Origin of the sequence: Enterobacter sp. T1-1 (assembly GCF_000710795.1) — a bacterium.
In the GTDB taxonomy this organism is placed as follows: domain Bacteria; phylum Pseudomonadota; class Gammaproteobacteria; order Enterobacterales; family Enterobacteriaceae; genus Enterobacter; species Enterobacter cloacae.
The window spans coordinates 1-57,671 of sequence record NZ_JALW01000013.1 but is presented as its reverse complement, the minus strand read 5'-3'; the positions used below and the strand labels follow the sequence as shown (position 1 = coordinate 57,671).

At 55.8% G+C, this 57,671-nt stretch carries 51 protein-coding genes and 1 pseudogene (1 of these 52 running past the window's edge); 36 read left to right on the top strand and 16 right to left on the bottom strand.

Annotation, left to right across the window (positions count from 1 at the left end; all coding sequences use genetic code 11):
* From AK59_RS0106080 to rnd, 3 genes are all read left to right on the top strand, one after another.
* Nucleotides 1-246: the end of a Slp family lipoprotein gene (locus tag AK59_RS0106080; RefSeq protein ID WP_013096141.1), read on the top strand. It extends 336 nt beyond the left edge of the window; only the last 246 of its 582 coding nucleotides appear in the window; its start codon lies off the left edge, out of view; the stop codon is at nt 244-246.
* Between the two features lie 203 nt (nt 247-449).
* Nucleotides 450-2,135 (top strand): long-chain-fatty-acid--CoA ligase FadD, encoded by a 1,686-nt coding sequence (fadD, locus tag AK59_RS0106075; protein ID WP_072193822.1) that lies wholly within the window; start codon nt 450-452, stop codon nt 2,133-2,135.
* Between the two features lie 71 nt (nt 2,136-2,206).
* Nucleotides 2,207-3,334, top strand: coding sequence for a ribonuclease D (gene rnd / locus AK59_RS0106070; protein WP_029882295.1), 1,128 nt, complete (start codon nt 2,207-2,209; stop codon nt 3,332-3,334).
* Nucleotides 3,335-3,407: 73 nt separating this feature from the next.
* On the opposite strand, the gene minE is transcribed toward rnd, so the two are convergent.
* The 3 genes from minE to minC are packed head-to-tail and all read right to left on the bottom strand — an operon-like array spanning nt 3,408 to nt 5,224.
* Nucleotides 3,408-3,677, bottom strand: coding sequence for a cell division topological specificity factor MinE (gene minE / locus AK59_RS0106065; RefSeq protein WP_008500504.1), 270 nt, complete (start codon nt 3,675-3,677; stop codon nt 3,408-3,410).
* Between the two features lie 3 nt (nt 3,678-3,680).
* Nucleotides 3,681-4,493 (bottom strand): septum site-determining protein MinD, encoded by an 813-nt coding sequence (gene minD / locus AK59_RS0106060; protein ID WP_013096144.1) that lies wholly within the window; start codon nt 4,491-4,493, stop codon nt 3,681-3,683.
* Between the two features lie 23 nt (nt 4,494-4,516).
* Nucleotides 4,517-5,224, bottom strand: coding sequence for a septum site-determining protein MinC (gene minC, locus AK59_RS0106055; RefSeq protein WP_020690845.1), 708 nt, complete (start codon nt 5,222-5,224; stop codon nt 4,517-4,519).
* Nucleotides 5,225-5,347: 123 nt separating this feature from the next.
* Between minC and AK59_RS0106050 the strand changes: the two genes are divergently transcribed.
* The 3 genes from AK59_RS0106050 to AK59_RS0106040 all read left to right on the top strand — a co-directional run bounded on the left by AK59_RS0106050 (nt 5,348) and on the right by AK59_RS0106040 (nt 6,863).
* Nucleotides 5,348-5,623: a YcgL domain-containing protein gene (locus AK59_RS0106050; protein ID WP_013096146.1), complete on the top strand. Its 276-nt coding sequence runs from the start codon at nt 5,348-5,350 to the stop codon at nt 5,621-5,623.
* 47 nt (nt 5,624-5,670) lie between these two features.
* A complete protein-coding gene (locus AK59_RS0106045; RefSeq protein WP_029882294.1) occupies nt 5,671-6,330 on the top strand; it encodes a fumarylacetoacetate hydrolase family protein in 660 nt (219 codons plus the stop codon).
* Nucleotides 6,331-6,422: 92 nt separating this feature from the next.
* Entirely contained in the window at nt 6,423-6,863 is a 441-nt protein-coding gene (locus tag AK59_RS0106040) for a YcgN family cysteine cluster protein (protein ID WP_014832353.1), read from the top strand.
* 121 nt (nt 6,864-6,984) lie between these two features.
* Here the strand turns inward: AK59_RS0106040 and dsbB are convergent, their stop codons facing one another.
* On the bottom strand, nt 6,985-7,515 hold the full coding sequence (gene dsbB / locus AK59_RS0106035; RefSeq protein WP_028028084.1) for a disulfide bond formation protein DsbB: 531 nt from the start codon (nt 7,513-7,515) through the stop codon (nt 6,985-6,987).
* Nucleotides 7,516-7,561: 46 nt separating this feature from the next.
* Entirely contained in the window at nt 7,562-9,100 is a 1,539-nt protein-coding gene (nhaB, locus tag AK59_RS0106030; protein ID WP_029882293.1) for a Na(+)/H(+) antiporter NhaB, read from the bottom strand.
* Nucleotides 9,101-9,301: 201 nt separating this feature from the next.
* Here nhaB and fadR point away from each other — a divergent pair, with 201 nt between their 5' ends.
* Nucleotides 9,302-10,021, top strand: a complete 720-nt coding sequence (gene fadR, locus AK59_RS0106025; protein WP_013096152.1) for a fatty acid metabolism transcriptional regulator FadR — start codon at nt 9,302-9,304, stop codon at nt 10,019-10,021.
* Between the two features lie 82 nt (nt 10,022-10,103).
* Here the strand turns inward: fadR and AK59_RS0106020 are convergent, their stop codons facing one another.
* Entirely contained in the window at nt 10,104-11,636 is a 1,533-nt protein-coding gene (locus tag AK59_RS0106020; protein ID WP_013096153.1) for a SpoVR family protein, read from the bottom strand.
* Nucleotides 11,637-11,956: 320 nt separating this feature from the next.
* Here AK59_RS0106020 and AK59_RS0106010 point away from each other — a divergent pair, with 320 nt between their 5' ends.
* Both AK59_RS0106010 and dadX read left to right on the top strand, forming a co-directional pair.
* Nucleotides 11,957-13,255: a D-amino acid dehydrogenase gene (locus AK59_RS0106010; protein WP_014832348.1), complete on the top strand. Its 1,299-nt coding sequence runs from the start codon at nt 11,957-11,959 to the stop codon at nt 13,253-13,255.
* A 9-nt stretch (nt 13,256-13,264) separates the two neighbouring features.
* Nucleotides 13,265-14,335, top strand: a complete 1,071-nt coding sequence (gene dadX / locus AK59_RS0106005) for a catabolic alanine racemase DadX (protein WP_013096156.1) — start codon at nt 13,265-13,267, stop codon at nt 14,333-14,335.
* A gap of 47 nt (nt 14,336-14,382) precedes the next feature.
* Here dadX and AK59_RS0106000 read toward each other — a convergent pair whose 3' ends face one another.
* Nucleotides 14,383-16,116, bottom strand: coding sequence for a potassium/proton antiporter (locus AK59_RS0106000; protein WP_029882292.1), 1,734 nt, complete (start codon nt 16,114-16,116; stop codon nt 14,383-14,385).
* Nucleotides 16,117-16,213: 97 nt separating this feature from the next.
* Nucleotides 16,214-17,128 (bottom strand): muramoyltetrapeptide carboxypeptidase, encoded by a 915-nt coding sequence (gene ldcA, locus AK59_RS0105995; RefSeq protein ID WP_013096158.1) that lies wholly within the window; start codon nt 17,126-17,128, stop codon nt 16,214-16,216.
* Nucleotides 17,129-17,224: 96 nt separating this feature from the next.
* Here ldcA and emtA point away from each other — a divergent pair, with 96 nt between their 5' ends.
* Nucleotides 17,225-17,836: a membrane-bound lytic murein transglycosylase EmtA gene (gene emtA / locus AK59_RS0105990; protein WP_023621731.1), complete on the top strand. Its 612-nt coding sequence runs from the start codon at nt 17,225-17,227 to the stop codon at nt 17,834-17,836.
* Nucleotides 17,837-17,874: 38 nt separating this feature from the next.
* Here emtA and ycgR read toward each other — a convergent pair whose 3' ends face one another.
* Nucleotides 17,875-18,606 (bottom strand): flagellar brake protein YcgR, encoded by a 732-nt coding sequence (gene ycgR / locus AK59_RS0105985; protein ID WP_023621730.1) that lies wholly within the window; start codon nt 18,604-18,606, stop codon nt 17,875-17,877.
* A gap of 206 nt (nt 18,607-18,812) precedes the next feature.
* On the opposite strand from ycgR, the gene AK59_RS0105980 reads away from it, so the two are divergent.
* Nucleotides 18,813-19,067: a GlsB/YeaQ/YmgE family stress response membrane protein gene (locus AK59_RS0105980; protein ID WP_020690853.1), complete on the top strand. Its 255-nt coding sequence runs from the start codon at nt 18,813-18,815 to the stop codon at nt 19,065-19,067.
* Between the two features lie 112 nt (nt 19,068-19,179).
* A complete protein-coding gene (locus tag AK59_RS0105975) occupies nt 19,180-21,282 on the top strand; it encodes a TonB-dependent siderophore receptor (RefSeq protein WP_029882291.1) in 2,103 nt (700 codons plus the stop codon).
* Between the two features lie 67 nt (nt 21,283-21,349).
* Here AK59_RS0105975 and AK59_RS0105970 read toward each other — a convergent pair whose 3' ends face one another.
* A complete protein-coding gene (locus AK59_RS0105970) occupies nt 21,350-23,035 on the bottom strand; it encodes an alpha,alpha-trehalase (protein WP_029882290.1) in 1,686 nt (561 codons plus the stop codon).
* A 365-nt stretch (nt 23,036-23,400) separates the two neighbouring features.
* Here AK59_RS0105970 and AK59_RS0105965 point away from each other — a divergent pair, with 365 nt between their 5' ends.
* Together AK59_RS0105965 and AK59_RS0105960 are read left to right on the top strand one after the other, a co-directional pair.
* Nucleotides 23,401-24,759 (top strand): glycoside-pentoside-hexuronide (GPH):cation symporter, encoded by a 1,359-nt coding sequence (locus tag AK59_RS0105965; protein ID WP_029882289.1) that lies wholly within the window; start codon nt 23,401-23,403, stop codon nt 24,757-24,759.
* Nucleotides 24,760-24,853: 94 nt separating this feature from the next.
* The gene (locus AK59_RS0105960; RefSeq protein WP_029882288.1) at nt 24,854-26,233 is read left to right on the top strand and encodes a carbohydrate porin; all 1,380 of its coding nucleotides are present in this window, start codon (nt 24,854-24,856) and stop codon (nt 26,231-26,233) included.
* Nucleotides 26,234-26,246: 13 nt separating this feature from the next.
* Here the strand turns inward: AK59_RS0105960 and AK59_RS0105955 are convergent, their stop codons facing one another.
* On the bottom strand, nt 26,247-27,203 hold the full coding sequence (locus AK59_RS0105955; RefSeq protein WP_029882287.1) for an AraC family transcriptional regulator: 957 nt from the start codon (nt 27,201-27,203) through the stop codon (nt 26,247-26,249).
* Nucleotides 27,204-27,318: 115 nt separating this feature from the next.
* Here AK59_RS0105955 and AK59_RS0105950 point away from each other — a divergent pair, with 115 nt between their 5' ends.
* The gene (locus AK59_RS0105950) at nt 27,319-28,506 is read left to right on the top strand and encodes an MFS transporter (protein ID WP_013096167.1); all 1,188 of its coding nucleotides are present in this window, start codon (nt 27,319-27,321) and stop codon (nt 28,504-28,506) included.
* Nucleotides 28,507-28,554: 48 nt separating this feature from the next.
* Here AK59_RS0105950 and AK59_RS0105945 read toward each other — a convergent pair whose 3' ends face one another.
* From AK59_RS0105945 to AK59_RS0105925, 4 genes are all read right to left on the bottom strand, one after another.
* The gene (locus tag AK59_RS0105945; RefSeq protein WP_029882286.1) at nt 28,555-29,034 is read right to left on the bottom strand and encodes an Hcp family type VI secretion system effector; all 480 of its coding nucleotides are present in this window, start codon (nt 29,032-29,034) and stop codon (nt 28,555-28,557) included.
* 210 nt (nt 29,035-29,244) lie between these two features.
* Nucleotides 29,245-29,949 carry a hypothetical protein gene (locus AK59_RS0105935; RefSeq protein WP_029882284.1) on the bottom strand — a complete coding sequence of 235 codons (705 nt, stop codon included), beginning with the start codon at nt 29,947-29,949 and terminating at the stop codon, nt 29,245-29,247.
* Nucleotides 29,950-30,206: 257 nt separating this feature from the next.
* On the bottom strand, nt 30,207-31,217 hold the full coding sequence (gene gap / locus AK59_RS0105930) for a type I glyceraldehyde-3-phosphate dehydrogenase (RefSeq protein WP_029882283.1): 1,011 nt from the start codon (nt 31,215-31,217) through the stop codon (nt 30,207-30,209).
* A 78-nt stretch (nt 31,218-31,295) separates the two neighbouring features.
* Nucleotides 31,296-32,276 (bottom strand): GlxA family transcriptional regulator, encoded by a 981-nt coding sequence (locus AK59_RS0105925; protein ID WP_020690861.1) that lies wholly within the window; start codon nt 32,274-32,276, stop codon nt 31,296-31,298.
* A 164-nt stretch (nt 32,277-32,440) separates the two neighbouring features.
* On the opposite strand from AK59_RS0105925, the gene AK59_RS0105920 reads away from it, so the two are divergent.
* Both AK59_RS0105920 and AK59_RS01000000123600 read left to right on the top strand, forming a co-directional pair.
* Nucleotides 32,441-33,412: a fatty acid desaturase gene (locus AK59_RS0105920; RefSeq protein ID WP_029882282.1), complete on the top strand. Its 972-nt coding sequence runs from the start codon at nt 32,441-32,443 to the stop codon at nt 33,410-33,412.
* A pseudogene (locus AK59_RS01000000123600) lies at nt 33,405-34,195 on the top strand (phosphate/phosphite/phosphonate ABC transporter substrate-binding protein). The gene AK59_RS0105920 and the pseudogene AK59_RS01000000123600 overlap by 8 nt, the downstream one beginning before the upstream one ends.
* Here AK59_RS01000000123600 and AK59_RS0105910 read toward each other — a convergent pair.
* Nucleotides 34,161-36,449, bottom strand: a complete 2,289-nt coding sequence (locus tag AK59_RS0105910; protein ID WP_029882281.1) for an FdhF/YdeP family oxidoreductase — start codon at nt 36,447-36,449, stop codon at nt 34,161-34,163. The pseudogene AK59_RS01000000123600 and the gene AK59_RS0105910 overlap by 35 nt on opposite strands.
* A gap of 862 nt (nt 36,450-37,311) precedes the next feature.
* Here AK59_RS0105910 and AK59_RS0105905 point away from each other — a divergent pair.
* The 19 genes from AK59_RS0105905 to tssG all read left to right on the top strand — a co-directional run.
* On the top strand, nt 37,312-37,806 hold the full coding sequence (locus tag AK59_RS0105905) for a hypothetical protein (RefSeq protein WP_013096174.1): 495 nt from the start codon (nt 37,312-37,314) through the stop codon (nt 37,804-37,806).
* Between the two features lie 23 nt (nt 37,807-37,829).
* The gene (gene tssJ, locus AK59_RS0105900; protein WP_013096175.1) at nt 37,830-38,333 is read left to right on the top strand and encodes a type VI secretion system lipoprotein TssJ; all 504 of its coding nucleotides are present in this window, start codon (nt 37,830-37,832) and stop codon (nt 38,331-38,333) included.
* 25 nt (nt 38,334-38,358) lie between these two features.
* Complete coding sequence (gene tssK / locus AK59_RS0105895) at nt 38,359-39,702, top strand: type VI secretion system baseplate subunit TssK (protein ID WP_029882280.1); 1,344 nt, start codon at nt 38,359-38,361, stop codon at nt 39,700-39,702.
* 17 nt (nt 39,703-39,719) lie between these two features.
* Nucleotides 39,720-40,958, top strand: a complete 1,239-nt coding sequence (locus tag AK59_RS0105890) for a DotU family type VI secretion system protein (RefSeq protein ID WP_013096177.1) — start codon at nt 39,720-39,722, stop codon at nt 40,956-40,958.
* Between the two features lie 2 nt (nt 40,959-40,960).
* Nucleotides 40,961-44,581: a type VI secretion system membrane subunit TssM gene (gene tssM, locus AK59_RS0105885; protein ID WP_029882279.1), complete on the top strand. Its 3,621-nt coding sequence runs from the start codon at nt 40,961-40,963 to the stop codon at nt 44,579-44,581.
* Nucleotides 44,582-44,597: 16 nt separating this feature from the next.
* Entirely contained in the window at nt 44,598-45,314 is a 717-nt protein-coding gene (gene tagF / locus AK59_RS0105880) for a type VI secretion system-associated protein TagF (RefSeq protein WP_013096179.1), read from the top strand.
* 11 nt (nt 45,315-45,325) lie between these two features.
* On the top strand, nt 45,326-46,342 hold the full coding sequence (gene tssA / locus AK59_RS0105875) for a type VI secretion system protein TssA (RefSeq protein WP_020690868.1): 1,017 nt from the start codon (nt 45,326-45,328) through the stop codon (nt 46,340-46,342).
* Between the two features lie 75 nt (nt 46,343-46,417).
* Nucleotides 46,418-46,942, top strand: a complete 525-nt coding sequence (tssB, locus tag AK59_RS0105870) for a type VI secretion system contractile sheath small subunit (protein WP_008502644.1) — start codon at nt 46,418-46,420, stop codon at nt 46,940-46,942.
* A gap of 3 nt (nt 46,943-46,945) precedes the next feature.
* On the top strand, nt 46,946-48,445 hold the full coding sequence (tssC, locus tag AK59_RS0105865) for a type VI secretion system contractile sheath large subunit (protein ID WP_013096181.1): 1,500 nt from the start codon (nt 46,946-46,948) through the stop codon (nt 48,443-48,445).
* 335 nt (nt 48,446-48,780) lie between these two features.
* Nucleotides 48,781-49,263 (top strand): Hcp family type VI secretion system effector, encoded by a 483-nt coding sequence (locus AK59_RS0105860; protein WP_008502640.1) that lies wholly within the window; start codon nt 48,781-48,783, stop codon nt 49,261-49,263.
* A gap of 58 nt (nt 49,264-49,321) precedes the next feature.
* Nucleotides 49,322-49,813 carry a type VI secretion system amidase effector protein Tae4 gene (locus AK59_RS0105855; RefSeq protein WP_013096182.1) on the top strand — a complete coding sequence of 164 codons (492 nt, stop codon included), beginning with the start codon at nt 49,322-49,324 and terminating at the stop codon, nt 49,811-49,813.
* The gene (locus tag AK59_RS0105850) at nt 49,810-50,163 is read left to right on the top strand and encodes a T6SS amidase immunity protein Tai4 family protein (protein WP_029882278.1); all 354 of its coding nucleotides are present in this window, start codon (nt 49,810-49,812) and stop codon (nt 50,161-50,163) included. Before AK59_RS0105855 ends, AK59_RS0105850 begins: the two co-directional genes overlap by 4 nt.
* 87 nt (nt 50,164-50,250) lie before the next feature.
* Nucleotides 50,251-52,020 (top strand): type VI secretion system-associated FHA domain protein TagH, encoded by a 1,770-nt coding sequence (tagH, locus tag AK59_RS0105845; RefSeq protein WP_029882277.1) that lies wholly within the window; start codon nt 50,251-50,253, stop codon nt 52,018-52,020.
* Complete coding sequence (locus AK59_RS0105840; RefSeq protein ID WP_029882276.1) at nt 52,017-52,814, top strand: PP2C family protein-serine/threonine phosphatase; 798 nt, start codon at nt 52,017-52,019, stop codon at nt 52,812-52,814. The genes tagH and AK59_RS0105840 overlap by 4 nt, the downstream gene beginning before the upstream one ends.
* 16 nt (nt 52,815-52,830) lie before the next feature.
* Nucleotides 52,831-53,817 carry a hypothetical protein gene (locus AK59_RS0105835; RefSeq protein WP_029882275.1) on the top strand — a complete coding sequence of 329 codons (987 nt, stop codon included), beginning with the start codon at nt 52,831-52,833 and terminating at the stop codon, nt 53,815-53,817.
* Nucleotides 53,818-53,826: 9 nt separating this feature from the next.
* Nucleotides 53,827-54,639, top strand: a complete 813-nt coding sequence (locus AK59_RS0105830) for a type VI secretion system accessory protein TagJ (protein WP_020690873.1) — start codon at nt 53,827-53,829, stop codon at nt 54,637-54,639.
* Nucleotides 54,632-55,195 carry a type VI secretion system baseplate subunit TssE gene (tssE, locus tag AK59_RS0105825; RefSeq protein ID WP_013096188.1) on the top strand — a complete coding sequence of 188 codons (564 nt, stop codon included), beginning with the start codon at nt 54,632-54,634 and terminating at the stop codon, nt 55,193-55,195. Before AK59_RS0105830 ends, tssE begins: the two co-directional genes overlap by 8 nt.
* A gap of 2 nt (nt 55,196-55,197) precedes the next feature.
* Complete coding sequence (gene tssF / locus AK59_RS0105820; RefSeq protein ID WP_029882274.1) at nt 55,198-57,069, top strand: type VI secretion system baseplate subunit TssF; 1,872 nt, start codon at nt 55,198-55,200, stop codon at nt 57,067-57,069.
* A partial coding sequence (gene tssG / locus AK59_RS0105815; protein WP_029882273.1) for a type VI secretion system baseplate subunit TssG occupies nt 57,066-57,671 on the top strand: 606 nt, incomplete at its 3' end. The genes tssF and tssG, both read left to right, overlap by 4 nt.

Genomic DNA, 57,671 nt, shown 5'->3' with positions numbered 1-57,671 from the left:
CAGCTGGTGACCGTCGTCGGGCCGATTACCGGCACGACACAGGGCAAAATCGGCACAACGCCCTACAAATTTATGACCATGCAGGTTAACGGCTACAAACGCTGGCGGCTGACACAGCAGGTGATCATGCCGCCTCAGCCTGTTGATCCGTGGATGTGGGGCCCACACCCGTATCGTTACGGCTACCCCGGCTGGGGCTGGTATAACCCAGGCCCGGCGCAGGTACAGACGATCGTTACTGAGTAACTTACTGTTATTGTTAGAAAAGAGACAGCGGCTCAGCCGCTGTCTCTATTTTTTTACGGCTAAAACGAAAAAAAAGAGTGACGCGCTTCGCAACCTTAAATCTGGGCAATTAATAAACTGGTACGCTGAGTTAATATAATGTTAACAAGCTGTTTATTATCGGGGTTGTGATGACGACGAACACTCAATTCAGAGGTGATGCATTGAACAAGGTTTGGCTTAACCGTTATCCCGCAGATGTGCCTGCGGAGATCAATCCTGACCGTTATCAATCCCTGGTTGAATTATTTGAACACTCGGTAAGGCGTTACGCCGATCAGCCCGCGTTTATCAATATGGGTGAGGTGATGACGTTCCGTAAGCTTGAGGAGCGGAGTCGGGCGTTCGCGGCCTATTTGCAGGAAGGGCTGGGGCTGCAAAAAGGGGATCGCGTCGCGCTGATGATGCCGAACCTGCTGCAATACCCGGTCGCGTTATTTGGTATCCTGCGGGCCGGGATGATTGTCGTCAACGTCAACCCGCTCTACACCCCACGTGAGCTGGAGCATCAGCTGAACGACAGCGGCGCGACCGCAATTGTGATCGTCTCAAATTTTGCCCACACGCTGGAGAAAGTGGTCGACAGAACCCAGGTGAAACACGTCATCCTGACGCGCATGGGGGATCAGCTCTCCACCGCCAAGGGCACGCTGGTTAACTTTGTCGTCAAATACATTAAACGTCTGGTACCGAAATACCATCTGCCGGATGCCATCTCCTTCCGCCGCGCGTTGCATGCCGGTTATCGTATGCAATACGTCAAACCAGAAGTGGTGTCAGAGGATCTTGCGTTCCTGCAGTACACCGGTGGCACTACCGGCGTGGCCAAAGGCGCCATGCTGACTCACCGCAATATGCTGGCGAACCTTGAGCAGGTGAATGCGACCTACGGGCCGCTGCTGCATCCGGGCAAAGAGGTGGTCATCACCGCGCTTCCGCTTTATCACATTTTTGCGCTGACCATGAACTGCCTGCTGTTCATCGAGCTGGGCGGTCAGAACGTGCTGATCACCAACCCACGCGACATTCCGGGGCTGGTTAAAGAGCTGGCGAAATACCCGTTCACCGCCATGACCGGGGTCAATACCCTGTTTAACGCGCTGCTTAATAACAAAGAGTTCCAGCAGCTTGATTTCTCCACGCTGCACCTCTCTGCGGGCGGCGGAATGCCGGTTCAGCAGGCGGTGGCAGAGCGCTGGGTGAAACTCACCGGCCAGTATTTACTCGAAGGCTATGGCCTGACCGAATGCGCCCCGCTGGTCAGCGTCAATCCGCATGATATCGACTATCACAGCGGCAGTATCGGCCTGCCCGTACCGTCGACGGAAGCCAAACTGGTGGATGATGACGACAACGAAGTTGCACCGGGCGAGCCGGGTGAACTGTGCGTTAAAGGGCCACAGGTGATGCTGGGCTACTGGCAGCGTCCTGATGCCACCGACGAAATCATCAAAGACGGCTGGCTGCACACCGGTGATATCGCGGTGATGGACGAAGAGGGCTTCCTGCGCATTGTCGATCGTAAGAAAGACATGATCCTCGTCTCCGGATTTAACGTCTATCCGAATGAGATCGAAGATGTGGTGATGCAGCATAGCGGCGTGCTTGAAGTTGCCGCGGTTGGCGTACCTTCCGGCAGCAGCGGCGAGGCAGTGAAGATTTTTGTGGTGAAGAAAAACGCCTCTCTTACCGAGGAGGAGCTCATCACGTTCTGCCGCCGTCAGCTCACCGGCTATAAAGTGCCGAAGCTGGTGGAGTTCCGCGATGAGTTGCCGAAATCAAACGTCGGGAAGATATTACGACGAGAATTACGTGACGAAGCCCGTGCCAAAGTGGACAATAAGGCCTGAGCTTCATGCTAATCGCCCAGACGCCGGTTTAGCCGGCGTTTTTTATGGGCGCAAACAAAAGAGAAACCGTTTTGAATTACCAGATGATCACGACCAACGACGAGCTGGCTTCGCTGTGCGAAGTGACGCGCGACTTTCCTGCCATCGCCCTGGATACCGAGTTTGTTCGTACCCGGACGTATTATCCGCAGTTGGGTTTGATTCAGATGTACGACGGCAAACACGTGTCGCTGATTGACCCGCTCGGCATTACCGACTGGACGCCGATGCGTGACCTGCTGCTTGATACTGCGGTCACCAAATACCTGCACGCAGGCAGTGAAGATCTGGAAGTCTTTCTGAATACGTTTGGCATCATGCCGCAGCCGCTGATTGACACGCAGATCCTCGCCGCGTTCAGCAATCGTCCGCTTTCATGGGGCTTTGCCGCCATGGTTGAGGAGTACACCGGCCTGACCCTGGATAAAAGTGAATCCCGTACCGACTGGCTGGCGCGCCCGCTCACAGAGCGTCAGCTGGACTACGCTGCGGCAGATGTGTTTTACCTGCTGCCGATTGCCGGACAACTGATGAAAGAGGCAGAAGCCTCCGGCTGGCTGCCTGCTGCACTGGATGAGTGCCGCATGACGCAGCAGCGTCGCCAGGAAATTGCTGACCCGAAAGAGGCCTGGCGCGATATCAGCAATGCGTGGCAGCTGCGTACGCGTCAGTTGGCCTGTCTGCAATTATTAGCCGACTGGCGCCTGCGTAAAGCGCGCGAACGCGATTTGGCCGTAAACTTTGTGGTACGCGAAGAGCACCTGTGGGCGGTCGCACGCTATATGCCAGGCAGCATGGGTGAGCTGGACAGCATTGGGCTTTCAGGCAGCGAAATCCGCTTTCACGGAAAAACGCTGCTCGCGCTGGTGGCCAAAGCGCAGCAGATACCGGATGACGCACTGCCAGAGCCGCTGCTGAATCTGATGGATATGCCGGGCTACCGCAAAGCGTTTAAAGATATTAAAGCGCTGGTGCAGGCTGTGGCGGCAGAAAGCAAACTGAGTGCGGAATTGCTGGCATCACGTCGTCAGATAAACCAGCTTTTGAACTGGCACTGGAAGCTGAAACCGCAGAATGGCTTACCGGAAATGATGGCGGGCTGGCGCGGGGAATTGATGGCCGATCGCCTGAATACGTTGCTGGAAGGGTATCCACGATAATAAATATGCCGGGCGATATACCCGGCATATTCCCCCGGTGGCGCTGCGCTTACCGGGGCTACGAAATCAAAAACTACGGACGCGACTCTTCCGCTTCCGGGAGCGTGACGTTCAGCTCCAGAATCGAAATATCCCCGTCTTTTTGCTCCAGCTGCACGGTGACCATCTCCGGGTCAATCTGCACATATTTGCAGATCACTTCCAGGATGTCCTTGCGCAACTGCGGCAGGTAGTGAGGCTCGGCGTCGCTACGACGACGCTCCGCAACGATGATTTGCAGTCGTTCTTTTGCGATGTTGGCGGTGTTCTTTTTCCGCGAGAGAAAAAAGTCCAGTAATGCCATAACTTATCCTCCGAACAGGCGTTTGAGGAAACCTTTCTTCTCTTCTTCAATGAAGCGGAAAGGACGTTCTTCTCCCAGCAGACGGTCAACCGTATCCGCATACGCTTTACCGGCATCTGCTGTTGTATCAAGGATCACTGGCTCGCCCTGGTTAGAGGCGCGCAGCACGGACTGGTCTTCCGGGATGACGCCCACCAGTTTAATGCGCAGGATCTCCAGCACGTCTTCCATGCTCAGCATGTCACCTTTGTTTACGCGGCCCGGGTTATAGCGGGTCAGCAGCAGGTGCTCTTTAATCGGGTCTTCGCCATTTTCCGCACGGCGGGATTTGGATGCGAGGATCCCGAGAATGCGGTCAGAGTCACGGACGGATGACACTTCAGGGTTCGTGGTGATGATCGCTTCATCAGCGAAGTAGAGCGCCATCAGGGCACCGGTTTCGATACCGGCAGGGGAGTCACAGACAATGAAGTCGAACTCCATTTTTTTCAGCTCATCGAGCACCTTTTCAACGCCTTCGCGGGTCAGGGCGTCTTTGTCACGCGTCTGAGAGGCCGGGAGGATATAAAGGTTCTCGGTGCGCTTGTCTTTAATCAGCGCCTGGTTAAGGGTGGCATCGCCCTGAATCACGTTTACGAAGTCATACACGACGCGACGTTCACAACCCATAATCAGGTCGAGGTTACGCAGACCGATATCGAAATCGATAACGACGGTTTTCTTTCCCTTCTGGGCCAAACCAGTAGCGATGGCCGCGCTGGAGGTGGTCTTGCCAACGCCTCCTTTACCCGAAGTAACAACAATAATGCGTGCCATAGAAATTCCTTGTTAAAAAGGGATCAATTCAACGGTTGAACGGTCAACGCGTCGTCTGCCAGTCGCAGACGAGCCGCTTTGCCATAAAATTCGGCTGGGATCTTGTCGCTCAGCCAATATTCACCTGCGATGGACACCAGTTCCGCAGTCAGGTGAGTACAAAATATTTGTGCGTCCCGATCGCCACTCGCCCCGGCGAGTGCACGCCCACGCATCATACCGTAAACGTGAATATTGCCATCTGCAATCAGCTCAGCGCCAGCGCTGACGTGGCTTGTAACAATTAGATCACAGTTTGGTGCATAAATGCGCTGTCCGGAACGAACCGGCACATCAATCATTCGCGTTTTTGTGAGGGCGGTAACGTTTTGTACCGCAGGTGGGGGCGTTTCAACGGCAACGGGGGCCGCACGTGGGGCTTTTTCTTTGCCTTCGTTCAGAAGAGGCAGTCCCGCACGGTCGATTTCCGCTTTCAGCTCAGTATCTTTACAGCCGCTGATGCCCACAATGCGCAGACCGGTAGAGGAGACGGCCTGCTGGAGTTGTTTCCAGTTAACCGGGGATTCCAGACCGCTGACATTGATAACAACAGGGGCGTGTTTCAGAAAGGCGGGAGCCTGAGCGATTTTGTCTTCTAACGCCTGACGAATAACCTCGGGTTTTGCATCATGCAAATGTACCACTGATAAGGTGAAGCTACTGCCTTTAAGCTCGATGGGCGTGTTTGACATCCTGGCCTTACTCAATTTGCTATTAACCGCAACCACTCGCTGCGATATTCCGAAGAGTATCAGGCATGTTATAGTCAGGAGTATATTGAGGCAAGCAACCACCTATGAATTCAGAGTAAAAACATGTTTTGTGTGATCTACAGAAGTACAAGCCGCGACCAGACCTATCTTTATGTCGAAAAGAAAGACGATTTTTCCCGCGTGCCAGAAGAATTAATGAAGAGCTTTGGCCGACCTCAGCTGGCGATGCTGCTGCCGCTCGACGGTCGTAAGAAACTGGTTAACGCCGATCTGGAAAAAGTTAAAACGGCCTTAACGGAGCAAGGCTATTATTTACAGCTTCCGCCACCTCCCGAGAATTTATTAAAACAGCATCTTGAGGCGACCGGTAAAAAATAGCCTCACCTGTTTTCGGGCATAACACATCAACCGTTTAGGGGTCGACCATGTATCAACATCATAACTGGCAAGGTGCATTACTGGATTATCCCGTCAGCAAAGTGGTTTGCGTGGGCAGCAATTATGCCAAACACATTCAGGAGATGGGCAGCGCGACGCCAGAAGAGCCGGTGCTGTTCATTAAGCCGGAAACCGCGCTTTGCGATATCCGCCAGCCGCTGGCACTGCCGCAGGGACTGGGTTCAGTGCATCATGAAGTGGAGCTGGCGGTGCTGATTGGCGCGACGCTACGCCAGGCCTCCGAAGAGCATGTGCAAAAAGCTATCGCCGGTTACGGCGTGGCGCTGGATCTGACGCTGCGTGAGGTACAGGGCAAGCTGAAGAAAGCAGGGCAGCCGTGGGAAAAAGCCAAAGGCTTTGATAATGCCTGCCCGATCTCGGGTTTTGTTCCGGTCGGCGAATTTACCGGCGATCCACAGAACACGTCCCTCAGCCTGAAAGTGAACGGTGAGATCCGCCAGCAGGGCACCACGGCAGATATGATCCATAAGATCGTGCCGCTGATTGCCTATATGAGCCGCTTCTTTACCCTTAAGCCGGGTGATGTGATCCTGACCGGTACGCCAGAAGGTGTCGGCCCTCTTAACGGTGGAGACGAACTGGAAGTGAGCTTTAACGGCCTGTCACTGAAAACCCGCGTGCTGTAAACGCATTTTGCCGCCCCTCAGGGCGGCAAAACTTGCATCAACGTGCCAGACTCGTTATAAGGTGCGCTTTCTTTTGACGTGTGGACATCCTGATGAACGACATCCCTTTCTGGCAACGCAAAACTCTCGACGAAATGACAGACGTGGAATGGGAGTCGTTATGTGACGGCTGCGGGCAGTGCTGCCTGCATAAGCTCATGGATGAAGACACTGATGAAATCTATTTCACCAACGTTGCCTGTAAGCAGTTAAACATCAAAACCTGCCAGTGCCGCAACTACGAGCGCCGCTTCGAGTTCGAGCCGGACTGCATTAAGCTCACCCGTGAGAACCTGCCGACGTTTGAATGGCTGCCGCATACCTGCGCGTATCGCCTGCTGGCGGAAGGGAAGGATCTGCCGACATGGCACCCCTTGCTGACCGGGTCTAAAGCGGCCATGCACGGCGAGCGTATTTCGGTGCGCCACATCGCGGTGAAAGAGTCCGAGGTGCGGGACTGGGAAGACCACATTATGAATCACCCGACCCGGTGATAAATAAAAACCCGCCTCGGCGGGTTTTTATTGGGGTGCGGCCTGATGCCCTCACCCCAACCCTCTCCCATGGGAGAGGGCGCAAAAACTAAAAACGGCAACTATCGTTGCCGTTTTGCTTTTACCTTCCGAACAGATCGCGCTTCTTCGGCTTAAACGGCTGAGCAATTAGCACCAGCAGCGCGACCACGAAGTAGGCCACAAAAATGCCCACCAGCCACTGCGGCATCTCCAGCGACAGGAATTCCCACTGACGTACAGAGCAGTCACCGGAGGCGACAAACACCTGCGGCAGCCATTTATCCAGCGGCAACCAGCTCGGGAAGCGGGCTGCGAAATCACAGGTCATAAACGGCGACGGGTGCAGTTGCATCATGGTGTGCTGCCAGGAAAGCTCAATCCCTTTCCAGGCGCTGTATAGCCAGACCGCGATAGCGACGTAACGGAGCGGTGTTTTTGGTGCAATCGCACCCAACAGACCCGCGCCCATGACGCCAAACAGCGCGCAGCGCTCGTAGATACAGAGCACGCAGGGTTTGAGTCCCATCACATGCTGGAACCACAGCGCGACCATTTCCAGCGCAAAGGCGGTCAGGGCCATTAACAACCATGCTCCGCGACCGCGGGAGCACTGGTTTAAAAATCTCAACATAATCATTTCCCTGGAACATGCTTAGAAAGCGCAGTGTAAACGAATTTTAATGCGCCGCAAGTATACCCGCTTGCATCAGCCATTGCGTACAGGGAATGAGGGTAATTTTGACGCAAAGCAATCCCACAATGGTGAGCACCAGCGTATAGGGCAGCGCCATCCAGACCATCTTTCCATAAGAAAGACGTATGAGTGGCGCGAGGGCCGAGGTCAGCAGGAACAGGAACGCGGCCTGTCCGTTTGGCGTCGCCACCGACGGCAGGTTGGTGCCGGTATTAATGGCAACCGCCAGCAGCTCGAACTGCCCGGCGTTGATAACGCCTTCTTCCATCGCCGCTTTGGCTTCATTGATGTAGACCGTGCCGACAAAAACGTTATCGGAGATGGACGACAGCAGGCCATTGAATAGATAGAAGAGCGACAGCTGCGCGTCGGGCGCCGCCTGCAGTACAAAAGTAATAATCGGGGCGAACAGATGTTGGTCGATAATCACCGCCACCACCGCAAAGAAGACCGCCAGCAGCGCGGTAAATGGCAGGGCTTCGGTAAAGGCTTTACCGATAGCATGTTCATCCGTTACCCCGCTAAAGGTCGTCGCAAGAATAATAACCGAAAGACCAATCAGCCCGACTTCGGCAAGATGGAAAGCCAGCGCGACGATAAGCCAGATACCGATGATCCCCTGCGCAATCAGACGCAGCGTCTCCTGGCGCGTGCGCTGCGTACGGTTCTGCTCGTCAAATTTATGCAGCTCTTTGCGAACTGGCTCAGGCAACTGCGCACCGTAGCCGAAAACGTTGAATTTCTCGACCAGGATACAGGTCGCTAACCCGCAGACGAACACGGGCAGGCTGACCGGGGCCATGCGCAGGAAAAACTCGCCAAAATGCCACTCAGCCGCTTTGGCGATGATCAGGTTTTGCGGCTCACCTACCATGGTCATCACGCCACCTAATGCGGTACCGACGCCCGCGTGCATCATCAGGCTGCGCAGAAACGCGCGGAACTGTTCCAGCACCTCACGGTTATGCGCCTCGACGTGGCTGTCGTCCTGCAAATCCTCGCCCGGACGGGACGATGCCACGCGGTGATAAATGCCGTAAAACCCGACGGCAACGCTGATGACCACCGCCACGACGGTTAGCGCATCCAGGAAGGCCGAAAGGAATGCGGCAGCAAGGCAGAACGCCAGCGACAGCATCGTTTTAGACGGAATGCTGAGCAACAGGCGGGTGAAGATAAACAGCAGCAGCTGTTTCATAAAGTAGATACCGGCCACCATGAAGATCAGCAGCAGAAGCACTTCAAGGTTGGATGCCAGCTCGGCTTTGACATGTTCTGCGCTCGTCATGCCGATAACCACGGCTTCAAAAGCCAGCAAACCACCCGGCAGCAGGGGATAACATTTCAGCGCCATGGCCAGGGTGAAGATAAACTCCGCCACCAGCAGCCACCCGGCGACGAACGGAGCGATACTAAAAATAATGGGATTAACAACCAGGAAAACCAGAAGTATCAGTTTGTACCAGTCAGGAGACTGGCCTAAAAAATTGCGCCACAGCGCGCGCCCAAAAGAAATTTCCACAACAGACGTCCTTCCCCGTCAGGTAAAACAAAACATCAGTATACGCAAAAAACGCGGGGCAGAGGCGGATAAGCGTGTATTGTAAATTTCACGAAAATAAAACAGCGATCCCTCTTTTCTCTCTTTCACGCGCTACCTGCCACTGCATGCCTCTGGTATGATGAGTGCAATTTGCAAAAGCTGTGTAATGGAAATCTCACTATGGTCATTAAGGCGCAGAGCCCGGCGGGTTTCGCGGAAGAGTACATCATTGAAAGCATCTGGAATAATCGCTTCCCTGCGGGATCCATTCTTCCGGCTGAACGCGAACTCTCTGAACTGATTGGCGTCACTCGCACCACGCTGCGTGAAGTGCTCCAGCGACTGGCGCGCGATGGCTGGTTGACGATCCAGCACGGTAAGCCAACGAAAGTAAACAACTTCTGGGAAACTTCCGGGCTGAACATTCTTGAAACGCTGGCGCGCCTCGATCACGAAAGCGTGCCACAGCTGATCGATAATCTGCTCTCGGTGCGTACCAACATTGCGACAATCTTTATTCGTACCGCTTTTCGTCAGCATCCGGAAGACGCGCTGCAGGTGCTTGCCAGCGCGAACGAAGTGGAAGATCACGCGGATGCCTTTGCCACGCTCGATTACAACGTTTTCCGCGGACTGGCGTTTGCCTCCGGTAACCCGGTGTACGGTCTGATCCTGAACGGCATGAAAGGGCTGTATACCCGTATCGGTCGCCACTACTTTGCCAACCCTGAGGCGCGCAGCCTGGCGCTGGGCTTCTACCATAAGCTCAGCAAGCTCTGTACTGAAGGCCTGCACGATCAGGTGTATGAAACGGTGCGCCGCTACGGCCACGATTCCGGTGAAATCTGGCACCGTATGCAGAAAACACTGCCGGGTGATTTAGCCATTCAGGGCCGCTGAAATAAAAAACCTCTCAAGTGAGAGGTTTTTTTTCGCCCGGTGACGCTTCGCTTACCGGGCCTACAAAACCCGGCAAAAACCATTACAACGTATTCAACCGCGCCGGGCAACGTTCCAGCAGCTCCACGCTGCCATCTTCATTCTGCTGCTCCAGCAGCACATCAAAGCCCCACAGGCGATGCACATGCTTCAGCACCTCTTTGCGTCCTTTATCCAGCGGCGCCCGGTTGTGCGGAATATAGCGCAGCGTCAGGGAGCGATCGCCGCGTAAATCCACGTTCCATACCTGAATGTTGGGCTCAAGGTTGCTCAGGTTGTACTGGGAGGAGAGGCGAGAGCGGATCTCACGGTAGCCTTCCTCGTTATGGATCGCAGAAATCTCCAGGTAGTTATTGCGGTCGTCATCCAGCACGGTGAAGAAGCGGAAATCACGCATGATCTTCGGCGACATAAACTGGCTGATGAAGCTCTCATCCTTAAAGTCACGCATCGCGAAATGCAGCGTTTCCAGCCAGTCAGAGCCGGCGATATCCGGGAACCAGTATTTATCTTCTTCCGTTGGCGACTGGCAGATGCGTTTAATGTCCTGGAACATCGCAAAGCCGAGCGCGTACGGGTTAATGCCGCTATACCACGGGCTGTTGTAAGGCGGCTGGAACACCACGTTTGTATGGCTGTGCAGGAACTCCATCATGAACCGCTCGGTGACTTTCCCTTCGTCGTACAGATGGTTAAGGATGGTGTAATGCCAGAAGGTGGCCCAGCCTTCGTTCATCACCTGGGTCTGTTTCTGCGGATAGAAATACTGGCTGACCTTACGCACGATGCGCAGGATCTCACGCTGCCACGGCTCCAGCAGCGGCGCGTTTTTCTCCATAAAATAGAGCAGGTTTTCCTGCGGCTCAGACGGGTAGCGACGCGCTTCGGCAACCGCTTTCTCTTCTTCACGTTTCGGCAGGGTGCGCCACAGCATATTCACCTGGCTTTGCAGATACTCTTCGCGGCTTTTCTGCCGTGCTTTCTCCTCCTGGAGGGAGATTTTCTGTGGACGTTTGTAACGATCAACGCCGTAGTTCATCAGCGCGTGACAGGAGTCGAGCAGTTTCTCCACTTCGTCCACGCCGTAGCGCTCTTCGCAGTCGGTAATGTACTTACGCGCGAAGATCAGGTAATCGACAATCGAGCTGGCATCCGTCCAGCTGCGGAACAGGTAGTTATTCTTGAAGAACGAGTTATGTCCGTAGCAGGCATGCGCCATCACCAGCGCCTGCATGGTAATGGTGTTCTCTTCCATCAGGTAGGCGATACACGGATTGGAGTTGATCACGATCTCATACGCCAGCCCCTGCTGGCCGTGCTTATATAAGCGCTCCGTTTCAATGAATTTTTTACCAAACGACCAGTGCGGATAATTGATCGGCATCCCGACGCTGGAGTAGGCGTCCATCATCTGCTCGGACGTAATGACTTCAATCTGATGGGGATAAGTATCCAGACGATACAGTTTTGCCACCCGGTCGATTTCGGCGAGATAGACATCCAGCAACTCGAAGGTCCAGTCGGGTCCATCGCTCAGACGTGTGCTGTCCTTATTCAGGGAATCAATAGTAGCCATTAGCGCGCCCTCGTTGTGGGAGCTCTCTCTGTCTGGAGAGCCTCCTGATAAGCATAGATCACCGTGTTAAAAAGCGTGCTGGAGCAGAAATTTTTTCTTTGCGATTTCCCGTTTTTGATGCGGCAAAAAAAGCGGTCTTCACAGAATTTTATACTGGTTAAAAATAACGCGCAGCAGGAGATTCCAAATTCGCCTCATCCCCTGATGCTGGGGGATGTGTGAGGTAAGTCACCATAAAAAAGTCGTATGTTGAATAATATTTTCAACTAGGTTATCAATCTGTAATTAGAAGATTGTTCTTTTGCACATATGGAGTGGCTATGCGTGTTGTCATACTGGGAAGTGGTGTCGTTGGCGTAACCAGCGCCTGGTATTTAAGTCAGGCGGGACATGACGTGACCGTTATCGATCGTGAGTCAGGGCCTGCGCTGGAAACCAGTGCGGCGAACGCCGGACAGATCTCTCCGGGCTATGCCGCGCCGTGGGCGGCACCCGGCGTTCCGCTGAAGGCAATTAAGTGGATGTTCCAGCGCCATGCGCCCCTGGCCATCAGCCTCGACGGCACCCAGTTCCAGCTGAAGTGGATGTGGCAGATGCTGCGCAACTGCGACACCCGGCACTACATGGAAAACAAAGGTCGGATGGTGCGTCTGGCGGAATACAGCCGTGACTGCCTGAAGGCACTGCGCGCCTCCACCGGTATTGAGTACGAAGGTCGCCAGGGCGGCACGCTGCAGCTGTTCCGCACCGCGCAACAGTATGAAAACGCCACCCGTGATATTGCCGTGCTGGAAGATGCGGGCGTACCGTATCAACTGCTCGAAGCCAGCCAGCTTGGGCAGGTTGAACCGGCGCTGGCAGAAGTGTCGCACAAGCTGACGGGCGGCCTGCGTTTGCCGAATGATGAAACCGGCGACTGCCAGCTGTTTACGCAGCGTCTCGCGCAGATGTGCGAGCAGGCGGGGGTGAAATTCCGCTTTAATACCGCGGTCGACAAACTGCTGTCAGAAGGCGGCAGTATCTACGGCGTGAAGTGTGGCGATGAAGTCATTAAAGCGGATGCCTACGTCATGGCGTTTGGCTCCTATTCCACCGCGATGCTGAAGGGTATTCTCGACATTCCGGTTTACCCGCTGAAGGGCTACTCTCTGACCATTCCGGTAAAAGAGGACAGCGGGGCGCCAGTTTCCACCATTCTGGATGAAACCTACAAAATCGCCATTACCCGCTTTGATAACCGCATCCGCGTTGGCGGGATGGCGGAGATTGTCGGCTTTAACACCGAGCTGCTGAAGCCGCGCCGTGAAACGCTGGAGATGGTGGTGGGCGACCTGTTCCCGCGTGGCGGTTTTGTCGAGCAGGCAACCTTCTGGACCGGGCTGCGTCCAATGACGCCAGACGGCACGCCAATTGTTGGCCGTACGCCGTTCAAAAACCTGTGGACCAATACCGGCCACGGTACGCTTGGCTGGACAATGGCCTGCGGCTCAGGCCAGCTGCTTAGCGATTTGATATCCGGGCGCACGCCGGCAATTCCGTTTGACGATTTAAGTGCCGCACGCTATCAATCGGGGTTTACCCCTTCGCGTCCACAGCACCTGCACGGCGCGCATAACTAAGGAGTTGTCATGTCCCGTCCTGTTCTGGCTCAGCTCGATTTGCAGGCCCTGAAGGATAACCTGCAAATTGTTCGCCGGGCGGCGCCAGGTTCACGCGTCTGGTCGGTGGTGAAAGCCAATGCCTACGGCCACGGTATCGATCGTATCTGGAGTGCGCTCAGCGCCACCGATGGTTTTGCGTTACTGAATCTGGAAGAGGCCATTCTGCTGCGCGAGCGCGGCTGGAAAGGGCCCATTCTGTTGCTTGAGGGGTTCTTCCACGCCGACGATCTGCCGCTGCTGGATAAGTACCGGCTGACCACCAGCGTTCACAGCAACTGGCAAATTAAAGCGATTCAGGATGCAAAACTGCATGCGCCGCTGGATATTTATCTCAAGGTGAATAGCGGTATGAACCGCCTGGGCTTCCAGCCTGAGCGGGTCCATACGGTATGGCAACAGCTGCGCGCCCTGAAGAACGTGGGCGAAATGACGCTGATGGCGCATTTTGCCGATGCGGAAAAACCGGACGGTATTGCCGATGCGATGGTGCGCATTGAGCAGGCAGCAGAAGGGCTGGATTGCCCACGTTCGCTCTCCAACTCAGCGGCCACGCTGTGGCATCCTGAGGCGCATTATAACTGGGTGCGTCCGGGCATTGTCCTTTATGGCGCCTCTCCCTCAGGCCAGTGGCAGGATATCGCCAACAGCGGCCTTAAGCCGGTGATGACCCTGCGCAGCGAAATCATCGGTGTGCAGACGCTGAAGGCCGGCGACACGGTGGGCTATGGCAGCCGTTACCGGGCGACGGGCGAGCAACGGATTGGTATTGTGGCGGGCGGTTATGCTGACGGCTACCCGCGTATCGCGCCGAGCGGCACGCCAGTCTGGGTAGACGGGGTGCGTACGGGAACGGTGGGCACCGTCTCCATGGATATGCTGGCCGTTGATCTCACGCCATGTCCGCAGGCGGGCATTGGTTCCCCGGTCGAGCTGTGGGGTAACGAAGTCAAAATTGATGACGTGGCTGCCGCCGCGGGGACGGTAGGGTATGAACTGATGTGCGCGCTGGCACCGAGAGTGCCGGTTGTGACGGTGTAACGTGTCTGTGTGCCGGGTAAGCGTTAACGCCACCCGGCAAAAAACCACTACTCCACGTCCTCTTCCATCGGCCGCAAACCGACTTTCCGCACTGCGTTATCTTCTTTCTCTGCTACGGTCCAGATCATCCCGGCAAACTCCACCTGGTCACCCACAACCGGGGCCGCACCAAGGCGCTGCTGGATGATTTCGCCCAGCGTTTGCTGGTTATCGTCGCCTTCAGCCCCTTCACCCAGCCCATAAATCAGGGCCACATCCGCAAACCTGGCGCTGGCTTCCAGAATAAAATCGCCGAAGAAACGCTGATCCAGCGCCACCGGAGGCGACTGGCTGAACAGTTTACCCAGGGCGGGCAGGTCCCGCTCGCGGCCAATCACACACAGAATATCGCCTTCGCGTAGCCGGGTGCTGCCGGTTGGGTGCAGCAGGACATTATCGCGGAACAGGGCGGCAATTCGCGTTTCCGCAGGCATGTGCAAATCGCGCAGCGATGCCCCCACGCACCATTTATCGGCGCTGAGTTGGTAAACAAATTGTTCCCACGGGTTTTCCGGGTGAATATCCAGCCCCACGCGGGAAACCGGCCAGCCCACAGGAGGAACCACCACTTTGGCTTTTTTCGCCGCCCACCCGAGCGAGGTTCCCTGGAACAGCAGCGAGATCAGCACCACGAAGAAGGCGACGTTAAAGAACAGCCGCGCGTTGTCCAGACCGGCCATCATCGGGAAGACGGCCAGGATAATCGGCACCGCGCCGCGCAGCCCCACCCAGCTGATAAAGACGCGTTCGCGCAGGTTGAAGCCGCGAAACGGCAGCAGACCGGCAAACACCGACAGGGGACGGGCGAAGAAGATCATCCACGCCGATAAAATCAGCGCCGGAACGGCAATCGGCAACAGGTCTGACGGCGTCACCAGCAGGCCCAGCACGAGGAACATCCCGATTTGCGCCAGCCAGGCCAGCCCGTCGAAGTTCTGCAAAATGGCGTGACGGTTGCGAATAGGGCGATTGCCCAGCAGGAAGCCGCAAAGATAAACCGCGAGGATCCCGCTGCCGTTCAGCGCAGTGGTGACGGCAAAAATCAGAATGCCGCCGCTCAGGGCAAGCAGCGGGTAGAGCCCCGAAGGCAGCGATATCCGGTTGATCGTCTGCTGAAGCAGGTAACCCCCGGCCAGGCCGAGCGCAATCCCCAGGCCGAACTGCTGCAGGATATGCAGGACAAACATCCAGCTTAAGCCTGTTTCATGCTGCTGGATCATCTCTATCAGCGTGATGGTGAGAAATACCGCCATCGGATCGTTACTGCCGGATTCAATCTCAAGCGTGGAGCCGACGCGTTCGTTCAACCCTTTGCCCCCCAGCAGGGAAAACACCGCCGCCGCGTCGGTTGAGCCGACAATCGCGCCAATCAGTAAACCTTCCATCAGATCGAGATGGAACAGCCACGCCGCCATCATGCCGGTCAGACCGGAGGTAATTAACACCCCGACCGTCGCCAGCGACAGGGCAGGCCCCAGCGCCACGCGAAATGAGCTCGCCTGGGTGCGCATCCCGCCGTCGAGCAGGATCACCGCCAGCGCAAGGTTACTGATCATGTAAGCGAAAGGGTAGTTATCGAAAGGAATACCGCCGATACCATCGACACCCGCCAGCATGCCGATGGCAAGGAAAATAACAAGAATAGGTATGCCGAGACGCGATGAAAATGAACTTAATAAAATACTACAGGTTACGAGCACAGAACCCAGAATGAAAAGACTGATTATCGCTGTGGCATCCAATGTTGTCTTACTCCCACCTCAATGTTAATGCTGTTACTAAAACCCTAACATATTAACGACGGAAACAGCGGTTTATTGAGGGGGATTAACGGCTTTTTTATGCCTTTAAGACCGGATGACCCCCAATCGTTAACCGACTGCCCGTTTCATCATGCTTCAGGATGGCCTGCGCGCCTAACGCCAGGGTGACGGTTTGCTGCTCGTGGCCGAAGTCCAGCCCGGTAATAACAGGAATATCAAGGCGTGAGCGGATGAAATCGACCATTGTTTCCAGCGAGTATCCTGCGTCATAGTCATTCGGCGCGGCACCGGTAAAACTGCCAAGAATAACCGCGGATTGACGTTCCAGAATACCGGCGTAATACAGCTGCAATAACATGCGCTCGACGCGGAACGGATGTTCATTGATATCTTCCAGCACCAGAATGCCGCCGTCAATTTGCGGCAGCCATGGCGTCCCGATGAGCGACACCAGCATTGCCAGATTTCCGCCCCAGAGTTGTCCTTCACACGACCAGTGCGGCCCGTTGCCCTGCCACTCAACGCTGTAGGTCGGGTTTTTCAGGGCGCGCCAGAAGTGTTCCACCGTAAATGGATCAAGCTCGGGTGCCCCGAAATTACCGGCCAGCATCGGGCCGCTGAAGGTCACCACGTTATGCAGCGCGAGTAGCCCGAGCTGGATTACGGTAAAGTCGCTGTGGCCGCAGATAAGCAGCGGATCCTGCTGCTGACGCTTTGCCAGCCCTTGCCAGTCAATACTCTCCAGCAACCGGCTCGCACCATAGCCGCCGCGCACCGCCAGCACGATATTGTTCTCACCCTGCAGGTTCACCAGGCTGTTGATATCATTCAGCCTTTGCGCTTCCGTACCGGCAAAACGCTGCTGGCGGCGGGGGATAATTGTCTGATTTTCTACCGGGTAACCGAGTTCCAGTAAGCGCTCAACGCCCCGCTGTGCCGCCTCCTGGTTGATGCAGTACCCGGACGGCGCGATAAGATGAAACTGAGACATGGCAATTCCTTGCTGAATGAGAATCTAATTGTCTATATCATGCCGCTTATACGTTGCCTGCTTCAAGGGCGATGACCGGCTATAAGGATAGATGACGTGAAATTGAGATGGTTTGCTTTTTTGATTGTGTTGCTGGCTGGCTGTAGTTCAAAACATGACTATCAAAACCCGGCATGGAACCCGGAAGTGCCTGTAAAACGGGCCATGCAGTGGATGCCGATCAGTGAACAGGCAGGCAAGGCCTGGGGCGTCAGCCCGCGACTGATCACGGCGATCATTGCCGTGGAATCCGGCGGTAACCCAACGCTTGTCAGCAAATCTAACGCCGTGGGGCTGATGCAGCTTAAGGCCTCAACCGCAGGGAGAGAGGTCTACCGCTATATGGGCTGGCGTGGTCAGCCGTCAACCAGCGAGCTGAAAAACCCGGAACGCAACATCTCCATGGGCACGGCCTATTTGAGCATTCTGGAACACGGCGTGCTGAAGGGAATCGAGGATCCTGAAGTGATGCAGTATGCGTTGGTGGTCTCTTACGTGAACGGTGCGGGTGCGCTGCTCAGGACGTTCTCATCGGACCGTAAAGAGGCGATAGAAGAGATCAACGACATGGACAAAGACGAGTTCTTTGAACACGTGGTGAAAAATCATCCGGCACCACAGGCTCCGCGTTATATCTGGAAAGTTCAGAAAGCAATGGATGCCATGTAATGCCGTTGTCGGGCGGCCTGTGTGCTGCCCGGCTCCTGTCACAACACTTTATTCGCCCGCTCCCGCGCCTCTCGCTCCAGAGAATAGATAATCCGCTGCAGTTCACGCTCTGCGCCCGGCCCGACGTTCAGGAAGCGGAAGCTCAGACGCGGCGTGACGATCGTTTCATTTTTGCTGTCGACCACCTTACGCTCGCTGATGGCAATCAGCTGCGCATCAAAGTAAAAACGCCCCCAGCCTCCCATATCCAGTTCGATTTGGGTAAATCGCATGCCTTCTACCAGTCCGTCAGGCTTTGGCGTATCCATCAGCGCACCCATGCCGCCCAGGGAGAGGTCAAAAAGGCGAAAGCGGATCTCTTTTTTGTCCGGCATTTTGGCCTTACCAAAATAGGCAGGATGAAGCGGGGCACTGATACGAAAATATTCACGGCGCTGAACAAACCAGAGGTTGGCCGGCAGCGGGGTGACAAACGCCGGAAGACCACCGTATTCGCTCAACTCCAGGCGCGGCAGGACAAACTCCACTTTTGCGCCGTGCGTTTCTGCCATCACCGAGATTTTCTCCGCCCGCAGCGCGGCGCGGTTTTCATGCTCCTGGCTGCCCAGGTCAATGACCAGCCTCTCTGCAGAAGCATCCAGGATCTTGCTGATGAACTGATTGTTTGACCAGCTGATGCGCAGCGGCACCTCGCCTTTTTGCAGGTCGCGCAATACCCCTAATACAGCCAGCGGATTTTGCTTCAGGAACTGCTCACTGTAATTACTCACGCCGGATGGCTCCTTGATAAATGACAGACTGTCTCTGCGTTATCGGCAGCGTGAAACGAAACTTAATACAAACCGGTGAGTTTTTTTCGCAGTACAGAGAAGTTAAGTCGGTGAGATGAAATCGGTTTTACCGTGATGACCTATACTTACGTTACCTGCGCGGAGGGTTTTCTGCGCATGCGTTAAACCTGCAAGAGGGCATCGCTATGGGTATTATCGCGTGGATCATCTTTGGTCTTATTGCCGGGGCTATCGCTAAACTCATCATGCCGGGAAATGATGGCGGCGGCTTTATATTGACCTGTGTTCTTGGGGTTATTGGTGCGGTTGTCGGCGGCTGGCTGGCGACCATGTTTGGCTTTGGGGGCGACATTAGTGGATTCGACCTGCACAGTTTCCTTGTGGCTGTGGTGGGCGCCATTGTTGTCCTGGGCATATTCAGGTTGCTCCGACGGGCATAGATGACACAAAACGGCTCTCGCGACAGGGCCGTTTTTTTGTCGTGATATTGATTTGCTAATCGAAATGATAATAATTGTCGTTCCTAGTTACATATAATCACAAGACGACATTATGAACACCTCACGTTTTGCAGTATGCGCGTTGGCAGGAGCCGTGACGCTGGCATTACAGGCACAGGCATTTGCTGAAGAATCCACCATTCTTGTCACCGGCTCTGAGCAGGGCAGCGTTCTCCCCGCATGGACAAACAGCGCAACCAAATCGGCCGTTGCCGAAAGTAAAACGCCGCAGGTGATCGATACCGTCTCTGCGCAGCAGATCGCGCAACGCCATGCCAACTCCGTGAATGAAATCCTGCGCTATGTTCCGGGCGTTTCGACAGAGCTGCGTGGCAATACCACCTACATGAGCGAATATAAAATCCGTGGTTTTTCCGTTGACCAGGAGTTCTACAACGGACTGCAACTGCCGTATAACGTCACCGGAAATACCAAAGCGCGCATCGATCCACTGCTGATTGAAAGCGTTGATATCCTCAAAGGGCCATCTTCTGTGCTCTACGGCGGTGGCTCCCCGGGGGGGCTGGTAAATATTCAGGGTAAAAAGCCACAAAAAACCGCCCATACCGAGTTGGGTTTCAACACCGGCAATCGCAATCTGAAGGAGGGTTATCTCGACTCGACCGGACAAATTGCCGACAGCGACTGGAACTACCGACTGCTGGGCAAAGCCACGGAAAATGACGATCAGCCCCATACCACGCGCTATGAAAATTATCTGGTTGCCCCGTCCGTGACATGGGAGCCGGACAGCAAAACGCGTCTTACGGTTGATGCACTGGCGCAAAACTCCCCGAGCCTGTCTCCATCCAACCCGTTGCCGCTTGCTTATCTGCGCTCAAAATATGCCGACCGCCGGGATTATGCCGGGGATGAGTGGAGCGGTTTCAAACAGCGTCAGTGGATGCTGGGCTACAGCTTTGAACATGAGTTTGACAGTGGCTGGGGCTTTAACCAGAAGGCACGGTACTTTGATGTCGACACCCACCAGCGCAGCGTTTATGCCACGGGGACGGGGAGCGCGGTATACCAGCTTAACCGGTTTGCTTACACCACGGATGAAGATCTGAAGAGCTTCAACATCGATAACCAGGTAACCAAAACCGTGGCGCTGGGAGAGTGGAAACACCACCTGTTGGCCGGATTTGACTATCAAAAGATGGACTCCCACTTCTACTACCGTTATGCCTCAACAACGCCTGGCATCGATATGCGAAATCCTGACTATTCGCAGATCAATGAACGCGATCTCGGGTTGTATACGGGGCAGAAAAATCGTCTGAGCTATCAGCAAAACGGCTATTACCTGCAGGATCAGGTGGAGTTTGGCGGTTTAAATCTGCTGGCCAGCCTGCGTTATGACGATTACCGCTCGGTAACCACCAACTATATGCAGAATGGCGACAAGGCGTGGGTCTCGCAGGACCGCGTGACCAAACGCCTGGGCGCGCTTTACGCGTTTGAGAATGGGCTTTCACCGTTCATCAGCTACTCCGAAGGGTTTGCCCCGGTGTCGCCGCAGGGTACGCTCACGGCTAAAGATGTGAAGCCAACCACCAGCAAGCAGGTGGAAGGCGGGGTGAAATACCTGCTGGCGGATTACGCCACAACCTTTACCGCCTCGGTATTTAATATCCGTCAGAAAAATGTCGTCACCTCCGATCCGGGCTTCCTGAATTACAGCCAGACCGGAGAAGTGGAATCTAAAGGGGCTGAGCTCTCAATCGTCAGCCGCCCAGCGGATAACGTGACCCTGATTGCCAACTATGCCTACACCCATCTGATCAATACCGAAGATGACAAATACCAGGGCAAACGGCCAACGCAGGTACCGGAGAACGCGTTCAACCTGTGGGGGGATTACACCTTTGACAACACGCCGCTGAGAGGGCTGATGCTGGGGGCAGGGGCGCGCTACACCGGTCCAATGGAAATTTCACCGAACAACGATGCGGGCAAACTGGGCGGTACCATGCAGTACGATCTGGCGGCCTCCTATCGTATGGGGGAAATCCTGCCGTCGCTGGAGGGATTGACGCTGAAAGCCAGTGCGCAAAACATCACCAACAAAGAGACGCTGACCTGCTACGACGCGACAAACTGCTGGATTGGGCGTGACCGGACGTATCAGTTGGGGGCGAGCTACAGCTTCTGATTATCGTTTCCCTCTCCCGAAGGGAATGCAGGCCGGGTAGGCGTTAGCGCCCCCCGGCATTGTTCACTTACTGCGCCGTACTTTTCACCGGCGCAGCCTCATCATTCGCCGCAGGCTGATTCTGCGGCACGCTGTCACACGGTTTCTCTTTCGGACAGACCAGATCCAGCATCTTCAGCGTCACGCCGTTGCTCCAGCCGAATCCATCCTGTAGCGGATACTCACCGCCGCCACCGCCCGTACCGGTGGAGGAGACATCATATTTCTCCACCAGTTTCTGCTCGCGATCGTAGGTATGCTGAACATTTTTCAGGAAGCGCCAGGTGACATCCATCGCGACCTTGTCCTGTCCATAATTCTGCAACCCTTCCGTGGCTACCCACTGCAGTGGCGCCCAGCCATTGGGGGCATCCCACTGCTGGCCGCTGTTCACGGTGGTGGTGGTGATGCCGCCCGGTTTCAGCAGACGTGAGGACGTCGCTGCAGCCACTTTATCCGCGCGATCCTGTGCCGCGGCCTTCACATACAGCGGGAAGAGGGCTGCAGCCGTGAGCTGATTACGCACCTTCTTACTCTTCAGGTCGTAATCCGCGTACCATCCCTCTTTATCGTTCCACAGATACTTCTCCATCGCCTTCTGGCGCGCCGTGGCCAGGGCTTCATATTTGCTCGCGCTGGCGGCATCGCCGCTCTCCTGGCTTGCCCGGGCGAGCAGTTTTTCCATCTTGAACATCAGGGCGTTCAGATCCACCGGCACAATACTGGTGGTGCGGATGGTGCCCAGCTTTTGCGGATCGTCCATCCAGCGGGAACTGAAGTCCCAGCCTGAGGCCGCCGCAGAGCGCAAATCGCGGTAGATTTCGGTTGCCGGGCGGTTAGGGTTGCTTTTGGCGGTGGTGATATCGTCAAGCCACGACTCCGGACGCGGCGTGTCGCGGTCATCCCAGTAGCGGTTAAGCAGTGAGCCATCCTCCAGCTTCACCACGCGTTTGTTGGCCTCTCCGGCCTGCAGCGCATCTGCGCCCTCCATCCAGTAGGCGTACTCCTTTTCCATCTGCGGACGGTATTTCTTCAGCGCCTCGCTGTCGTGCGTGGCCAGCAGTTCCACCATCAGCGAGAAAAATGGCGGCTGGGAGCGGCTCAGATAGTAACTGCGGTTGCCGTTCGGAATGTGCCCCCATGTATCCAGCTCGTAGGCAAAGTTGTCCACCATATCGCTGATTTTGTCCCAGTGGCCGCTTTCCGCCAGCCCTAACATGGTGAAATAGCTGTCCCAGTAGTAGACCTCACGGAAACGCCCGCCCGGCACAACGTAGGATTTTGGTAAGGGCAGGAGTGAATCCCATTTGTTACTGGCTTTATCGGTGGTACGCGTCAGCACAGGCCACAGCCCGTCAATATGCTCACGCAGGCTCTGCCCCGCAGGAGGAACATATTTTTCCCCTTCCGCGGGAAGCGTGAAGTTCATATCAACAAAATGGCGTAAATCAAACCCGGACTGACGACGCTGCATGCGGTAGTCGGCCAGGATCGTCAGGGGATCGCTTTTCGGTACGGCATCGGCAAAGGTTTTTTGATCGGGGAAGAGTTTGGCGCTCTGGACATCGTTGAAAAGAGGACCGAGCAAGATATCCGGTGAATTTGTCTGGCCAGAGTTCATCTCTTCCGCGTTGCCTGTCGCGGCAACCGCGAGCAGCGCACTGCCCAGAACCAGATGTAAGAGGCGAGGGCGCAGCTTTTGAGGTGTTATCATCGGTGCTTCTCCTTATTTCGCTGAGCAGCGGTCACGCTGTAATCATTCACCAGAAAACCTTAGTCGAATATTCCGCGCTTCGCGTGTCGAACATCGCACTTTGCACAAATCCAGACAATTTACCGTTGCGTTTAATGCCCCGGTGGCGCGGCTGAAATATTGATATTGTGAATGGCTGTAGGCGAGAAAATAAATTGCGATCCGTTACGCATAATTTTCCGGATAAAGGCTTTCTTTTAATTATCCCGATCACATAAAGCAAAAAACATAACTTCATGGTGAAAAAACATAATGGATCGCCTCGTTGCGCTCAGGCGAAATTATTGCCAAAGCAGAAACCGGTTTCATCAATAAGGAGTAACGTGATGTCAGTGAGTGAAAAAATTCCGGTCCGGGAAAAAATAGGCTACAGTCTTGGAGATGCCGCGAGTCATATTGTTTTTGACTCCTCGGTCGCCATTCTGGCGTATTACTATACGGATATTTATGGCTTACCCCCGGCCGTAATGGGAACCATGTTTCTTTTGGTCCGCTTATTAGATGCCATTACCGACCCCGTTATGGGAGCGATTGCCGATGCAACATCCACTCGCTGGGGACGTTTTCGTCCCTGGCTGCTGGCGATATGCGTTCCTTTTGCGGTGAGTTGCGTGCTGGTATATTCCATACCTGATTTTACTGAAAACGGGAAAATTTATTATGCCGTTGGCGCGTATATATTTATGACCCTGATGTATACCGCCATAAATATCCCGTATTGTTCTTTGGGGGCGGCGCTGACGTCCGATCCGCGTGAAAACCTTTCGTTGCAGTCCTGGCGCTTTGCCATTACGCCAATTGGCGGGGCGCTCGGCACCGCGCTGATTCTGCCCCTGGCGGACTATCTCTACCCCGGCGACAGGGCGACCGGCATCCAGGTGGCGATGGCGCTTTTTGGCGCAATCGGCTGCGTGATGTTTATCATTTGTTTTGTTACCACCAAAGAGCGTGTCCAGCCGATCAAAGAGGAAAATCTGAACATTGCCCGGGACGTTAAAATCCTCTTTCGTAACGATCAGTGGCGCATTCTCTCGATCTACAACTTTATGATGCTGGTGGCGGTGGTGATCCGCGGTGGCGCAGTGGTCTATTACGTGAACACTGTTCTCAACAAGGGCGCTGACGTCATCTCGTTCTTTATGCTGGGTGGGATGCTGGCCTCGATGTTTGGTTCGGTTCTGGCGCAGCCGTTCGGTACCCGTTTTTGCAAGGTTAAACTCTCGTTCTGGATCAATATTCTCAACGCTGCGTTAGGCGTGGCCTGCTTCTGGCTGCCGCTGGAGTTCTGGGTCATTCCACTGATTGCCCATGTGCTCATTCAGATTGTCCAGGGCGGTAACGGCGCGTTGCAGTGGTCAATGATCACTGATGCAAATAATTACGGTGAATGGAAAACCCAACGTCGTATTACAGGTATGAATGTTGCGGCCAATATTTTCGTGATTAAGTTGGGTGTCGCCGTCGGTGGTGCCATTCTGGGTTGGGTGCTGGCCTGGTTTAATTACCAGTCGAACAGTACCGTACAGTCAGAATCCGCCATTCAGGGCGTTATTTTATTGTTCACGTTAATCCCATCACTCTTTTATTTACTCACCGCATTCTCGATCAAATTTTATAAATTAACTGAAAACGTCATGAATGGCGTGGTGAGTGATTTAAACAAAGGCGAATTCGCTAACTCTTAATAGTTGAAGCAGTAAGCCGATAATTCATTTGAATTATCGGTGAGGTTCTCTGTGTCCGTCAGGAAATAATGATTAACTCACGAGGATGGAGTCGATGAAAGTGAAATACCTTGCACTGCTCGTCAGTGCGTTTTGTTCTACCGCAGCAATGGCAGCAAATGATACCCAACGTCTGGAAGATAAACTGGCGCAACTGGAGGCGCGCCTCGAAAAGGCCGAAACAAGGGCAGCAAAGGCAGAAGCACAAATTCAGGTTCTGGAGCAACAGCAGCATACCGTGGTAGCTGCAAATCCTGTGGTGGTTGAATCCACAGAGCCTGCGACAGCGCAAACGGCACCTAAGCTTACGTTATCCGGCTACGGTGATATTAAATTTTATGGTGACGTTGAATTTAATATGGATGCGGCCAGCAAGACCGGCAGTTTAACGTCCATGAAAACGACAGCCAATAAAGACTGGGCACCCGGTAACCATGAACGCTGGGATATTAACGGGCGTTTGCTGCTGGGGTTTGACGGCTATAAGCGAATGGAAAACGGCAATTTTGCCGGTTTCTCCGTACAGCCGCTGGCGGACTTAACGGGCAAAATGAACCTGGACGACGCGGTCTTCTTCTTTGGCACGGAAAACGACTGGAAGGTAAAAGTTGGCCGCTTTGAAGCCTATGACATGTTCCCGCTAAACCAGGATACCTTCGTTGAATATTCCGGCAACACCGCTAACGATCTCTACGGCGATGGTTATGGCTATATCTATATGATGAAAGAGGGGCGGGGGCGTAGCGACAGCGGCGGTAACTTCCTGCTGAGTAAAACCCTGGGCAACTGGTATCTCGAGGTTAACACGCTGCTGGAAGACGGCAGCTCGCTGTTTGTTGACCAGCAGTATCATGGCATGGACCTGGATAACGATAAAAACGTCGCCTACGTCCGTCCGGTGATTGCCTGGCAGGAAGGAAACTTCTCGACCGCCATCGCGATGGAGAGCAACCTCGTCAACAATGCCTACGGCTACCACGATGCGTCCGGAAGATGGGTCGACCAGTCTGACCGCACCGGCTATGGCTTTACCATGACCTGGAACGGGCAAAAAACCGATCCGGATGACGGTATCGTGGCGAACCTGAATACCGCCTACATGGATGCTACCGACGAGACGGATTTCACCGCGGGCGTGAATGCCTTATGGCGCAATGTTGAGCTGGGCTATATCTACGCGCATAACCAGATCGATAATTTCAACACCGCCAACTTTAATGCGGACTGTGATGGCGACTGCTGGGTGACCGATCCCGGTGATTATGATATTCACACCATTCATGCGTCGTACCTGATCCCGAACGTCATGAAGATGAAGAATTTCAATATCTATCTTGGCGCGTATGCCTCCTGGGTTGAAGCACATCCGAATGATGGCGATGACCGTAACGACGATCGCTACGGCGGGCGCGTGCGCTTCAAATACTACTTCTGATGTCCTGCGCCAGTCAGGCCTCTTCCGGGGTCTGGCTGGTCTCCCGCAGCGTGCCCGGCGCATGGCCGATTATTCGCTTGAACGCCCGGCTAAACGCCGCAAGGGATCCGTACCCCAGGCGCAGCGCGACCGTTTCAATAGGCTGATTTTCATGGCGAATGTACTGAATGGCCAGGCGCATCCTCAATTCGCTGAGGTATTTCGCCGGGGTGGTGCCCGTCGCGGCGAGAAAACGTTCCGCAAACACCGAGCGGGAGGTGCCAGCCTCTTTTGCCAGATCCGCCACGCTCCAGTTCAGACCCGGCTGCTGGTGCATGGCGTAAATGGCCCGGCTCAGACGCGGGTCACGCAGTACTTGCACCCAGCCGGTGGCTTTTCCGCAGCCTCCTTCAACCCAGCCCCGCACGATTAGCGCCGCCACCACGTCCGCCAGCCGCGCGAGGATCCCGGCGAATCCGGCCTGACGCGTCATGGATTCGCGTTCCATCGCCGCCAGCAGCGGGTGGATCTCCGGCCAGGTGGACATCAACCGGCTCACCATCATCACCTCCGGCATCGCTTTAATTAGCGGCTGCATTCCGCCCAGTTCAAAGTCCATGCATCCGCTGAAAATCACGGTGTTCTCGCTGTCCGGGCAGGGTTCGCAGGTGATGGCGCAGACCGAGCCGCAGATAGGCTCGCTGGGAAAGGCGCTAACCGGCGTGATGGTTGCTTTCTCGTCAGACAGCAGGGCGTGCGCATTACCGTTCGGAATAAAAAGGGCATCGCCACCGCTTAAGGTAAACGTTGCGCCATTCTCCATACGCAGCAGGGCGCTGCCGCGGCTGACAAAATGAAACTGTGCTTTGCCCGGCGCCTGGTGGAACGCCACGCCGAAAGGCGCGCTGGCTTCAATGCGGCGGTATTTCACGCCCGACAGGCGCATTCCGCGCAACAGCTCGCTAATCAGATCGGGGGACTGAGCGGTCATGGCAAAACTCCGGACGAATAATCAATAAGTGGAGATTATATGTCATAGATCGTCCAGGGTGAACACTCTATCCTTTTGCGACAGTTGTCACATTTTCATAACGGGAGATCAACAGATGAGTTCATGTGTCGCGGCGAGAGAGGCTGTTGTGCCTGCAAAACCCGCCTGGCGGGCCGTCTATTCACTGGGGCTGGGGGTGTTTGGTTTGATCACGGCGGAGTTCCTGCCCGCCAGTTTGTTAACGCCCATGGCCGCAAGCCTGGGCGTAACGGAGGGGATGGCTGGGCAGGCAGTGACCGCCACCGCGCTGGTCGCGCTGGTCACCGGATTGCTGATCACCCCGGCGACCAAAAGTATCGACCGTCGCTGGGTACTGATGTTTTTCTCGGTGCTGCAAATCGTCTCCAGCCTGCTGGTGGCTTTTGCACCCACGCTGCACGTACTGCTGATGGGACGCCTGCTGTTAGGGATTGCCATCGGGGGATTCTGGGCGATGTCGACCGCCACGGCGATGCGTCTGGTGCCTGCCGATAAAGTGCCGAAAGCGCTGGCGGTGATCTTCTCCAGCGTGTCGATCGCCACGGTGGTCGCGGCCCCGCTGGGCAGCTATCTTGGCAGCCTGATTGGCTGGCGTAACGTCTTTATCCTCTGCATTCTGCCGAGCATGCTGGCGTTGCTGTGGCAGCTTTGGGTACTGCCGTCAATGAAGCCGGAGAGCAGCGGCAGCCTGGGCACACTGTTCCGCGTGCTGCGTCGTCCGGGAATGATCGGTGGAATGCTGGCGACCATTCTGATCTTCAGCGGTCATTTTGCCTTCTTTACCTATCTGCGTCCGTTCCTTGAAACGGTGGGGCAGGCAAGCGTGGAGAGCATCTCGCTGATCCTGCTGGGCTTTGGGATTGCCAACTTTATCGGTACCTCCGTAGCCGGACATCTGCTTGCGCGTAATCTGCGCCTGACGCTGGCGCTGGTACCGTTCGCCATGGGCGTGCTGGCACTCACCATGGTGGCGTTTGGTCATCTGGCGATACTGGATGGATTGCTGGTGGCGATGTGGGGCTTTGCGTTTGGTCTGGTTCCGGTGGGCTGGTCAACCTGGCTTGCCACGACGGTGCCAGATGAAGCCGAAAGCGCAGGTGGTTTGCTGGTAGCCTCTATCCAGCTGGCAATCAGCGCCGGTGCTGCCGTGGGCGGGGCGGTATTTGACCTCAACGGCGCCAGCGGCGTCTTTGCCGGAAGCGGTTTCCTGCTGGTAACGGCGATGGTGATTGTGTTGATGGGCGTGAAGGTTAAGGCGGAGTGATTGTTTTCCCTCTCCTGTGGGAGAGGGAATTTATAGATGTCCATTATTCTACGCAGTCGCTCTCTCATTCCAGGTGTCTTTGAACATGATGTTCCCGTCACAATATTTCCATTCAATTGATTCATAACGTATTTCAACTTCTTCAAGGTGGGCACTTGCAATCCCTAGTGGATGCAAGACTGGCGATATCCTTGTTACCTTGACGTTTTCCAGAATGATGTTGAAGTATTCACGCTCGATACCGGCGTCATTAATTTTATACATTTTGATTAATGCCGTTTTGAAGGTTTTACCTGTACAGACGGCACGAAAGAGATAGGGTGTGATGCAATCGATTTCTTTTTCAAAGGTGATGGGGACATGAAGTCGTGTTCCTGTTAATTTACCCGTGTTGGAACAGGTCGGTATCCAGACCGAGTGGTTAAATGATTTTAGTTCGGTAGAGCCCAACCTTGTGGGCATTAAACATTCACCTGTAACAGGGGCGTTATTCTCATCTGTAAACCATATATATGCTGGTGTAGACATTTATTCATCCTTTAGGTTCGTAGAAATAGGCTATATAAAAAACGATTACTACTATAGCCCCAACAATAAGCATTGCCGTTTGATCGTCTTCAATTAAGGTTGCTGGTATCATTGATAGAATCACAACAACAAAAATCGCGGTATATGCTTTTAAATCATTCTTCAAGTCTTCCAGAAGAAGTTTAAAAATCTTCTTTATGGCCCTCCTCATTATTGAGCCATTTTTATAAAAGCATTGGTAATATCATGATCTGATGCTGTGTAAATATTCAGGTAACCAGCTTTCATTATTACTGGTTCGATGAGGAAGTACATCATTTCAAGTTTCTCCATATATAATGCATGATAAAATAATGGAAAGAATTTTTTGAGATTATTGGCGCTGTCTGCCGCTCGTTGGACCAATGCGTAAGCGTTAAGCACTAAAAATGCACCTCCCGTTCTTCCAGCAACTTTTTTCATCAATGCGCTCTGCACTGCAGCATTCATTTGATTGCTATAGCATATATATTTTGCGACAGCATAAATTAAACTCAATTTGGATGCTTGTTTAACTGAATAGTGTGTTGTGAAGGGTATGACTTTTTCGAGTATGGTCTTCTTTTCATTTTCGCTTCTGTTTTTAAGTATTGTTTCAATGTATAACTTAACCATGCGAAATATTAAATCCCTGTGTTTAACTAGCTCTGCAATGCCAAGCATGAACCTTTTATCTTCGGAAGCCAAATTTTTGCATACATCAAAATAATTTTCAGTGAAGCAAGACGTATAATAGAGTAAACGCGTTGTCGCATCGCCAAGATTATGTAGATATTCTAGGGCTCCATCTTTCACCCCAGCTACGGCACGATCAAGCCTTAATGCAAGTTCTTTATCGGACCCAATTTTTTCGATAATCGATTTACTGTAATACATAGCCTGTCCCTGTTGTGTACAGAGTTTATCATGGGCTACGTTGTCGACTGGGGACAGTGATCACACTCGCATTTATAAAAAGCGAAAGCAAGAATAACCACCAATTTATTTTCTAAGTAAATTGGTGGTTATATATAATTGATGTGATGAATTTGGAAGCGATGAATATAATTTATATTATCAAGTATTATATATACTGCGAGGATGGTGACATAATCCGTAGGCCGGGTAAGCGCAAGCGCCACCCGGCTTAAACATTACAACCCTTTCTTATCCATCAGCACCGCCAGATCCACCAGGCGGTTAGAGAAGCCCCACTCGTTGTCATACCACGCCAGAATTTTCACCATCCGACCACCAATCACCAGGGTGGAGAGACCGTCAATAATCGAAGAGCGCGGGTCGCCCTGATAATCGCTGGAGACCAGCGGTTCATCGCTGTATCCCAGAATGCCTTTCAGTGGGCCGCTGGTCGCAGCTTTGCGGAACGCATCGTTCACCTCTTCGGCCGTAACGTCACGGCTCAGCGTCACCGTTAAGTCCACAATCGAGACCACCGGAACCGGTACGCGCAGGGAATAGCCGGTCAGCTTGCCGTCCAGAGACGGGATGACTTTCCCCAGTGCCTTCGCGGCACCGCTGGAGTACGGCACAATCGACAGGGCTGCCGCACGTGCGCCGCGCAGATCTTTTTCCGGCTGGTCGTGTAGCGCCTGACTGTTGGTATAAGCGTGCGTGGTGTTCATCAGGCCATGCTCAATACCAAACTGCTGATGCAGGACCTGAGCGGCCGGGGCCAGGCCGTTCGTGGTGCAACTCCCGTTGCTCACTACCACGTGCTTAGCCGGATCGTACTGCTCGTGGTTAACGCCCATCACCACCGTCAGATCGTCATTTTTACCCGGCGCGGAGATGATGACGCGCTTCGCCCCACCGTGGGTGATATGCACCAGCGCTTTTTCGCGCTCGGTGAAGAAACCGGTCGCTTCAATCACCACGTCAACGTCCGCATCGCGCCAGGGAATATTCGCCGGATCGCGTTCGCTAAAGACGGTAATGCGCTGGCCGTCAACCTGCAGCGCGCCGTCCGCCGCTTCAACGGGGGCCGGTAGCGTGCCGAGCAGGGAATCATGCTTAAGCAAATGGGCGAGGGTTTTGCTGTCCGTCAGATCGTTAATCGCCACAATCTGCAGGTCCGGATTGCCCAGCGCCGCGCGCAGGAAATTACGTCCGATACGGCCGAAACCGTTAATGCCGACCTTAACCATAATGCACTCCTTATCTCTGTTGTCTGGAGTCACTGTAGGCTTCAGGCCGGATGGCGTAAACGACAAAAAAGGATCACATTACGCCATTTTACGGCAGTGAAAACGCTGACGGTATTCACCGGGTGTGAGGTGGAGCTGTTTTTCAAATACGCGACGCAGGTTGATGCTGGTGCCAAATCCGCTTTTCTCGGCGATAACGGACAGCGGATCGTCGGTCTGTTCAAGCAACTGTCGGGCTGCGGCAAGGCGCGCTTCGGTCACATAGCGTGCCGGAGACGCCCCCGTGTCGCGGGTGAATACCCGGGTGAAATTGCGCGGGCTCATGGCTACTTTTTCCGCCAGCTTTTCGACGCACAGATCGGCCGTCAGGTTTTGCAGGATCCAGGTTTGCAGCTCGCTGATGGGGCCGGAGGAGCCGGACTGCGACAGGTTATAGCGGCTGAACTGTAGCTGTCCTCCCGGGCGGCGCAGATACATCACCATATCCTGCGCCACGTCGCGAGCGAGGCTGAAGCCATAATCGTCTTCCACTAGCGCCAGGGTCAGATCAAAGCCGGAACTCACGCCACCGGAGGTCCAGACAGGGCCATCCTGAATATAGAGCGGCCCCCCCTCAACACGGATGGTGGGGTACTGCGCTTGCATGGTTTCCAGCAGCCGCCAGTGGGTGGTTGCCCGACGGCCGTCAAGCAAACCGGTCTGGGCCAGCAGCATTGCGCCACCGCAAATGGAGGCGATCCGCCGCGCATGGGGGGCTGCAAGATGCAGCCAGTCCACCACGGCGGTGCTCTCCTGCTCGTTCATGCCGCGCCCGGTAATGATGATGGTATCAAGCGGCTCACGGGGATCCAGCTCCGGCAGGCGATAATCTGCCAGCAGATTGAGACCAGACTGGCCGTGGATCACCTGGTGCGGCTGGGTCGTGGCGATGATGATGCGATAGCAGGGCTGCGCAAGGCCTCCCGGGTGCAGGCGGTTGGCTTGCATCAGAATGTCGGCGATGCCGGCGGCTTCAAACAACATGCCGCCGTCAGGAACAATAATCAGGATCTTCTTCATGTCCTGAAAAGTACCTTTATTGCAAAATAAGTCAAGCGGAGGGCAAGGGCGTTGGCTGGCACAACACACCTTTCTGGCAAAGCAAAGTGATTTAAGTTCTTTGTTATTTCAGGCGTTATCCCGGATCGTCAGCATATTATCTCTGGCGAAACGGCTCTGAAGGAATGGGTAAACGAAGCTCCCTCTATTTACATCCGCAGCAACGCGACCAAATTCACCATCTCGCCTCGGGGTTTCTCTGGCGAACCGAACTGCCCACGTGGTTGTTGATCGCCACCATTTATGGCGGCTGGTTCTCGACGCTGGCGTTCTGGCACACCCTCGGTCTGCTGCCTGCCACGCTGTTGCTGATTGGGTTTACCGCCTGGTATATGTCCCTTCAGCATGAATTGATCCACGGCCATCCCACGCGTTTCGTGTGGCTGAACCAGCTCTTTGGCACGCTGCCGCTGGCTGTCTGGTATCCGTATGGCCTGTACAGGGATTCTCATCTGGCCCACCATCGTCACGACCATCTCACCATTCCGGTGGATGACCCGGAGTCATATTACTTTACGCAGGCGAACTGGGCGCGATTGTCGCCATGGCAGAAGCGGGTGATCCACGCCCGAAACACCTTTACCGGGCGACTGTTGCTGGCGCCGCTGCTGGATATTCTCCAGACGCTGGGCAGCGCGGTGGCGGCGTTTCGCCATCTTCAACTGCGGGCGATGGTGATGTGGCTTGTGCATATAGCGTTATTGGCGCTGCTTTTTACCTGGATGATGCACAACGGTTTCTCTCCGCTCTGGTTTGTGCTGGCGGTAAGCTACCCGGCGCTGGCGCTGACAAAAGTACGCTCTTTTCTGGAACATCGCGCGGCGGACGACCCGCTGGCGCGTTCGGTGATTAACGAAGCAGGCTTGTTCTGGCGCGTGCTGTTTTTAAATCTTAACTACCATTCAGTACATCACGATTTACCCGGCGTGCCCTGGTACGGGCTGAAGACGATCTATCTGCAAAACCAGCAGGCGTACCGGGAGCGTAACCACGGGTTTCTGGTCAGAGGGTATGGCGAATGGATGCGACGGTTCTGGAAAACGTCGGTGGACGTCACCGTACATCCAAGGCGTCAACAGGAGGAAGGACATGAGTAACCGGCTGGCGTTTCCGATGTATGCGGTGGATAGTACAGATACTCTTGCCCTGTGGCGGGCCGTCCAGTGTCTGCTGGTGGCGCGTGGTCTGCCGGTGGAGGAGCTTATTCCCGGCAGGCCTGAGCCTGATCTGCTGGCACACTGGCAGCAGCCTAATCTTATCCTGAGCCAGACCTGCGGCTACCCGCTGATGACACAACTGCCGGAGGTGCAGGTCGTCGGCTGTTTTCACTACCGGGTACCGGGCTGCGAAGGCATTCACTACCGCAGTTTTCTGGTGGTACGTGATGAGGATAAACACCGCACGCTGGCTGATTTTCGCGGACGGCGGGTGGTATGTAACGCGCCCGATTCCCAGTCTGGCTACAATGCGCTGCGCAACCGCGTGCCGTCACGTGCGTTAAACACCTGGTTCTCAGAGGTTATCTTTAGCGGCAGCCATCGCCAGTCGCTGATCGAGGTAAAACGTGGGGGAGGGGATATCGCGGCGATCGACTGCGTGACGTATGCGCTGTTGCAGCGGCATGAACCGACCCTGCTGGCGGGGCTAACTGTGATTGACCAGACGCCCCTCACGCCAGGACTGCCGCTGATCACTGCGTCCGACACCACCCCCGAAACGCTTTATGCCATCCGTGATGCGCTAACCACGCTGGTGAGCGCCCCGGAATACCGGGCGTGTGTGATGCGCTGTTTATCGGCGGGTTTAGCGTCGTGGCGCGTGAGGCCTGGTCTGTATTAACCGGGATTACAGCGGACGGATCTCTTTCGAGCGCAGGGTGAGGCGGACGGGCACCGATTTATACGACGGCGTGCCGCTCTCTTTATCCAGATAGTCGAGCGGAACCAGTACGTTAGCCTCAGGATAGTAGGCCCCGACCGAGCCCGGGGCGATGGCATATGCCACCACAGTGATATCCTCCAGACGCTGAGCGCTGCCCGGCAGGGCGGTTTCGATATCCACCCGGTCGCCGTGCTCCAGTCCTGACTGCGCCATATCCGCTTCATTCATAAACAGCACGTCGCGACGGCCAAAGACGCCCCGGTAGCGGTCGTCGAGAGCGTAAATCGTGGTGTTGTACTGGTCGTGACTGCGCAGCGTGATCAGACGCAGGACGTTATCGCCTTCACCGCTGGCATCCTCATTGACCCCTTCGAATACCGAGAACATCGCTTTGCCCGTCGCCGTCGGCCAGATACGTTTCGTGGGTGGCAGCGGCATACGGAATCCACCGGGTACCCGGATCCGCGCGTTATAGTCCTCAAAGCCCGGAATGGTTTGCTCAATCAGATCGCGAATGCGATCGTAATCCGCAACCAGGTGCATCCAGTCCACGCGGGTTGTCTTCAGGGTTGCCTTCGCCATGCCGGCCACAATAGCCGGTTCGGCGCGAAGCAGAGGAGAGGCGGGTTTCAGCTTGCCTGAGGAGGCATGAACCATCGACATGGAATCTTCAACGGTAATGGACTGACGTCCGCTGGCCTGCATATCCAGTTCCGTGCGGCCAAGGCAGGGGAGAATGAAGGTCTCTTTACCCACCAGCAGGTGCGTACGGTTCAGCTTGGTGCCAACGTGCACGCTCAGATCCAGCTTACTCATCGCCGGGAAGCCGTTTTCGTGATCGGGCATCGCCACCGCGAAGTTGCCGCCGAGGCAGATAAGCGCTCTGGCACGACCGTCAATCATGGCCTGGGTTGCCTGCACTGCGTCATGGCCATGGTGAGAGGGCGGCTCAAAGCCAAACACCTCCTTAAGACGGTTCAGAAATGCCGGGGTTGGTTTCTCGCTTATCCCGACGGTACGGTTTCCCTGAACGTTAGAGTGGCCGCGCAGCGGACAGATCCCCGCACCGGGCTTGCCTATATTGCCGCGCAGCAGCAGCACATCGGCGATCAGGCGGACGTTAGAAGTCCCTTTATTATGCTGCGTAATGCCCATGCCGTAGGTAATTATGGTGGCATTCGATTTCGCGTAGGCATCGGCGACCTGTTTCAGCGCCGCCTGGCTCAGCCCGGACTCACGTTCAATGGCGTCCCAGCTCGTTTGCGCAATGTCTGCCGCAAAGTCTTCAAAGCCCTGTGTGTGTTCGGTGATAAACGCGTGGTCGAGCACGTTGCCGCGCCCGGCTTCCATTTGCAGCAGGTGTTTGGCGATGCCTTTTAGCGCGGCGGCATCGCCTCCGGCTTTAACCTGAAAGTAGGTAGAGGCGATGTCGGTAGAGCTGTAGGTTGCCATCTCAATCACGCTCTGCGGATCGGCAAACCGTTCCAGCGCGCGCTCGCGCAGCGGGTTCAGGACGATGATCGGCACGCCGCGGCGGGCCAGTTCATGCAGGGTGCCCATCATACGCGGATGGTTGGTGCCGGGATTATGCCCGATGGAGATAACCAGCTCCGTCTTGTCAAAATCGTCCAGCGAGACGGTGCCTTTCCCGATACCAATGGAGCGCGGTAAACCGACGCTGGTGGCTTCGTGACACATGTTGGAGCAGTCGGGAAAATTATTGGTTCCGTACTCACGGGCAAAAAGCTGGAACAGCCAGGCCGCTTCGTTGGAGGCGCGGCCAGAGGTATAAAACTCCACCTGGTCTGGTTCAAGCCCGCGCAGAACCTCGCCGATGCGTTCGAAGGCATCCTCCCACTCAACGGGGCGGAAGGTGTCACTTGCCCGGTCATAGCGCAGGGGATGGGTCAGGCGCCCGTATCCTTCCAGCTCAAAGTCAGATTTTGCCAGTAACGACGTAACGGTGTTATGAGCGAGAAACTCAGGGGTCACTCGTTTGCTGGTGGCTTCCCAGGTGACCGCTTTTGCCCCGTTCTCGCAGAACTGAAATGTGGATTTATGCTCTTTGTCTGGCCACGCGCAGCCCGGGCAGTCGAAGCCGTCAGGCTGGTTGGTGCGCAACAGCGTGGCGGGAGCCTCCAGGGCATCAATCTGTGTTCGCACGGCAATTGCCGTCGCTTTTAATGCTCCCCAGCCGCCTGCAGGGCCGTCGTAAGGTCTGATGCCGGGAACGGCACGTCGTTTGTTATTCATTCCAGATTACCCTGTTAGACCGCCGGTCGTGCATGATGCGGCTGAGAAAAATTAAAGAAATCATAACAAATTTTTATCATGTCGATAATGTGTCCTGACAAGGGTGGCGTGAAGGCGACAATGTTAGTGACAGTAAAATTTTCAAACGAAAGGCGGGCAGGGGAACCTGCAATATATTTACCCGACGATGCTGAAGGCGATAAAGTAAACAATGCGCCGGGGAAAAAAGATGTAGTCCTGCTTAACTGTTAATTCTCTGCAGGTGGTGTAAATCGTGCCTCTAAGGGATTAAAGGCACCAGGTTATTTTGCGCCGTAAAATTAATTTTTTTCATCGTCTATGAATTGTCTTAATTCAGGGCGGAAAAGTCATCGCTATTAAAGATACGCTATCAATGCAACAAATAATTCATGGAAGATATATTCATACTCCCCCTGAAAAAATCCCCATTCTACTAATTATGGTAGTGGCGATAATAGCAGTATTGCGTTAATGACAATGGTTCTCTTTTGGTTTTTTCATTTCTGAATCAATGGTTTGTGTTAGAGGAACGCGTAATAATAAGACAAATTCAGCAAAGTAAGCTTTTTTTCTCAGATTAATCCTATAATGAGTCGGGTGCTTCATTAAGCAGCAGTTGTGAGGAAGGAAATATTGAATTGGTGACAAGCTCATGTAAACTTGTTTACCGTTTGTCAAAATATGTCAGGAAGACGCTGGGCCTTATTCTGAAGGGCTCGTGCGGTAGCTATGCCCGAATAATAGTAACGCCCCGAAAATATCCTGGCTATTTTAACGATAGCACTTAAGTCAAACTTCATCCCCTTTATCTCATCATCGAAATATCGCTACGGAAAAGCATATGAAAATGCGCGTATTGTTTTCACTTCTGTTTGTAATGGCGGTGGCGGGCTGTAAAGCGCCGCAGAAACCTGTGATCACCGACGATACGATCGTGACCAGCCAGGTCAACGGCGTCACCTTAACCCACCGTCATGCCATCACGCCTCCTGCTGAGTTCACTCAGGTTAACGAGCCATACCGTGCCATGTATCCGGCCTCCCTGATGAGCCGCCCTGATTTCGGTGGGAAAGTGGTCAGTACGCTTGTCACCGGTAAAACCTACGTGGTGCTGGGGCAGGTTGAACACTACTGGATGGCGCTTGCCGATGAAGGACAAGACCAGCTGATTGGTTACGTTCCAATGCGTGCGGTAATCAAAGCCGATCAGTACGAAGCCACCGTGCGTAAACAGGCTATTCGTCCTAAGGCGCGTAAAAAAGCGACCTGTGTCGATGTCGATGGTAACAGCAAAGCCTGCAAAGACAGCGCTAACGGTACCTGGATCCTGAACTAAACGGCTTTTCTGAGCGTATTTTTATGAATAATAAAAATTTTCATAAGCTGTGGTTCGTCTTTTACGCGGTGATATTCGCCCTGGTCAGTGGTTGTTCGTCGTCTTCACACAGCGACCCCTCCCGCTACAATCTGCAGTTTCAGGCTCATCCACAAATCAATGATTCTGCGCCGCTTAAAGTCAGAGTGCTGCTGTTGAAGTCCGATGCGGATTTCATGTCCAGTGACTTCTATTCCCTGCAGAACAACGCGTCAGCCACGCTTGGCGCGAATCTGCTGAACAGCGATGTTTTCTTCCTGATGCCGGGCCAGCTTTCGAAAACCCTTAGCGGACAAAGCTCACCCGAGGCGCGCTATATCGGTGTTATGGCCGAATATCAGATGCTGGATGGAAAGAAATGGCGTGTCTCACTCCCACTGCCTGTTCCGGGCGAAAACCATCTCTACCAGTTCTGGAAATGGTCATCCGATGAACTCCAGGCCAATGTCTTTCTCGACATAAATGGCATCCGGGTCATCAGCCAGTAACGCGCTTAAAAACAGGAAACCTATCATGACCAAAGCAGAGAAGGTCGTCTGGACCGAAGGCATGTTCCTGCGTCCACACCATTTTCAACGGACAGAAAGTTATCTGCTCAACCACGTTCGGGAATGGGGTGCGCTGCAGCGATCGTATCTTTGGGGCTTCCTCGATGTTGAACTGGACGAAGCGATGCTTCGCCAGGGCTGCATTGCCCTGAGCTATGCCAGCGGTGTGCTACCCGACGGTACGTTTTTCCAGGTTCGCAATGGGCGCAATGGCCCGGCCCCGCTGAAAATTCCTGACAATCTCACCAACGAAAAGGTGGTGCTCGCGCTGCCGGTACGTAGGGGAGAGCGTGAAGAGGTTATTTTCAGCGAAGAGCCCGCGTCACTGGCGCGTTTCATCGCCTTCGAGCAGGAGGTGGAAGACGATAACGCCATGTCGGTGGGGGATGCCACGGTGCAGTTTGGCAGTTTACGTCTGACCCTGATGCTGGAAAAAGATCTGACGGCCGAATGGACAGCGATTGGCATCGCGTTTGTCGCGGAAAAGCGCAACGACAACCATGTGCGTCTGGATAGCAGCTACATTCCGCCGATGCTGAACGCCTGCAACAGCCCGCAACTTTACAGCATGGTCAACGATCTCCACGGCTTGCTGGTGCAGCGCAGCCAGCAGATTGGGGGGCGTTTGCGCCAGCCTGGCCGCTTTAACACCTCAGAGCTGATCGAATTTACGCTGCTGTCGCTGGTTAACCGTCACCTGGGCGAAGTCTCCCATTTAAAAACGCTCCCGCTGCTGCACCCGGAAACGCTCTGGCGCAGCTGGCTGCCGTTTGCCACGGAGCTTGCCACCTGGACCTCGCAACGCACCGCCGAAAGCGTGCTGCCGATTTACGATCACGACGACCTTGCGGGATGCTTCAGCAAGCTGATGCTGATGCTGCGTCAGGGGCTGTCGCTGGTGATGGAAGATCAGGCCATTCAGCTGCCGCTGAACGAGCGCTCTCATGGCCTGAACATCGCCACGGTGCCGGAGACCAGCATGGTGCGCGAGTTCGGCTTCGTCCTGGCGGTCAAAGCCAACGTGCCGGGCGAACACCTGCAAACCCATTTCCCTGCCCAGATGAAAGTCGCGCCGGTGTCGAAAATCCGCGATCTGGTTCAGTTACAGCTGCCGGGCATCATGCTGCGCGCCATGCCGGTTGCGCCGCCGCAAATCCCATGGCATGCGGGCTACAGCTACTTTGAGCTGGAGAAGGGCAGCGAGCTGTGGCACGAGATGGATAAGTCCGGTGCATTCGCCCTGCATCTCGCAGGGGAGTTCCCGGGTCTTGATATGGAGTTTTGGGCCATCCGTAGCCCGACTGAATAATAAAGCGAGCGCTTAATATGCAGGAACGACAGGATACCGGCAGTGATGCCGCGTTTACCGGAGCCAGTAGCAACAATCAGCTGGTGGCGGCCGCCAATCCGCTGCTCAACGCGATTCCGCAAATCCGTCATTCGGTGTCTCATGACGATCAGGTGGCACTGCGCCAGCGTCTGATCGACGAGATTCGCCGTTTTGAAGTCCGCTGCCAGCAGGCAGGGCTGGCTTATGAGGTGATCGTCGGGGCGCGCTATTGCCTCTGCACGGCGCTGGATGAAGCCGCGGCGCTGACCCCCTGGGGCAGCAGCGGTGTCTGGTCAAGCAATGGTCTGCTGGTCACGTTTCATAACGAAACCTGGGGCGGCGAAAAGTTCTTCCAGCTGCTGGCGCGTCTGTCGCAGAACCCACGTGAACATATCCTCCTGCTGGAGATGATCAACTACTGCCTGCTGCTCGGTTTCGAAGGGCGCTATCGGGTTCTGGATAATGGCCGCACCCAGCTGGAAACTATCAAGCAGCGGCTGTGGCAGATGATCCGTGGCGTGCGCGGCAGCTATCCGGCACCGCTCTCTCCACACCCGGAAGATCGTCCCGTGCTGCGCAAGCTGTGGCGGCCGATGGTGCCGCTGTGGGCCTGTGTCGCGCTGGCCGGGTTTATCGCCTGCCTGTTCTACATCATTCTCAACTGGCGTCTTGGCGACAACACCAACCCGGTACTGGCGAAGATTTACCAGTCTCAGTTGCCTGAAACCACCATTCAGCAACCTGCGCGTCAACTGCCTGCGGTGCTTAACCTGCGTGGCTTCCTGAAGCCGGAAATCGACGCCGGTCTGGTGGCGGTGAAAGATGAAGCGGATCGCAGCGTGGTGATCCTGAAAGGAGACGGATTGTTCGCTTCAGCCTCTACCGTAGTGCGTGATCGCTATGAGCCGGTCATCAACCGGATTGCCCAGGCGATGAACAACGTCAGCGGCAAAATTCTGGTGGTGGGCTACAGCGATAACGTGCCAATTCGCAGCGCGCGCTTCGCCTCCAACTATGAACTCTCTTTGGATCGCGCCCGGTCCGTGCAAAAAATGTTGCAGGGAAGCCTCTCGCAGCCTGACCGCGTGAAAGCGGAAGGGCGGGGAGAGATCAATCCTGTGGCGCCAAACAATACGCCTGAAAACCGCGCCCGTAACCGCCGTGTGGAAATAACTCTGCTGGTGTCGCCTGAAAATACGCAGGCTGAGCTGAACGGATTGCCGCAAGGAAACTAAGGATGCTGACGACTCTTCTTTCCATACTGACCAATCGCATTCTGTGGAGCTTCCTGGGCGTTACCGCGCTGTCGGCGGTGATCTGGATGATTGGTCCGCTGTTATCCATCGTGGATACCCGCCCGCTCGAATCTGAACAAAACCGCATCATCAGTATTGCGGTGGTTTATCTGCTCTGGGCGCAGGGGCATATTCTGCCGCGGCTCTACAACGCCTGGCTGAACCGCAAGCTGATGGACAAGCTCAATGAAAACACCGCCAAACCGGACGCGGCCGATCCCCAGAAGCGGCTGAACAGCGAGGAGCAGATCCTCGCCGGACGTTTTGATGAAGCGGCGCAAATGCTGAAAAAAGCCCACTTCAGCAAAGCGGGACACGGTGCCCAGTGGACGCAGCGCTTCAGTACGCAATATCTCTACCAGCTGCCGTGGTACGTCATTATCGGCGCACCGGGCGCCGGTAAAACCACGGCGCTGGTCAATTCCGGCCTGCAATTCCCGCTGGCGGATCGCTTCGGTAAAACCGCTCTGCGCGGCATTGGCGGCACCCGCAACTGCGACTGGTGGTTCACTAACGAAGCCGTCCTGCTGGACACCGCGGGGCGCTACACCACTCAGGAGAGCGAGCAGGTTCAGGATGCCGGGGAGTGGCTGGAATTTATCGGCCTGCTGCGTAAGTATCGCCGCCGCCAGCCTATTAACGGCGTCATTATCACCATCAGCATTTCCGATCTGCTGACGCTCTCCCCGGAAGCCGCGCGCCAGCAGGCGGTCAACCTGCGCCAGCGGCTGTCTGAGCTGCATGAACAGCTGGGTATCCGCTTCCCGGTTTACGTGATGGTGACCAAGGCGGACCTGCTTAAAGGCTTCCGCGCCTGGTTTGCTGACTACGACAAAGCGCAGCGCGACCAGATTTGGGGCTTCACGCTGCCGTGGGAACAGACCAAACACGCCGATTTCGACCTGATGGGGAACTTCCACCAGGAGTTCTCGCTGTTGCAGCAGCGTCTGGACGCCGGGCTGCCGGAGACCATGCTGAAAGAGCATGACGCCAAAACCCGTGCCGAAGCGTATCTCTTCCCGCAGGAGTTCGCGGCGCTGCGCCCGCTGCTGGCTGACTACCTGAGCACGGTCTTTGCCCGCTCTAACTTTGAGACCGAGTTCTCCCCACGCGGAATATACTTCGCCAGCGGCACCCAGGAAGGCATGCCGTTCGACCGCGTCATGGGTGAACTGAACCGCGCCCTGTCACTGCCGGAAGGGGCAGAGGCAGAGAAGTGGGATTCGGTCAGTAAAGAGGCGCCTATCCCTGGTGCAAAAGGGCAGAGCTTCTTCATTAAAAACCTGCTGCAAAACGTCATTTTCCAGGAAGCCGGTATTGCCGGTGAAAACCGCTGGTGGGAACTGCGCAACCGCGCGGTGATCTGGTCCGGATACGCGGCGCTGCTGGCGCTGCTGGTGATCCTCGACGGATTGTGGCTGACCAGCTATGCCAAAAATAAGGCCTATCTGGAAGAGGTGGACGCTAAAGTCCCGCAGCTGGAGCAGCAGAGTAAAGCGTTACAGAATCAGCCCCAGCGCGATCTGTTCGCGCTCCTGCCGCTGCTGAACAGCCTGGTCGATCTGCCGAAAAGCGAGGCCTTCGATGTCAACGACCCGCCGGTCTCCCGCCGTATGGGGCTCTATCGCGGGGATGACGTCAGCGATGCTTCCCAGTCGCTGTATCAGAAAGCGCTGGATCAGATGCTGCTGCCCGCCGTGGCGATGCATATCACCACCTGGCTGCGTAACGACAACGGCAGCGACGTGGAATACAGCTACGAGGCGCTGAAAGCCTACCAGATGCTGTATCAGCCGAAACACTACGACGGCAAATTCCTGCATTCCTGGGTGATGCTCAATTTGCAGCGTAATCTGCCGCAGAACGTGACGCAGGCGCAGCTGCAACAGCTGGAGTGGCACCTGACGCAGCTGCTGGAGCCAAAAATTCAGGCTTCGCCGTATGCCCAGGACGAAGCGCTGGTGGCTCGCGAGAGGGCGCTCATCAACCAGCAGCCGCTCTCCACCCGCGTGTATGGGCGTCTGAAGCGTCTGCTGGAGCATGACGAAAACCTGAAGCCGGTCTCCCTGTCCGACCTGGGTGGTCCGCAGAGCGAACTGGTGTTCTCACGCAAAAGCGGCAAACCGGTGAGCGAAGGCGTGCCGGGGCTCTACACCCCGGACGGCTACTGGAAGAGCTTTAACAGCCAGATTGACAGCGTGACCACGGCGCTGCACGAAGATGATGCCTGGGTGCTGGGCGCGACCACCTCCGGGGAAGACAAGCAGCAGATCGATAACGCCGTGCGTCAGCTCTACATGCGCGACTTTATCGCAAACTGGGATCGTTTCCTCGCCGACATTCAGCTTAACAACAGCGCCGATCTCTCGCAGCGCATCAACACGGCGCGCCTGCTCTCCGGCGCAAACTCGCCGCTGCGCCGTCTGGTGCAGAACCTGAGCCAGGTGCTGACGCTGTCGCGCAACGCGCCAGCGCCGGAGGACGCGGGGAAAGCGCAAGACCAGAGTAACCGCGCCACCCGTACGCTCGAAGCGCTGTTCAGCAATAACGACAATGCCCCGACGCAGGGGGCAGTAGTGACGCAGGCACCTGAACAGCTGGTGACCGACCACTACGCGCCGATGATCGAGCTGGCTCAGCCGCTGGAGAAGGGCGGCAAGACCATCGTCTTTGATGATTTCCTCAAACAGGTGGATGAGCTGTATCGTTACCTGACCGCGGTGCAGGACGCCGCTAACAGCGGCATGCCAGCCCCAGGTGGTGAAGCAATCAGCCGTCTGCAGGCCAGCGCCGGGCGTCTGCCGGGCGGGCTGCAAACCATGTTCAGCAACATGGCGGTGGGGGCCAGCAGTGATACCCAGCGTCGCGATCTGGAAAACGTCCGTAAGCGCATTAACGTCGAAGTGGGTGGTTTCTGCCGTCAGGCAATTGCCGGTCGCTACCCGCTGGTGCGCAGCGCCAGCACCGAGGTGACGCCGGACGATCTGGCACGCATGTTTGCGCCGGGTACCGGGCTGATGGACACCTTCTTTCGCGACAACCTGACCAACAAAGTGGATACCACTCAGGCGAACTGGCGCTTTATGCCGGGGATCGACGGGAAAACGCTGCCGGGAAGTGAAGGACTGCTGCGACCGTTCCAGCAGGCCCAGTCCATTCGCGATGCCTTCTTTGCTAACGGTGCGACGACCCCCTCTTTCAAGGTGACGGTGCGTACCGTGAGGATGGATAACACCATTCTTAACCTGACGCTGGACGTTGACGGACAACTGCTGCGATACAGCCACGGTCCACAGGCGGTGCAGATCATGAACTGGCCTGGGCCGGGCGGCACCAACCAGGTGCGTATGCAACTGGGGCTGGCCAACGGCAGCACCGCGACGCTGGTAACCAACGGCGCCTGGGCGCTGAACCGCTTCTTCGATAAAGCGCGCACCAGCCCTGGGGCAGGTAGTCTGAGCCGTCAGGCCACGTTCAACGTCGATGGCCATCAGGTCACGCTGGAGTTTGCGCCGAACAGCATTCGCAATCCGTTCCAGCTTCCTCGTTTCTCATGCCCATAACCGCAAGGACAGCCGTATGACGAATACCCCTGCGATGAACCGCTACAGCTGGTATGGCAAATTACCCAGCGCCGGAGATTTTTTGCAGCGTCGCTTTCCTGACACCCTACAGCGTCAGTGGTCACACTGGTTTCAGGTCGGCCTGCTGGCCTGGCAACAGGAAGAGCAGCGCAGCGGCGAACGCCAGTTTAACAAGGCGCCGGTGTGGAACTTTGTTGTCCCGCCGATGCTGGGCAGCCAGATGATCCAGATGGGCTGCCTGCTGCCGGGCCGCGACAGCGTGGGCCGACAGTACCCGATCTGCATTCAGCTCAGCTTCGCCCCGTCAGAATGGTCGACCAACCTGCTCAGCCAGGCTGAAAGCTGGTATCAGCAGATTGGCCGTCTCGGGCTGCATGCGGTGCGCAACAGTTTTTCCGCCTCGCAGCTGGATGAGATGCTGATGTCGATTCCGGCGCCGCAGCCCGTCGAGCCGCAAAAGCGTTCCGACATCCTTGATGTGATTGGTTATGACGAAGACGGCCAGAGCACGCTGGGCTGGCCTCAGGCGGCGGAGTGTTTTGACCCGCTTCGTCAGACCAGCTACTGGTGGACCAACCGCTGCGACGGCTACCCGCTCTACACCCACGTCCACAGCGGAAACTTCACCGGGCAGCTCTTTACGCTGCTGTTCGATCCGGCTGGCGGCGCCCGACCAGGCCGTCACGGTCTTTATCCGCCTATGTTTGAATAAGCAGGGATCACATGAATATCGAAGAATTTCTCGCGCCGATAAGCGCCGAAAAACCCTGCGGCGACAACCTTGAGTACGACGCCGATTTTCAGGCTATGGGACAGGCAAGCCAGGGTAAAGCGGAACAGCAGTTCGGCGACACGATCATTCCCGCCGAGCCCGCTGACTGGAATACGGTAGAAAAGCTCGCCACCAGCCTGCTGGGGCGCACCAAAGATCTTCGCGTCATGCTGGCGTTAACCCATGCCTGGACCCGACGTCGTGGACTGCCGGGCTACGCGGACGGCCTGCTGCTGGTGCAGGAGGCGATCACCCGCTACTGGGAGCCGCTCTATCCACTGCTGGAGGAGTATGGCGAAACGGACCCGTTCTATCGCATTAACGCCCTTGCCGCGCTGAGCGATAAATCTGACCTGACCGTCGCGCTGCGAAACGCCTCGCTGCTGCGCTCAAACGGCGATGAAATTTCGCTGCGTGACGCGCAGGCATTGCTGGATGGCAGCAAAACCGAATGCCCGGATTATCCCGGCGGCCGCCCAAGACTGATTGACGAACTGGCGCGCGGCGACCAGCCAGGTACAGAGGCCGTCATCCTGATTAATGAAAGGCTGCTGGCCATTCGCGATCTGCTTAGCGGTTACCTTGGTGAAAGCGGCGTACCGGAAATGGAGCAGTTGCTGAAAACCGTGGGCCTGGTCGCCAGCGCCTGTCAGGTGACCGACATCAGCAAGCTGCTGCCCAATCGGGATGCACAGGCGGAACACCACGCTGAGCCGCAGACGGTGGCCACCCAACCCGTGCAGCAGGTCACCGACTGGCGCAGCGTGCAGGTTACCAGTCGCGCCGACGCCCAGCTGATGCTGGAGAAAGCGAAACAGTATTTTGCGCAGTACGAACCGAGCCACCCCGCACCGCTGATGATTGAACGGGTGCAGCGGCTGTCAGAACTTAACTTTATGGACATTATTCGCGACCTGGCGCCAGACGGCGTTAACCAACTGGAAAATATCTTTGGACGCCGCGAATGACGCGTCCAGGCATTATGACGACGGGCACGGAGCTTGTCGTTTCACCTTCACCGCGCATCTTTGATGGAGAACATCATGGCAATGAGTAACAGTGGGCAGAAATTTATCGCACGTAACCGTGCCCCCCGCGTGCAGATCGAGTACGACGTAGAGATCTACGGTGCAGAACGTAAAATTCAGCTGCCGTTCGTGATGGGCGTTATGGCCGATCTGGTCGGCAAACCGGTGGAAAATCTGCCGGCCGTCGATGAGCGTAAATTCCTCGAAATCGACATTGATAACTTTGACGAACGCATGAAGGCGCTTAAGCCACGCGTGGCGTTCCAGGTGGATAACACCCTCACCGGCGAAGGCAAGCTCAACGTCGATCTGACCTTCGACAGCATGGACGACTTCCTGCCGGATGCGGTGGCACGCAAGGTTGAACCGCTGAACAAGCTGCTGGAAGCGCGTACTCAGCTTTCCAATCTGCTGACCTACATGGACGGTAAAAACGGCGCGGAAGAGCTGATCGCCAAAATTCTGCAGGATCCGACGCTGCTCAAATCCCTGAGCCAGTTGCCGAAAAATGACGAAAGTGCGAAAGGTAGCGAGGAGTAATCGATGAGCAACCAGACTCAACAACACGAGCAGCAGGCAGGTCAGGCGTTCAGTCAGGACGAGTTCAGCGCACTGCTGAACAAAGAGTTCCGTCCTAAAACTGACCAGGCGCGTTCCGCCGTCGAGAGCGCGGTAAAAACTCTGGCGCAGCAGGCGCTGGAAAACACCGTTACCTTCTCCAACGACACCTATCGCACCATCCAGAACCTGATTGCGGGTATCGACGAACAGCTCTCTCAGCAGGTGAATCAGATCATTCACCACGAAGAGTTTCAGAAGCTGGAGAGCGCCTGGCGCGGTCTGAGCTATCTTGTGAACAACACTGAAACCGACGAGATGCTGAAGATCCGCTTTATGAGCATCTCCAAGCAGGAGCTGGGTCGTACCCTGAAACGCTATAAGGGTGTGGGCTGGGATCAGAGCCCGATCTTCAAGAAAATCTACGAGCAGGAGTACGGTCAGTTTGGTGGTGAGCCGTTTGGCTGCATCGTCGGCGACTACTACTTTGACCACAGCCCGCAGGACGTTGAACTGCTGGGTGAAATGGCGCGTATCGGCTCTGCGGCTCACTGTCCGTTCATCACCGGTACCGCACCGGGCGTGATGCAGATGGAGTCCTGGCAGGAGCTGGCTAACCCACGCGATCTGACCAAAATCTTCCAGAACACCGAATATGCCGCCTGGCGTTCACTGCGTGAATCGGAAGATGCCCGCTATCTGGGCCTGGTGATGCCGCGCTTCCTGTCGCGCCTGCCTTACGGCATTCGTACTAACCCGGTCGACAGCTTTGACTTTGAAGAGCAGACCGACGGCGCGAATCACAATAGCTACGCCTGGGCGAATGCCGCTTACGCGATGGCGGCCAACATCAACCGCTCCTTCAAAGAGTACGGCTGGTGCACCTCAATTCGCGGCGTGGAGTCCGGCGGGGCAGTTGAAAACCTGCCGTGCCATACCTTCCCGAGCGACGACGGCGGCGTGGACATGAAATGTCCGACCGAGATCGCCATCAGCGACCGTCGCGAAGCTGAGCTGGCGAAAAACGGCTTTATGCCGCTGGTTCACCGCAAAAACTCCGACTTTGCTGCCTTCATTGGCGCGCAGTCGCTGCAAAAACCGGCCGAGTACCACGACCCGGATGCCACCGCCAACGCGCGTCTGGCCTCCCGTCTGCCGTACCTGTTCGCCTGCTGCCGCTTTGCGCATTACCTGAAGTGCATCGTGCGTGACAAAATCGGCTCCTTCCGCGAGCGCGAAGAGATGGAACGCTGGCTGAACGACTGGGTCATGAACTACGTGGACGGTGACCCGGCCAACTCCTCTCAGGAGACCAAGTCCCGCAAGCCACTGGCCGCTGCAGAAGTCCAGGTGCAGGAAATTGAAGACAACCCGGGCTACTACGCCGCGAAGTTCTTCCTGCGTCCGCACTACCAGCTGGAAGGTCTGACCGTTTCTCTGCGTCTAGTATCTAAACTGCCGTCGCTGAAAACGAAAGACGCGTAATTTTTGTGAGTTTCGCCCGGCGGCGCTACGCTTGCACGGGCCTACAATGCAACGTGAAATATATTGATATCGCTGCACAGCGTAGGCCGGGTAAGCAAAGCGCCACCCGGCAAGAAAGTCTGGTCCTGAGAGGTTCCGGAATAACGTTCGGTAGTAAAAGACTTCTCATTCTTTCCTTTTATTCGGGAGGGAATGTAAGACTGTCAAATGACACGGGTCATTTGATGTGAGGCAGAGGTAAAATATGGACGGTTTTATTCAGCCCCATGCTTTCCTGTTTGCCATATAAGTGCTTTTTCGAAAGCAATATTGTTCATCCACGAAGAGTAGATATTATGGCTATTGATATGTTTCTGAAGGTCGAGGGTGTTACGGGCGAATCTAAAGATTCTAACCACACCGGCTGGACTGATATTACCTCCTTCTCCTGGGGCGCTTCCCAGCCAGGTAATATGAGCGTTGGCGGTGGCGGCGGTGCCGGTAAAGTTAACTTTAACGATCTGCACGTTAACGCTCTGATCGACAAATCCACCACAGCAATCCTGAAACACTGCGCCAGCGGTAAACACCTGACCAAAGTTGAGCTGTCCGTCTGTAAAGCCGGTGGCCAGCAGGTGGAATACTCTCGCATTACCCTGGAAGACGTTCTGGTAACGTCTGTTCAGTACACCGGTGCAGACAACGGCGATACCGTTGGTGTGACCTATGCATTCCAGGCTGCGAAAGTGAAACAGCAGTACTGGGAGCAGACCACCTCTGGTGGTAAAGGTGCTGAAAGCAGCGCTGGCTGGAACATCAAAGAAAACAAAGAAGCATAATAGTAGTGGGTCCGAAAGGGCCCACTTTTTCCTGAGCTTCTTTTCAAGGAGAAACAAGATGTCTCATATGCGTCCTGCTTTCGGTGCCGCCTGGAACCGATTTAAAGAAGTGAACGTCAACGTAGAACAGGTTGGCAAATTATTGGGGGGGAAAGTTCAGCATAATATAGATGCTGGTATTTTTAAAAATGCCTGCCCCATTCGTATGAGCTATGTTTTAAATTATTGTGGCATTCCAGTTCCTTCTAATAGTAAATATGCAACTGTGACCGGGAGCGACAAGAAGCGATATATGTTCCGTGTTAAAGATATGATTGCTTTTTTACCCACGGTATTGGGAAAAGCTGACATATCTGTTTCTTCTCCAACCCCAGCACAATTTGCGGGCAAGCAAGGTATTATTATTTTTACCGGGCATGGCTGGCTTGATGCAACCGGGCATGTAACACTCTGGAACGGAAATATTTGTTCGGATGATTGTCATTTCCTTGGCTCACCGGGTAATGGTTCATTTATCCCTACTAACGCAACCTTCTGGAGCCTGAAATGAAAAAGCCATTGCTCTTTGTCTTAGCCTTCGTTGCCTCCGCCGCAAATGCCCAGACGTTGCCTGATATCAGTACTTTTTCTCAACAACAAATCTTCGAAAACTGGGTGCAGAATCGATGCATCGGTAAGATTGCGGACAGTAAAAGCCTGAAAGAAGATGCTGACGCCAGCGCCGCGGCATGGCTGGAAGCAAGCAATCTGCCTGCTGAGAATTTTGAAAAAGCTGATGAGGTGATTGTTTCTTTACTGAAACAGAAGGTAGGTGGTACCGAGCCTGGTCATTATCAGATATTGAAGTGCACCTTGATCGCTAATAGTGACGCTATTCGACAACTCAAATCCTCAAAGTAGTAAAGATGAAATCGGCCCCAAACGCCGCCGTTCTCACCCCCGAGAGCGGCAGCGTTTGAGCGCTAATCATACCAGCAGGAATACGCCATGCGATTCACGATTATTTCTACGAAAACCGGTCATCAGCCGCCGCAGAGCAGTTGTGATTTTTATGCCCCCGGGGGCACTATTGGGCGCGGTACGGATAACAATCTGGTACTGCCGGACAATGACCGCACCATCTCGCGCCTGCAGGCTATTGTTCACGTTGACGCCCAGGGCGAATGCCGCGTGACCAACCGTGGCAGCGTCACCCGCGTGGTTTTGAACGACATCCCGCTGGAGCGGGGGCGTCAGGTAGAGCTGCAGGACGGGGATATTCTCGGTATTGATGACTACCGCATCGAAGTGACGGAACTTATCCACGACACGCAGCCGGTGAGCCGCATGGCCGCCAGTATGCAGCAGCAGGCTCGCCCGACAGTGGCGTCGACACCTGTTCCGCAGCCGAAGCCAGCCAGTGCCGCACCGCGCGGCAAGGCGGAGCCAACGGCCGTGCCGTCGGAAATCTGGGATAGCCTGATGCAGGAGTTCTCTATCTCTGACAGCATCTCCAGCAACCGCGCGAAACCGCAGCCTGCGGCGTCCCACGATCCCTTCTCGCAACCCGCGGCACCCGAGCGTAACGCTGAAGACCCGCTGGCAATGTTCAACGACAGCGAGCCGAAGCTTGAGCGTAAGAATGTCGATCCCGACACGCTGTTCAGCGATGAAGCGTTGTTCAAAAAAGAGAGCATTTTTGACGATGTCACCCCTTCAACGCTGGTGCCGCCGGTAGAGAGCAAACCTGCGCCTGCAGAAGAGGCGACGGATGAACTCGACCCGCTGGCCCTGTTTGGTGGTTCGGCCAGCGCGCCAGCCGCGCGTAACGATGATCCGCTCGGGCTGATGGGCGGGGCGCCGTTAACCCATCCGGATGAGATCGTGCCTGAGACATCTGCACCCGCGCCAGAGCCAGAGGCCGTACCGCAGGACGATCCGCTGGCGGATTCTCCGCTGTTTGCCCCTGAGCCACAGGATCCACCGCGTGCGGAAGAGGAAGAGCCGGTACGTACCGATTACGCAGGCTTTACTATGCCTACGCCGCAGGCCGTCGCACGCAGCAGCGCACAGACGCCGAAGGGACGTCTGCGTATCGACCCGGTCAAAAACGCGGCTGTGCCAAGCGCTACGGCGCAAAACGGTGAGAAAGGCGAGGTGCTGCAGGGCGAGCTGCTGGAGGCGCTGCTGGAAGGGATGGGCCTGAGCGAAATGCAGCCGGTGCCGCAGTTTGACCGTGAAAATATGCGTCAGCTGGGCCAGATCCTCGGCATGTTCTCGCAGGGCACCGTGGCGTTGCTCTCTTCGCGCTCTATCCTCAAGCGCGGCGTAAAAGCCGATATGACCATGGTGCTAGACGATGCCAACAACCCGTTCAAGCTGCTGCCGACCGGGAAAACGGTCCTGATTCAGATGTTCGGTACGCCGATGCCGGGCTTTATGCCACCCACCAAATCAGTGCGTGACGCGCTAATCGATCTGCAGGCGCATCAGCTGGGGATGATCTCCGGTATCCGCGCCATCATCGCCGCGATGCTGCAGTCCTTTAACCCGGAGCAACTGGAAGAGCAGGCGAAGCAGAACGGCATGACCTCTCGTCTGGCGCTGCCGGGCAGCCGCAAAGCCGCGCTGTGGGACTACTTTGTTCGCAGCTATGGCGAGACGGCCGGTGAGATTGAGGATGACTTCCACACCCTGTTTGGCGAAGCGTTCCTTCATGCCTATGACATGGAGGTCAATCAGTACAAAGACTCACAGAGCGGATCGGAAGAAAAATGAATATCGCAACGGCTTCTCTCTCCCGCCAGGGAACGCGCGCCAGCAATCAGGACCAGACGGGAGAAACCATAGGGGAACGTTCAGCCTGCTTTGTCGTCTGTGACGGCATCGCTGGTCTGCCGGGCGGTGAGGTGGCCGCTGAACTGGCCCGCAACAGCATCATCTCCCGTTTTAATGGCGACAAACACCTTAATGCGCAGCATATTCGTGACTATGTGCAAACCGCGAATCGCACCATTCTCAGCGAACAGCAGGCGGTGCAGGACTATCGCCGGATGGGTACCACCCTGGTCAGCCTGTTTATCGACCGGGATTACCGTCTGGCCTACTGGGCACACGCCGGGGACAGCCGTCTGTACCTGTTTCGTCGCGGCTGGCTGTGGCATGTCACCACCGACCACAGCCTGGTTCAGCAGATGAAAGATGCCGGTCACCAGACCGATAACCTCAACAGCAACCTGCTGTATCTGGCGCTGGGCATTGAAAACGGTGGCCCGGAAGCGAGCTACAGCGACGTGGTGCAGGTTGAAGACGGCGATGCCTTTTTACTCTGCACCGACGGTTTCTGGCACGGCGTCAGCGAAGAGCAGATGAAACAGTCGCTGCATATGGTCAACACCCCACAGGAGTGGCTGACCTTAATGAACCAAATCATTCAAAAGAATGCTGAACAGGAGGGGAATGCTCAGGATAACTATACGGCGCTGGCGGTATGGATGGGCAACCCTCAGGACACCACTTTGCTGCATACGCTCTCTGACGCAGCACAATTTCTTCCCTGCGGAACTGACTAGACACACAAGGAACGATATGAAACTTTGGCTATCGGGTTTGGCACTTCTGGCGGTGGCCTCCACCGCCCAGGCTGAAAATTTCCGCATCGTGCAGTCTCCTGCGCAGAAGCTGGATATCTGGATCGACAACATTAAAGACAACACCCCGCAGAGCTGGTGTAAATCAGAGATTGCGCTGCGCATTGTGGCGAACGGCAATAAAGACGTTTCAGTGCTGGAAAACTTTGTTCCGCGTCTCGGCTCGCTGCTGGAACACCAGTGCAGCAAAGTGAATAAGCTGAACTGGGCCCTTAACGATCCGGCAGGGACTACGCTTGCGCAAGGAACAGCAGACAAAGCTCAGGAGTGGAAGCTGGTGGTGAAACAGCAGCAGACGGCACCCGTTGCGACCCAGACCAGCGGCGCGTTACTGCCACCTGACCAGAACGCTGAAACCAACACGGTGGCCGCTGACCGCACACCGTGGCAGGAGTTTACCCTCCAGGACGGCTGCCATCTGCGCACCTTCTGGGAAGGCGGATCTTCCGCGCCGGCGCTGTTTATCCCGGATTCCGACACGACCCGCTGCGGCAACGGCAGCTGGCTGAGCGGCCACACGGTTATCTCGCAGACCCGCAGCGGCGGTCAAAAAGAGATAGCGGTGACCTACATTCACGGCTTCCCGGTGATGGGGCTGAATCAAAGCGTCGACCCGGAACATGCCCTGATCACCTCCGTCAACAAAGAGCGTATGGTCTTCAGCACCCCGAACAGCGACCAGAGCTGGATGATCCTGCCTTACGACAGCGCCCTGAACGGCTGGAAAAGCAACGGCACGGTGGCCGTGGAGATCTCCCGTGAAACCGCCAGCGACGATGCAAAACTGCAGGCGCGTATTGCTGCAGTGAAGAAGGTCTGGAGCGCCTGGGTTACCCCTGGCACCACGCTGAATATTGTCCTGATTGATACCCTGCGTCCTCAGCTGCGTGACCCTGCAGTGGGCGCCTGGCGCGCGGCAAACTAAGGAATGGCTATGAATACGCTCTATCAACATCTGGCGGGTGAGTCGCTCAGCGACGCGCTGGTGCGTCTTGAAAACGAGATTAAAGCCCGTCCGGCGGATGCCGATCTCCGTGCCGCGTTTGTGCAGTTTCTCACCCTCAGCGGTAACTGGACACGCGCGCTGACCCAGCTGAAAAGCTGGCTGGCGCTTAAGCCGCAGGCGAAACCCACCGTCACCCTGCTGGAGCAGTGCATTCAGGGAGAACTGCAGCGCGCGCAGGTGATGGCGGGAGAACGTCGTCCGGCCATGCCGGAAGCCCAGTGGCCATGGCTGACCACCCTTGCCGCCGCGCTGAGCGAGAGCGATGAACGCGCTCACGCGCTGCGTCTGGAAGCCCTTGAACAGGCGCAGGCGAGCGCGGGGCAATGGACGCTTGAGAATGATGAGACGCAGACCTTTGAATGGCTGATGGACGGCGATGCCCGTCTGGGGCCGGTGTGCGAAACCCTTGTTAACGGCCGTTACTTCTGGCTGCCGTTTAGCGCTATCGCGGAGATCCGTTTCCAGGCTCCGGCCAGCGTCACCGATCTGGTCTGGCGTCATGCGCTGGTGCGTTTGACCGATGGGACGGAGCAGGTGTGTCAGATCCCGGCGCGTTATCCTTTTGCCGCCGATGCCTCTGACGCCGTTAAACTCGCACGCACCACCGAGTGGCTGCCGCTCGATGATGACGGCACTCTGTATGAAGGGTTGGGGCAGAAAGCCTGGCTCAGCGAGCAAAGCGAAAGCCCGCTGCTGTCGCTGAGTCTCGTTACTTTTGCAACGGATGGAGCCCATGAGTAATCCTGCTGGCGAAGGCGATCTGCTGCGCAGCGGCTGGCAAGCCCGCAGTAAGCAGGAGAAGGTGGGGGCGCGCGATAAAATGCAGCCCTCGCTGCTCGATCGCCTCACCGATAACGACCCGGAGAAAAAGCGCGAGTCGGCCAACAGCAACCTGATTACCCATGCCGCGCTGCGTCGCAACGTGCTGCGGGATCTGCAGTGGCTGTTTAATACCATCAATCACGACGCCTCCGGCGATTTGAGCATGCTGCCACACGTAAGCCGTTCGGTGGTGAATTTTGGCGTTGCGCCGCTGGCCGGAAAGCGCATGTCGGATATCGAATGGCACGACATTCAGCGCAAACTCACTGAGGCCATTGTCAACTTTGAACCCCGCATTTTGCCCCAGGGGCTGCAGGTCCGCTGTGTGTCGGACACCTCCTCGCTGGATCTGCACAACGTGCTCTCCATCGAGATAAAAGGGCGTTTGTGGTGTGTGCCGTACCCGCTGGAGTTTCTGTTTCGTACCGATGTCGATCTGGAAAACGGCCACTTTGAACTGAAAGATGCGGGGTGATCGTGGAAAGTAAACTGCTCGAATATTACAACCGTGAGCTGGCCTATCTGCGTGAGATGGGCGCCGAATTTGCCGAGCGCTATCCCAAAGTGGCCGGACGGCTGGGCATGCGCGGCATCGAAGTGGCGGATCCGTACACCGAACGACTGATGGAGGGCTTTGCCTTTCTGACCTCGCGCGTGCAGATGAAAATGGACGCGGAGTTTCCGCGCTTCTCCCAGCGCTTGCTGGAGATGATTGCGCCGAACTATCTCGCGCCCACTCCGTCCATGGCGATTGCTGAAATTCAGCCTGACAGCAGCCGTGGCGATTTGAGCAACGGTTTTATCGTGCCACGCGGCACAATGATGGACAGCCTGGCGCTGAAGAAAACCGGCGTGACCTGCAGCTACACCACGGCGCATGAGGTGAACCTGCTGCCGCTGAAAATCGACAAGGTTGAACTGGGCGGTGTGCCTGCCGACCTGCCCCTGACACAGCTTGGTCTGGGCCAGCAGGGGATCAGCAGCGCCTTACGGATCCGCATTGCCTGCGACGGTCCGCAAAACCTCGGCCACCTTGATTTTGACCGGCTGGAGTTTTTCCTTAGTGGCCCGGATATCGAGGCGTTAAAGCTGCTGGAGCTGGTAATGGAGCACCATGTCGGGGTGGTCTGCCAGACCGTCAGCAAACATCCGCAGCGTGATGTGCTGGCGTCTGATGCCCTGCGTCAGGAAGGGTTTGACGCGGATCAGTCCCTACTCCCGGACGATCTGCGCAACTTTGACGGCTACCGTCTGCTGCAGGAGTACTTTGCTTTTCCGGCCCGTTTCCGCTTCATCAGCCTGAGCGGGCTGAGCAAACTGATCCAGCGCTGCGAAAACGAAAAAGCCTTCGATATCTTCATTCTGCTGGATAAAACCGATGAACAGCTGGAGCTCGTTGTCGATGCCAGCCATCTGGCCCTGCACTGCACGCCGGTGATCAACCTGTTCCCGAAGGTAGCGGCGCGTCAGAAGCTGAGCGAAGGCCAGCATGAATATCATCTGGTGGTGGATAACATCCGCCCGCTGGATTATGAAATTTACGCGGTAAACAAGATATACGGCAGCGCGGATGGTCAGCGCGACGACCAGACGTTTCGTCCGTTCTGGAGCACCTGGAGCGGCGATGCAGGCAACTACGGGGCCTACTTTTCCCTGCGCCGGGAACAACGCGTGCTCTCTGAGCATGCCCTGCGTTACGGCACCCGCACCGGCTACATTGGCTCGGAGGTCTTTGTCTCGCTGGTGGATGAGCAGCATGCGCCCTGGCAGGAGAACCTGCGCTATATCTCCGCCGAGGTGCTGTGCACCAGCCGGGATCTGCCGCTGATGCTGCAGCAGGAGCTGGGACAGTTCATTATGGCTGACTCCATGCCGGTGAAGTCGCTGACCTTGCGTAAGGGACCGACGCCGCCGCGTCCGGCGCTGGCAGAAGGGTTCAGCACCTGGCGGTTGATCAGCCAGCTACAGATGAACTACCTCAGCCTGATGGACAGTGAAAACGAAGAGGGCGCCGCCGCGCTGCGTCAGCTGTTAGGGCTGTACGCCAATCTCGCGGAGACGCCGGTTGCGCGTCAGGTAGAAGGGGTTCGTCACTGCGTGCTGGAGCCGGTTCACCGCCGCGTGCCCGAGCCGGGACCGGTCGTCTTCGCCCGTGGCATCGGCATTACCCTGACGGTGGATGAACGTGCGTTTTCCGGTGCCAGTCCCTGGCTTTTCGGTAGCGTGCTGGAGCGGCTGTTTGCCCGTCTGGTGTCGATCAACAGCTTCACGGAATTCACCCTGAAAAGTCAGCAGCGCGGCGAGATTGGCTACTGGGCGCCGCGTATGGGCAAAAGGGCACTGGTATGAGCGACGTAGTCACTGCGCCACTGAAGGTCCATCGTCTGACGCCGCTGACGGACAGTTTCTGGCGCGGGGTTCGCGAGACGCCATGGCGCTACGATCTGTTCCAGCTGTTAAGGCGCATTGATGCTCAGGGCGGGGAACGCTACCCGCTGGGGCGTGCGCCGCTGCCAAAATTCGAGCCGCTACGCCTGGGCCAGCAGCCGTCGATGAGCTTTGCACCTTCGACGGTGGCGCAGGTACGCCAGCGCGAAGGCAACGGGCTGCACGAGGTCTCCATTCTGAGCTTCGGCCTGTTTGGTCCTAACGGGCCGCTGCCGGTTCACATGACCGAGTACGCCCGCGAGCGGATCCATCATCATCAGGACACCAGCCTGAGCGCGTTTGCCGATCTGTTTCATCATCGTCTGACGCTGCTGTTTTATCGCGCCTGGGCCGATGCGCAGCCTGCCGTCTCCCTCGACCGCGCCGACAATAAACGTTTTGAGGGATATCTGGCGTCGTTGATTGGTATGGGGCAGCCCGGCCAGATGGACAAAGGCAGCCTGAGCGCCCATGCCCGCTTTACCCACGCCGGACACCTGACCCGCCACGGACGGGATCCTGAA

Coding starts and splice junctions, on each gene's coding strand:
- minE (WP_008500504.1), bottom strand. CDS start 3,677: ATGGCATTACTGGACTTTTTTCTCTCGCGGAAAAAGAACACCGCCAAC.
- minD (WP_013096144.1), bottom strand. CDS start 4,493: ATGGCACGCATTATTGTTGTTACTTCGGGTAAAGGAGGCGTTGGCAAG.
- minC (WP_020690845.1), bottom strand. CDS start 5,224: ATGTCAAACACGCCCATCGAGCTTAAAGGCAGTAGCTTCACCTTATCA.
- AK59_RS0106050 (WP_013096146.1), top strand. CDS start 5,348: ATGTTTTGTGTGATCTACAGAAGTACAAGCCGCGACCAGACCTATCTT.
- AK59_RS0106045 (WP_029882294.1), top strand. CDS start 5,671: ATGTATCAACATCATAACTGGCAAGGTGCATTACTGGATTATCCCGTC.
- AK59_RS0106040 (WP_014832353.1), top strand. CDS start 6,423: ATGAACGACATCCCTTTCTGGCAACGCAAAACTCTCGACGAAATGACA.
- dsbB (WP_028028084.1), bottom strand. CDS start 7,515: ATGTTGAGATTTTTAAACCAGTGCTCCCGCGGTCGCGGAGCATGGTTG.
- fadR (WP_013096152.1), top strand. CDS start 9,302: ATGGTCATTAAGGCGCAGAGCCCGGCGGGTTTCGCGGAAGAGTACATC.
- AK59_RS0106020 (WP_013096153.1), bottom strand. CDS start 11,636: ATGGCTACTATTGATTCCCTGAATAAGGACAGCACACGTCTGAGCGAT.
- AK59_RS0106010 (WP_014832348.1), top strand. CDS start 11,957: ATGCGTGTTGTCATACTGGGAAGTGGTGTCGTTGGCGTAACCAGCGCC.
- dadX (WP_013096156.1), top strand. CDS start 13,265: ATGTCCCGTCCTGTTCTGGCTCAGCTCGATTTGCAGGCCCTGAAGGAT.
- ldcA (WP_013096158.1), bottom strand. CDS start 17,128: ATGTCTCAGTTTCATCTTATCGCGCCGTCCGGGTACTGCATCAACCAG.
- AK59_RS0105980 (WP_020690853.1), top strand. CDS start 18,813: ATGGGTATTATCGCGTGGATCATCTTTGGTCTTATTGCCGGGGCTATC.
- AK59_RS0105975 (WP_029882291.1), top strand. CDS start 19,180: ATGAACACCTCACGTTTTGCAGTATGCGCGTTGGCAGGAGCCGTGACG.
- AK59_RS0105970 (WP_029882290.1), bottom strand. CDS start 23,035: ATGATAACACCTCAAAAGCTGCGCCCTCGCCTCTTACATCTGGTTCTG.
- AK59_RS0105965 (WP_029882289.1), top strand. CDS start 23,401: ATGTCAGTGAGTGAAAAAATTCCGGTCCGGGAAAAAATAGGCTACAGT.
- AK59_RS0105960 (WP_029882288.1), top strand. CDS start 24,854: ATGAAAGTGAAATACCTTGCACTGCTCGTCAGTGCGTTTTGTTCTACC.
- AK59_RS0105955 (WP_029882287.1), bottom strand. CDS start 27,203: ATGACCGCTCAGTCCCCCGATCTGATTAGCGAGCTGTTGCGCGGAATG.
- AK59_RS0105950 (WP_013096167.1), top strand. CDS start 27,319: ATGAGTTCATGTGTCGCGGCGAGAGAGGCTGTTGTGCCTGCAAAACCC.
- AK59_RS0105945 (WP_029882286.1), bottom strand. CDS start 29,034: ATGTCTACACCAGCATATATATGGTTTACAGATGAGAATAACGCCCCT.
- AK59_RS0105935 (WP_029882284.1), bottom strand. CDS start 29,949: ATGTATTACAGTAAATCGATTATCGAAAAAATTGGGTCCGATAAAGAA.
- gap (WP_029882283.1), bottom strand. CDS start 31,217: ATGGTTAAGGTCGGCATTAACGGTTTCGGCCGTATCGGACGTAATTTC.
- AK59_RS0105925 (WP_020690861.1), bottom strand. CDS start 32,276: ATGAAGAAGATCCTGATTATTGTTCCTGACGGCGGCATGTTGTTTGAA.
- AK59_RS0105920 (WP_029882282.1), top strand. CDS start 32,441: ATGGGTAAACGAAGCTCCCTCTATTTACATCCGCAGCAACGCGACCAA.
- AK59_RS0105910 (WP_029882281.1), bottom strand. CDS start 36,449: ATGAATAACAAACGACGTGCCGTTCCCGGCATCAGACCTTACGACGGC.
- AK59_RS0105905 (WP_013096174.1), top strand. CDS start 37,312: ATGAAAATGCGCGTATTGTTTTCACTTCTGTTTGTAATGGCGGTGGCG.
- tssJ (WP_013096175.1), top strand. CDS start 37,830: ATGAATAATAAAAATTTTCATAAGCTGTGGTTCGTCTTTTACGCGGTG.
- tssK (WP_029882280.1), top strand. CDS start 38,359: ATGACCAAAGCAGAGAAGGTCGTCTGGACCGAAGGCATGTTCCTGCGT.
- AK59_RS0105890 (WP_013096177.1), top strand. CDS start 39,720: ATGCAGGAACGACAGGATACCGGCAGTGATGCCGCGTTTACCGGAGCC.
- tssM (WP_029882279.1), top strand. CDS start 40,961: ATGCTGACGACTCTTCTTTCCATACTGACCAATCGCATTCTGTGGAGC.
- tagF (WP_013096179.1), top strand. CDS start 44,598: ATGACGAATACCCCTGCGATGAACCGCTACAGCTGGTATGGCAAATTA.
- tssA (WP_020690868.1), top strand. CDS start 45,326: ATGAATATCGAAGAATTTCTCGCGCCGATAAGCGCCGAAAAACCCTGC.
- tssB (WP_008502644.1), top strand. CDS start 46,418: ATGGCAATGAGTAACAGTGGGCAGAAATTTATCGCACGTAACCGTGCC.
- tssC (WP_013096181.1), top strand. CDS start 46,946: ATGAGCAACCAGACTCAACAACACGAGCAGCAGGCAGGTCAGGCGTTC.
- AK59_RS0105860 (WP_008502640.1), top strand. CDS start 48,781: ATGGCTATTGATATGTTTCTGAAGGTCGAGGGTGTTACGGGCGAATCT.
- AK59_RS0105855 (WP_013096182.1), top strand. CDS start 49,322: ATGTCTCATATGCGTCCTGCTTTCGGTGCCGCCTGGAACCGATTTAAA.
- AK59_RS0105850 (WP_029882278.1), top strand. CDS start 49,810: ATGAAAAAGCCATTGCTCTTTGTCTTAGCCTTCGTTGCCTCCGCCGCA.
- tagH (WP_029882277.1), top strand. CDS start 50,251: ATGCGATTCACGATTATTTCTACGAAAACCGGTCATCAGCCGCCGCAG.
- AK59_RS0105840 (WP_029882276.1), top strand. CDS start 52,017: ATGAATATCGCAACGGCTTCTCTCTCCCGCCAGGGAACGCGCGCCAGC.
- AK59_RS0105835 (WP_029882275.1), top strand. CDS start 52,831: ATGAAACTTTGGCTATCGGGTTTGGCACTTCTGGCGGTGGCCTCCACC.
- AK59_RS0105830 (WP_020690873.1), top strand. CDS start 53,827: ATGAATACGCTCTATCAACATCTGGCGGGTGAGTCGCTCAGCGACGCG.
- tssE (WP_013096188.1), top strand. CDS start 54,632: ATGAGTAATCCTGCTGGCGAAGGCGATCTGCTGCGCAGCGGCTGGCAA.